The sequence below is a fragment of the Pricia antarctica genome (assembly GCF_900101815.1).
In the GTDB taxonomy this organism is placed as follows: domain Bacteria; phylum Bacteroidota; class Bacteroidia; order Flavobacteriales; family Flavobacteriaceae; genus Pricia; species Pricia antarctica.
The window spans coordinates 576,715-634,385 of the sequence record NZ_FNAO01000001.1; the positions used below are offsets into that span (position 1 = coordinate 576,715).

The window sequence follows — 57,671 nt, forward strand, 5'->3', positions numbered from 1 at the left end:
TCGTTACCACCTATATTCGAAGCAAAGGTTATATTTTCTATTATCACGACCCTACCGAAATACTCGACTTGCAGCTAAACTATTTGGCTATCTTCGTCTGTTTTGCCCTAGCTATAGTCTATTACGAATTGCTAACGGCAAATGTAACCAAATTGCAACACTATTTTTTTATCCCCTTTCTCTTTTTCAGCCTTGCGATTTTCTACAACCGCACGAGTATTATTGTGGCTTTTATACTGACCGTTTTTTTTATGATTGCCTATTTAAAAAAGAAAAGCAATCTAAAATTTTTAATAGGATTTATCGCTTTCTTCATCCTCTCGGCGTTTTGGATGGCGAACCGGCCTATTGTTCAAAGCAAGTTCAAGGAATTAGCCCATATCGATTTCCATGCCCCAAATGATTACAATAACGGTGTATATAGCCGGATACTGTCTTGGGAGTGTAGTTGGCAACAAATAAAAAACGCAGGTTTTTTTGGCGGTGGAACCAATAACACATCGCATATTTTGACAGAGTGCTACAAGAAAAGAATAGGTGAAGAAGCTATTCAGGTCGTCGAAGGTTACAATGCCCACAACCAGTTTTTACAGACCACACTAGATTTAGGGTATTCGGGATTGGTCGTCCTTTTGTTAATATATGGCCTTTTGCTTTATATTGGTATTAAGAAAAAAGATACGTTACTTTTGTTCTTTTTTATCATAATGTTCCTTTTTGGAATCACGGAATCTTTTATGATACGGCAATGGGGCGTTGTTTTTTTTGTGTTCTTTGCCCCTTACCTATTGGGCAGATGGGATAATCGAAAAAACCGAATTGAATTATAATGAATTGAAATCAAGGGTTCAAAAAAATAAAGTGCCTTATGTTATTGTTACCGTGTCATTCGGTTATTTGAAATACAAGCCGGTTTTAGATAACCGGCAACTTGACCACCTTTAAATCGTATATGGTATTTAGTTCGACCGTTTTTATCTTCTTGTTTCTTCCCCTTGTCCTTGGTATCTATTTTTTGCTTCAGAACAAGCTTAGAAACCTCTTTCTGCTGATTGCAAGTCTCTTTTTTTATGCTTGGGGCGAAGGTCTGCTGGTGTTGCTAATGATGGGCTCTATTGGGATGAACTATATTATGGGCATTGCCATTTCCGAAAGTTTGGACAAAAACCGGCCTTTGACTTCCAAAATGTTTTTAGCATTGGGCGTAGGTCTTAACCTTTTGGTATTAACCTACTACAAGTACATCCATTTTCTAGTCGAAAACTTGGCAATGGTCGGAATACATATCGATATCGACATCTCTAACGTGACCTTGCCTATCGGTATCTCGTTCTTCACTTTTCAAAGTATTTCTTATTTGGTTGATGTTTATCGGAGTACAGTAAAAGGCCAAAGGAGTATTGTTAACTTGGGTATGTACATTGCACTTTTTCCACAACTTATTGCGGGCCCGATTGTGAGGTATGTCGACATCTCGAAAGAAATCCAACGGAGAACCGTAACTCCTGCACTCTTCAAGACAGGTATTACACGTTTCTTGACCGGCTTCGCAAAAAAGATAATTATCGCTAACAATGTTGGCTTGGTCGCCGATAAGGTTTTCGGTGCACCGGTTGGTGATCTATCTACGTCTTTAACCTGGATTGGGGTGCTTTGCTATACCTTACAGATTTATTATGATTTCTCAGGGTATTCGGATATGGCAATCGGTCTTGGAAAAATGTTCGGGTTTAACTTTAAGGAGAATTTTGACCATCCATACATTTCTAAATCTGTACAGGAATTTTGGCGAAGGTGGCATATTTCCCTTTCCACTTGGTTTAGGGATTATCTCTATATTCCTTTGGGCGGCAATCGAAAAGGCAAATATAGGACCTATGTCAACTTATTGATTGTGTTCTTTTTGACCGGTCTTTGGCACGGAGCGAGCTGGAATTTTATTGTTTGGGGTATGTTCCATGGATTTTTTCTCATTGTTGAACGGATGGATTTTTTCAAGTTACCCTCGAAATTCACTTTTTTAAAAAGATTTTATCTACTGCTCGTTGTAATGGTCGGTTGGGTAATCTTTCGTGCCGAAAATTTAGGCTATGCATTGGAATATATTGGAACCATGTTCGCTTTCACGGGAGGCACCTATGCATATCCGTATTTGTTCCTCAATACCTACACTTTAACGGTCATTGCATTGGGAATACTCTTCTCGGCCCCACTGAGGGCACTGATTGTAAAACGTGCTGCCATGATAATCCCCAATCCAAATTCTGCCATTGCCTTAGAGCACATTTTGTATGTGTCCCTTTTTATACTGTCTCTGTTAGAACTGGCTCAGACCACCTACAATCCGTTTATCTATTTTAGATTCTGATATGGTAAAAAAATATGCAACCGCGCTATTAATCGCATTTCTGGTGTTCGTTACGACATGCCTTTTAATGGGTATTACCGGAGCGAAACCTACTGAAATAACAGTCTCTTTAAGCGCAACGGTTTTGAAGGACGATGTTTTTCAAGTTTTCTATTCGAACCAAGGAGAGGGTGCCTTTACGGAGAAGCAAAGCGCAATTACTGAGATAAAAGGAGGCGGCGAACCGCAGACAATCGAATTTGTTATTCCGTTGGATACTTCCCTAACCCAATTGCGTATCGATATTGGCAACAACAGAAATCAAATGCCCATAAATTTTTCGACCGTCCGGTTAAGAACCCATGAAAGTTCCTATGCCTTCGATATTTCGAAATCGTTCTTAAAAAATGTATGCATCACCGAAAAGGATGGGAAATTCATTACTCGAACGGTCTTGAATAGTTACGACCCCTTTTTTATCTCGAATTTTGATCTATCTCCAATATTGGAGAAATTGGCCAAAAAGCAACCATTAGTGGCTAATAAAGTGGCTTATTTCTTGGCATTGATTTTTGCAGTAGCTGCCTTTATTTCATTTTCCTTAAAAAAAATAAGATTAGCAAACCTCAGGCCCAATGGCTATATTTTTGCCTTCGTATTAATCATTGCGGCACCGCCCATAGTGAAGCTGTTCGGTTTAGAACAGAAAACTGAAAGCATGGAGAAAAGGGAATTGGCAAAGCAACCCGAATGGGCATTCAAGGAAAGTTTTCCCAGGGAGTATGAGGCCTATTACAACGACAACTTCGGCCTGCGTCCCACTATCATCAATTGGGCGAGCGACCTGAAAATAGGGCTCTTCAGGGATTCGCCACAACCCGAATTGGTACAGTTCGGCAAGAATGGATTTTTGTTTTTTAACGAGCATAACGAATTGGATGGGGGCATCTACTCAAGCTATTCCCATACGAATTTGGCTTCGAGGAAACAGCTTGAGAATGCCTTTCGAAAACAGTTCGATCTAAAACAAGACCTAACTAAGCTTGGTATTCGCTATGCCGTAGGTTTTTGGCCGAACAAACACAGTATTTACAACAGTTCGCTCCCTTTTACGATGAAAATACAAGTTCAAGGTGAAACTTCCTTGGCAGACCAGGCCGTACGGTTTTTCGAAGAAAAAGGCATGCCTCTTTTTGATGTTCGCCACAATCTGTTGAAAAACAAAAACGAAAAACAGTTGTATTTCAAGTTCGATTCCCATTGGAATGCAAACGGGGCCTACCTAGCTTATCGCAATTTCTGCGAGCAGACTTTTAATGAGTTGGGCCTAACTCCGTTTCCGGTGGAAGATTTTGACATATCATATTCCAAAATAAGAAATGGTGATCTTACCAATCTCTTGGGAATTGACAGTATTTCGGGTTATTACGACAAAAAGCCGAATTATAAATTCAAAAATAGTAATAGTACCTATCACTTCGTCAATCCCGGGGGCATCTATCAAAACACATTTGTTACCGAAAACAACAATTGCGGTAACGACAAAGTGGCGTTGGTCTTTAGGGACTCGTACGGGGCCGCTCTTGTCCAATTTTTATCGTTGCACTATTCAAGGGTAGTTTACGTTGCTAAAAGTCCTGTTGATATGTATTGGGTAAATCAAGTTAATCCCGATGTGGTAATCTTAGGGGTGGTCGAAAGACGTTTGCCTTATATTTTGGACACCGTGGGCAAATCTGTGGATTCTCTCCCATAACATACCTTAAAGATTCGCAAACTTTATAAAAATTAGGTTTTAAATCATTTTATAGCCCTCTAATGTTTTTTTTGCCGTCTCTTCCCAAACATATTCGGTCTGAATCTTTTCTTTCAGCCTGAAATTAAAAGGCGCATCGAAAGCTTTGTCGATAGCACTTCGGATTGAAGCCACATCATCTGGTTCGCAATAAAACGCATAATCCTCAAAATAATCACGGGTATCGCCTTTTTCGGTAATAACGATGTTTGTTTCCATAACACCAGCTTCCAGTGAAGAAAGGCCTGGGGTTTCCATCCAACTTATCAGCGCATGTACTTTAGCCAATTTATAAAAAATCGGTAATTTTTCGTGGGGTATCGCACCCATGAAGAACACGTTTTCTCCTGCGATAGCATGACAGGCATCTGTGAAGGTCTTGTCATTTTTCGTTTCGTTCCCTATAAGCACAAGCGGATATTGGTTACCTACGGCCTTAATCAGGTTCAAGGTTGATTTTCTTCCCTCTATTCGAGCAACGGAAAGAATACAATCTTTAAATTTTGAAATCTCTGTGTCTATGTTTTCTAGGTCGACCTTTTCAGGATTGAAGACATGGGTATCGACAGCATTCGGCACGACGACAAATTTGTAATTTTTCAATTGATATTCACGGGCTACTCTTTTCATCTCGGATAACGAATTGGGCAGAAAGACATCCACTTGCTCCGTCACTTTTTTAGCAAGCCGATAATATCCTCGAAAAAGCATATAATACACGCCTTTATTCATTCTTCCGTCTTTCAAGTGCCTCAAAAAGGTCTTGATGTAATTGATAGTGTAAGGTGAAAGTACATTGGCTACCTTTTGTGCAAATCCACCCCTTGCTTTCCGTTCGAACTCAGTATAAAGACCATAAATAGTCGAAAGCGCCACTTTTTTATCATGTTTTTTTGCGTGTTTGATTTGCATGTAAAGCTCTTGGGGATCCATTAGATTGAAGAGGTGAACTAGATCGTAGCCCGCCAGGTCAGGTTCCAGCTCGATACTAATATCGACCTCGACTCCTAATTTTTCCAAATACTGCTTGGTTTTTTCGATTTGGGTAGTATCTCCGCCCGGGGCAGAGTAAAGATTACTTCTGGATTGAAATAGGACTTTCATAATCAGATTTTCAATTTTGCTATAAAAATAAAAGCGGCACAAAGTATCAATTGCGGAACAAGAAAGAAGAGACCAGGTGCCACGATCCCTCCAACCGCCAAACGTGAGAAATTCAAACTAAATAAAACCAAAATGACAAACCAGCTCAATTTACCACTTCGAATAATGATTTCATAAAACAATCCCGCCAATGTACCCAAAAATAGGGCGTGCAGCACTATACCGAACCAGCCGAAATTCATGTAGGCCTCACCTGGCGAAGTGATGGTCATGCCTTCCCCTTCAAATTCCAATTGGTATTTGTCTTTAAGAATGACCCCGGTAAACCCTTTCTCGTGCAGACCGGCGGCCATTCCCAAATCGCTTAGCACGGTCTGCCCATAATAAAAATCGTCGGTCTTATCGGTGTTGTAAACAATATCCTCTAGATTACTTACATTGACCGCAGTAGTCCATGCCGTAGAGCCGATCGCACGATACGAAAGTTCTCCGGTGTGACGATAATAGCCTAACAGAGATAGGAAAACAATAAAGAAAATCCCCGTCAAAATATAGCGAAAGGAAATACCTTGTTCCTCCAAATATTTCTGGGTAAAAATAAGATAGGCCAAAAAGCAGCTTACTACCAAGTATGCTGCAGGGCCTCGAAAACCAATACCCATCACGAAAAACACCCCCACCAAAAGATAGAGAATCGAAATTAACTTGATTTTGTTAAGAACAAATTTTTCAATCGCAAACCGATAGACCAAGCTTACGCTAATTAAGGCATTACCGATGAGAATATATTTTCCCAGACCTGCTTTGGCACCCACCCGTGCACTTTCGAGGTCATCTAAAAAAATGGGGATTGTTCCCATTTTGAAAAAATATATAAAGAGGTATAAGGCGACCCCCGATAGAAAAAACAAATAAAACGCCCTTTTCCAATATTTAATATCCATACGAACATGGGTAACCATATCCTTCAAATTGGGAAACGTTTTAACCAACAGATAAATAGGGGCCAAATGTGCTGCCAAAATGAAAACGATAAGATAGGTCGCAAGTAAGCCCCGAGTTTTGAGAGTGGTATCGAAAAAAGGGAAATAACGCTCAAGCGCAAAAGGATAGAACATCAGAAAAAAAACAAAGGCGACCAAAAAGAAAATGGCCGGGTGGAGCACGTTAAAAAGTCTGATTTTTCTCAAAGAATCGGTCTCTTGTTTTCTTTGCCCAGATTTTGGTTTCCACCAGTTTTGGCCTCTTTCAGACCTTTAATCAAGGTAGAACTCATTATATTATGCGCTATTCGACAATGGTTGACTATCGTCGCCTTTTCAATTTCGGGATTCATCGCTTCCGAAGGTGCTATAAAGGCAAGGTCATTGACGATGTAGGGCCAGGGTAGACCCTTTACCTTGTTGTACCTAACCTCTATATAAAGAGACCTTATACCAAAATCACTCCATAAGATTTCATTGTTCAAATAAAATCCGGCAAAATATAAGTTGTTTACTCCTAGATCTTGCAGCAGTTTGAGATAATCGGGTTGGGACAGCTCAGTGCCACGATAGTAGAATTTATTTTCGACAACTGTGCCGTAGTTCGCGTTTAACCCAATCAATTCCTTTTCGAACTGCTTAATCATTTGATTTTCTGAACCGCTCATAAAGAGCGTTACGAAGTTATTGCCCTCATGTATGTTGTCTTTGGTGTTGGCGAATAAATCACGAATGGTATTCAACGGGGCCATGGCATAAAATGGCGACTCGTCAAATTTCACAATACCAACATTGTTCTTTTTAAGCAGTTCGATAGCCACATCTTTCATCTCCTTTGTATAAGATAGAACTCCTTCGTCAATCAAAAATAAATCGAGATCTTTGTTTCGTGAACGTACCGAATATATGCCGTTTTCTTTATCCAAAACACAATAAAAAGTATCAAAGCCTACATAAAATAAGTTTTTAATATTATTTTCCAAAAGGTAGACATCCATCCGGTCATCATTTAGTAAATGGATGCTACTGTCCAATTGTAATAAATTCTCATTGGGTGCTTCTAGGGACGGAGCATAAATAATTTTAGCACCCATTGCGTCAAACTTCTTAATTAAGGGATTTAAATTCTTAATCACTAGGGAGTCCAAAAACTCATTTTGCCAAACGTCGATAAGTACTAAGGCGCTTTTTTCGGCATCTACAACTGTCGAGTGGCTTTTGTCCAAATAAATGTTGTGATTGCCATCGTATTGTGATAGTGTATATTCAAAAGGCAAGGGGTGAGCGATTATCTCTCCGGCCTTATTATAAAAGCTGTCATCCAAATCATCGGCACATCCCGCAGTCAATGACATCACGGCCATTGTCAAAAGAAGGGATGGAGTTCCAAAGAATTTCAGGGTCATGATTTAGACGTTCGTTCGAAACGGCAAAGTTCAATTACTAATGGCCGCAAAATATTGTAGTAATTAGCAATGGCAAAGATACTATTTTTATGACGGTCAAGAATCAATAGGGTTGCAAGAAACTATTTTGCGTAATAATTACCAAGTTTTAGGTTTTCAATTGCCTAATGAAACTTTCTATTCTTATGGAACTGTCCGAAGAATTAAACTTTTCGGAATCATAATCATTCTTCAAGTCCTCGGATGCCAATACCAAATTAATCAGCTCTGTTGAATTATGCGCTACGTTGGCGCCCAAATCCTCAAACGAAAAATAGAGTCCCCCGTTCTCCGAAATATAGGATTCTTTATCGAATATAAAGGCAATTATAGGTTTTCCGGTAATCATGTAATCAAAAAGTATCGAAGAATAATCGGTTATGAGCACATCGGCAACAGCCAACAGTTCTTGGGTGTCTTCAGCCGAAACGTTCCAAACGTTTGATAAAGATTCGAAGAACACGTCATCAAATACACCTTTGTCCAAAGGATGGGGTTTGAAAAGAATTAACTTCTTTCCGAATTGGTTTATCATTTTATCTAGATTTACCAAGGCGCGTTTTATCTTTGAAGTCGCCGACTCGTTGTTTCGAAATGTCGGGGTATATAAAAAGGTGATACATTGTTCCAATGGGTCGGGAATTGTTAATCGCGCGCCTAAGTTTCTTTTGAGTTCCACGCTGCTTTCTATTTCCCTTATGAATTCAGTTCTGGGCTGCCCAAGTGGCAAAATTTTGGAACGTGACAAATGCATTGCCCCTTCGAAAATAAAAATGGTTTGGGGAGATGCCGAAACGAAATAGTCCCAACGCTCGTAGGGAAGTTTTCTTCCCGAGGCAATCAAATGCTCTATCCATATCCTTTCTTTCCGTGAATCGAATCCTATTTGCTTTATTGGGGTGCCGTGCCATAGGTTAATAACAATTCCCCTGATAGGAATGACCGGAAAGATATCCTTTACGTTATGCGATATAATGAAAAACGGGGCGCGAACGATTGCCCAAAATGCACTTAGACTCCATCGATAGAGACATCTATATCCCTTCTTCCTCAATTGTTTTACCTCTTTGCCGTTGGAGGAAATCCAAATAGGCTCAAAAGCGGGATTCTTTTGAAAATGAATAAATAAAAATTTTGGATTATCGGAAAAACGTCCGAATCCTGACCCAAAAAGCATCAAGCCATTTTTTGGCGGTACAATGGCACAGAGAAAGCCAAAAACTACTTTCTCTATAAACAGAGATGCAATACGCTTCATTGGGTGAATTGTTGGGTTATATTATGGCTTTTTATCCATCTACTTCATATGTCATGAGCCCTCATTTTCTCCATTTAGCTCAAGAATTAATTTTTTAGCCCCGAACAAACGGATAACAAGGACTATGGTCTGTGTAAACAACAACAAGTATACTATCCGGTTTACTGTAAGATATTTGTATAAGACTCCCAATAAAACTACATGTAATACAGATGCAAAAACTACGCTATAATTTGCATATTTTTCCTTGCCCAAAGCACCTAAAAAAGGATATCCTATCATTACCGCAGGCACGAAAAGAAGTGCAAGAACGCAAAAAATACGCAAGAGATTGGCGCTATCGGAAAAGTCTGGACCGAAAATCAGCAGAACTATCCAATTGCTTAAAAAAAAGACCCCTATGGCAACTATAGTGTTCAATGAAATAACTGTGACCAATATTTTTTTAAAGAGCTTCAAATTCCTTTTTTTTGCCATATACGGGTAAAGAGCGTCTCCCAAGGGTGCATAAACTACCGTCATTGCCATGAATATTTTTTCAGCTGCGCCAAAAATACCGGCAAAGTAATTGCCGAGGGCAAGGCCTGCAATAAACGTATTACTTGATGTGTAGAGCGCAGCTGCAGATCGTGATAGAAAGTATTGCGTACTATTGCCCAAAAGCCGTTTGATTTCCTGGACATCGGGCCTGGTAAATTTCACTTCAAAATATCTAAAAGCATAATACATCGAAAACAGCCCGCCTACAATAAAGCCGATAGAGTATAGCAATGGGACTTTGAAATAATCGCTTTCAGACTTGATAACGATAAAAATAAGAGCGGTAAAAAGGCCTTTTGCAATGACATTAACCCTTGTCATATACTTCATATTCTCCATCCCCTGAAAAAACCAGACCGGATTCAACACTTGTCCTATAACAATACCGAAACCTAAAAAATAAGCAACTTTATGCGTTTTTAAGTCTTCTATAGAGTACACCGATATCGCCAAAACAGCTACGGCCAAGAGTACTAAGACCAATTTAATATAATAGATATTACTGAAAATACGATCGATTTTTTCTTTGTCTTCTCGAAAAATGGAAACGTCCTTTGTTGCGGAAAGGTTAAAACCGTAATCACAAAGCACGAACAGATATTGCATTACGGCATAGACCATGAGTACGACCCCGTATTTTTCGGCGCCCAATACCCTGCCAAGATAGGGAAGGGTCAAAAACGGAAGCACCAAATTGACACCTTGCAATGAAAATAACGATACGAAATTCTTAAACAGTTGGTTCTTTCGAAACCTGCGATATGTATGCCTTATGTGAAACAAATGTGATATTCAAGATTCATAGTCGGCTTTTCATAAATGCAACTATCCGACTACAGGCCTTGCCATCACCATAGGGGTTATGGCGCTGGCTCATATCTTCGTAAGCTTTTTTATCGTTTAATAGGCGACTTGTTTCGCCGATAATTTTATCCGGATCGGTTCCGGTCAGGATAACCGTGCCGGCCTTAATGGCTTCGGTGCGCTCCGTCATATCTCGCATTACCAATACGGGCTTGCCCAGACTAGGGGCTTCTTCCTGCACCCCGCCACTATCGGTAATAATAATATAGCATCTATGCATCAACCATACAAAACTTGGATAGGACAAGGGTGCGATAAGTTTGATGTTATCGATTCTGTCTAACAATTCATATACCGGCTTTTGTACGTGGGGGTTCAGGTGTACCGGATAAATAATCTGAACCTCATCATGCCGCTTTGCAACTTCCGCCAAGGCCTTACAAATATTTACAAAGCCCTGTCCATGATTTTCACGACGGTGTCCGGTGACCAGAATCAATTTTTTGTTCGGGTTCCAGACCTGTTTTACTGCTTCTATTTCGGCATGTAAATAATCCGACTTGGTCACTTTATCGACACTGAGCTGCAGGGCATCGATAACCGTATTTCCTGTAATCTCTATGCTTTCATCAGCAACGTTTTCATTTAAAAGGTTCTGCCGTGCGGTAGCGGTAGGTGCAAAATGATAATCAGCGACTCTACCGGTAATCGATCGGTTCATTTCTTCTGGGAATGGAGATTTTTTATCAAAGGTTCGTAAACCTGCCTCCACATGACAAACCTGGGCCCCGGAATAAAAAGCGGCAATCGAAGTGGCCATGGTAGTTGTAGTATCACCATGTACGTAAACAAAATCAGGCTTAAAATCCTCAAGAATAGGTTTTAAACCTGTAATTATGTCGGCTGTCAATGAGAATAAATTTTGGTCGGGCTTCATAAGGTCCAAATCGTAGTCGGGCACGATATCGAAAAAATCAACTACTTGATCTAACATCTCCCTATGTTGGGCAGTAAGACAAACCTTGGTCTCAAATACATTTTCATTTTTTTGAAACTCCTTGACCAATGGAGCCATTTTTATGGCCTCGGGCCTTGTACCGAAAACTATTAGGTTTTTTGTTTTTTTCCTCATCCTAAAGAATACATATTAAAATTGGGGAGTCGACTTGAATACAGATTTTTAACTTCTAAGGTTTTTCAGGGTTTCGTTAATCATAGTTGAGGAAGTGCCTTTTGTATAGGGAAAATATATAATTTTGACGCCCACTTCCTCAAATTGCTCGTCTAATGCTTGCCATTTTTCCGATTCGAACCAGTCGTCTCCTACAAACATTACGTCAAACTTGATCCGCTGCCACATTTTAAATTTGTCCATGTCATTTTGTGGCACTACGGAATCTACATGCTTAATGTTTCTTACGATTTCCATTCTTTCTTGATGCGGAATGACTGCCTTTTTATTCTTGTATGCCACCAATTCATCACTAGTTACCCCTACGATAAGCTTATCGCACAGTCCCTTGGCATTCTTCAGAAGATTCAAATGACCAATATGGAAAAGATCATAGACCCCGGAAGTATAACCTACAACTATTTTTTCATCACCTCTTTTGTACATATCCTATCCTTATCTTTTGAATTAGTATTGGCTCCCTATTCAACTTATATCGTTTTTACCATCGCCACTCGGTAGTAAAATACTGCTTTTTAAAAAGTTCGATGTTTACGAACATCCATAATATTTGGCCTGCCCTTGATTCGGTTTTGCTTTTCGATATCAATTCGGGGAGGACTCCATCTTTAAGCCATGAGCAATTTACCAATAATTTGTTCGCCAACTCCTCTAAATTTTCGAACCATTCAGTAAGTGGTACGGGAAAGCCAACTTTCTTGCGGGTTATAATCTCTTCCGGAAGATACTTATAAGAAACCTCTCGCAACAAATATTTGGGAACATCTAACACCTCGCTATAGACTTCCGCCGTTTGATTTTTCGCCATTTGTTTCGATTTATCATCCAGCCATTTGAGTTTTAGACCATATGGAATTTTTTTATAGGCAAACTCAATCAAATTATGGTCTAAAAAAGGTACTCTCGCCTCCACCGAAGTTTGCATCGTAGTCATATCAACCCTTTGTAATAGCCCTTTTACATGGTATTGATGGAAAAAACGAAAAATATTTTCTTCATTATCGTGTTCCACAAACTGTTGTTGAATCATAGTGTCGAACTCTTTTCTATAATCTGTAGGAGTGTTGATCAATTCATCGCGCATGGCACGTGGGACATATTCGTAGTTCGCGATAAAATGGTCGTAAAAACTTTCGCCCGTTGGATGATTGACAAAATCGAAAGGCAATCTGAATATTCTCCCATAGCCCCCCATTAGCTCATCGGCACCTTCTCCGGAAAGCACAACGGTAATTTTTTCCTTTAACTTTGAGGACATGATGGCCAAAGGTATTTCGTTGGGCACTCCTAACGGCGAATCTTTCGCGGCAATAAGTCGTTCCCAGTTTGCGAGATAATCCTCTTTTTTCATTAAAATCTCATGGTGGGCCGTATCGTATTTTTCTGCTACTGTTCTGGCATATTTGAATTCGTTCATTTCTTCAAAGCCAATGGTATACGTGTTAACCTCACCTTTCTTTTTTAACGCGGTTATTGCCGTAATCAAACTAGAATCAACCCCTCCACTCAAATAAGTGCCCAGAGGTACGTCAGCAATCAATCGATATTCGATGGCCTTTTTAAGCTCAGCCTCAAATTCGATTTTGATTTGCTGCTCGTCGAATTCGGTCGAAACATTGAAGGCATTTGGCAATTCCCAATAGCTTTTTTCGGTAAAAGTCAAATCATTGGTATATCTATGAAAAGTACCTGGTTGAAGTTGCCAAATACCCTCAAAAAAAGTGTAGGGCGCTCGAATATAGCGATTCGCTAAATATTCGTCGACTGCCAAGGTATTGAATTTTGCCTCGACCAGACCGCTGTTCAGTATCGCCTTGATTTCAGAGGCAAATACTAAATTCACCCCGTCATTGTAATAGTAAAGAGGCTTTATTCCCAGTCGGTCGCGGATCAAAAAAAGTACTTCGGTTTCTACATTATAAAGCGCCATTGAAAACATACCGTTAGCGCGTTCTAAAAACCAGTCCACCCCATAATTCTGAACGGCTGCAAGAATTACCTCGGTATCGGAATCTGTTATAAAATCGTAGGTTATTTCTTTTTTAATCTCGTTAAAATTGTAAATCTCTCCATTGAAGACAACTTGCCAATGCCCGTCGGAGGAAGTCATGGGTTGATTTGCCACGTTCCGTAAATCGATTATACTTAGCCTTCGATGCCCTAAAGCCACTTTGTTTTGAGAAATATAAAACGCTCCCGAATCAGGCCCTCGATGAACTATTGATTCGGTCATTTTCACGATCCGTGCCTGTAAATCGTCGATTGTCTTTTTTGAGTATATTCCAGCTATTCCACACATATATACGTTAGCTATTATTTTGCAAACACGTTTTAAGGCTATCCCTCCAATAAGGAATTTCGATGCCCAAATTGGTTTTTATTTTTGTTTTGTCGAATACGCTAAAGAAAGGTCTCTTAGCTGGTGTCGGATAGTCATAGCTCATTATTGGCAACACCTTACATTCCAAACCAGATAGTTCAACTATGGCCTTGGTAAAATCGTACCAACTTGCTACACCTTCGTTACTATAGTGATAGCAGCCATATTTGTCGGTGTTGTTTCTAATAATTCCCAAAATAACATTTGCCAAATCGATGCCATAGGTTGGTGTTCCAATTTGGTCGCAAACCACACTCAAGCTTTCCCTTTCCCCTGCCAGGTTAAGCATTGTTTTCAAAAAATTATGTCCATATCCCGAATACAACCAAGAAGTCCTTAGAATGAAATATTCTTCCAAAAGATCCGTGATAGCCTTCTCTCCGCACAATTTTGTCTTCCCATAGACCCCAAGTGGATTCGTCGTTATATTTTCATCATAAGGTATCGATTGAAAGCCATCAAAAACGAAATCCGTAGAAATCTGAATCAATTTTATTTGATGGCTTTTACAAGCTTTTGCCAGATTAAGAACACCATCAACATTAATTTTTTTTGCCATTTCCGGTTCGGATTCAGCTTTATCCACGGCCGTATAGGCTGCGCAGTTAACACAAAATTGGAAAAATCCCGTTGCCAAAAAACGCTCGACTTCGATTTCTTTCGTTATGTCCAACTCGTCATAATCGACATAAACGAATTGGTAGGCTTCCGTATCGGCAGCAACTTCCCGAATACACGATGCCAGCTGCCCGTGGCCTCCTGTTACCAGTATTTTAGTCATAATCGAGCGTTTTCCAATGTAGGCAACAGCTTATCTTTTTTAGAGAGAAAAAGGTCTTTCCCAGGTAATTTCCAATCAATACCCAAGGTATTGTCGTTGTAGATTATTCCACCTTCCGAAGAAGCATTATAATTGTTGTCACATTTGTAAAAAAAATGTGCCGTATCCGACAGCACTACAAAACCATGTGCAAAACCTCTCGGGACAAAAAGTTGCTTTTTGTTTTCGTAGCTAAGTTCCAAGGCGATGTGTTCCCCGAAAGTGGATGAATCTTTCCGAAGATCTACAACAACATCAAGTACTACACCTTGAAGAACCATGACCAATTTAGCCTGCGCGTGTTCACCGATTTGATAATGCAAGGCTCTTACCACTCCCTTTTTGGAAAACGATTGATTATCTTGTACGAATGTAACCGGTCTACTTAAGATCGAGTCGAACTTTTTTTGGTTGAAGGACTCCATAAAGTAACCACGATCGTCTTCGAAAAGGGCCGGTTCGATTACGAAACAACCCTTAAGTCTAGTTTCGGTTACCTTCATGCATGTTTTTTTAAGATTCCCAATAAATTTTTACTGTAACCACTTTTCTTCAAGGGTTCGGCCAAATTCTTAAATTGTATTTCGTCGATGTATCCCATTTCATAAGCCGTGGCCTCTATCGCACCTATTTTTAGCCCTTGCCGTTCTTCAATAACCTCGACAAACTGCGAGGCTTGCATAAGGGACTGAAAAGTGCCAGTATCCAGCCAAGCGGTTCCTCTGTCCAAGATACTTACGTTCAATTTATCTCGCTGCAAATAGACTTTGTTTACATCTGTTATTTCAAGTTCCCCCCGATGGCTAGGCTTGATGCTTTTGGCGATTTCTATAACTTCGTTGTCGTAAAAATAGATTCCCGGTACGGCATAATTGGACTTTGGAACTGACGGTTTTTCTTCGATGCTAATCGCTTTTCCCTGATTGTCAAACTCAACTACCCCGTAACGTTCAGGATCGTGCACCCGATAGGCATAGATGATGCCCCCGTCGGGGTTGTTGTTCGACTGCAGCAGCTTAGCAAGGCCTGATCCATAAAAAATATTATCTCCTAGAATTAAAGCCACCTTATCATTACCGATAAAATCGGCTCCAATAATGAATGCTTCAGCAAGTCCATTAGGGGCGTTTTGAACCGCATAGGAAAATTGGCATCCATACTTCTCTCCGTCGCCCAGCAATTCTTTGAACAAAGATTGATCTTTTGGAGTAGAAATTATTAAAATTTCGCGGATACCTGAATTCATTAGCGTCGATAGTGGATAATAAATCATCGGTTTGTCGTAGATCGGCATCAATTGCTTGCTCACCGATAAAGTCAATGGGTGTAAACGCGTCCCAGAGCCGCCCGCTAGTATTATTCCTTTCATCTCTTAGTGGTTTGTGCTTTACAATTCCGCTTACACTCAGTAGCCATCAGTTTTTGATTTGGAACCGGTTAACCGTACATCTTCTCATAATATGCCTGATACTCTCCCGAAGTCACATTTTTCAACCAATTTTCATTATTCAAATACCAGTCTATGGTAAGCTCCAATCCTTGTTCAAAAGTAACCGATGGCTTCCATCCCAATTCTTTGTTGATTTTATGGGCATCAATCGCATATCGCAAATCATGGCCTGGACGATCTTTCACATAAGTGATTAATTTTTCGGAACTACCTTCAGACCTATTCAACTTTTGATCCATCAATCGACATAGCAGTATGACTAAATCGATGTTCTGCCATTCATTAAAACCGCCGATATTATAGGTCTCATGATTTTCGCCCTGATGGAAGACCAAATCTATTGCAGTAGCGTGATCTTTAACAAACAACCAATCGCGAGTGTATTTTCCATCACCATAAACCGGTAAGGCTTTCTGTTTAATAATATTATGAATAAAAAGGGGAATCAATTTTTCGGGAAACTGATTGGGACCATAATTGTTGGAACAATTCGTAATCACATACGGGAGCCCATAGGTTTCGCCATAAGCCCTAACAAAGTGGTCGGAACCAGCCTTGGAAGCAGAATATGGGGAGTTGGGGTCGTAAGCTGTGGTCTCTAAAAACAAACCTTTCGTCCCTAGAGAACCATAGACCTCGTCGGTGCTTACATGATAGAAACGTTTCTTATGGCTATCATCTTTCCAAACATCCCTTGCAGCGTTCAGCAAATTTACGGTTCCAATAATATTGGTATGTACAAAAGCCAACGGATCGGTGATGGAACGATCCACATGCGATTCTGCAGCAAGATGTATTATCCCATCAAAACAGTACCGTTCGAAAATAGTCCGTATAAATTTGGCATCTACTATATTCCCCTTAATAAAGGAATAGTTGGAGGCGGCTTCGACATCCTTCAGGTTTTCGAGATTACCCGCATAGGTTAGCTCATCCAAATTGAAAATATGGTGCTCGGGATATTTATTTACAAATTCACGTACAACGTGTGATCCTATAAACCCTGCCCCGCCTGTGATTAAAATTTTCATTTGATAGAATCTGTTTAAACCTAAGGTTTTTAGGTAATAGTAACCTATAAAATTCTAAATACCCGGTACGATAATGTCAGAGACTCAAAGCCTTTTTATTCAAATACTTTAATAGCGTCCAGAGGAAAAATAACCCTAAAAAAACCATTGGTAAAAGAATCAGGCTTTTGTTCAAAAATTGGTTTTTGACTTCTTGGGTCTTTCCGAAGCTAACAATTTTAACGGCTTCTTTTTGCTGAACGAGTTCAATCTGCTTGTCACCTATCTGCTTGATCAAGCCATTTTTCAATGCAAATAGACTGGGGATGTCCAGCGGCTCTTCTGCGTTCAACAAAAGCGTGCCTTCTTGACTTCCCATACCGGAATATGAATTTCCCAATTTTTGGGTATAGTTATTTATGAGCCCGTCAATCTGGGCTATGAGTTCTTTGTTTCGATCAATTCTATCCTCGGCATTCTTTTCATGTATGGTACGCATCTCAACAAAATAGGGATTGGCATTGATATAATCCAAAATCTTACCAACCACTTGTTGTCCATTAAACGGATTTTTATGTAAAAACTTTATTCTATGGGTCAGAACCGTTATGTCTAAAATTTCAGACTTGATAACCTCTGAAACAAATTCTTGGTCCTTGAAATTCTGAAGGATTTCAAGATAGTCGTTATCGTCTTTTATATTGTCTTTATCCTCCTTTTTTTTCTCAATGGGTTCGATACTAATGTCAAATCCTCTTAAATCGGAAATATCAACCCCTATATTATTCAAAAACTGAGTGTCTTTGGCAACAATATTGGCTTGTATCTCGTCAACGACATCGTAGAGATAATCCTTACTTTCAAAATTGGGTTTTACGATTACTTCCGTTTTCAATTGTTTGTCGACGGTACTGTTCAGTAAAAATCCAATGGCCAAACCCAACAAAATCAATCCTAATAACCAGAATATTTGTTTTTTGAGGTACAAAAATAGAAGAAGAAAACCTTCAAATAGACTCTCAAAACCTCTTCCGACCATATTTAGTAGCCTTCCCAAATCTATCTCATCAGACTCTGGTTGGGTATTCACAGGTTTATTATCTGCCATTTTTGGTTGCTATGAGTTAAAAATCTGCGTTAATATCTTGTCGGTAATTAAATAGGTCGGCTTAACACCAGTCGTCCCCAGACCACCTGAAGCCAGGGTGCTTCCAGTGACCAAAGGGTTATCCGAAGCATAATAGGCATACCTCACTTTGACGTCCTCCCGTATGCTCTTACGTATCCTTGAGGCCGATTGTACGGCCTTTTGGTAATGTACACCTTCCATTTCAAGGCCGATGACATTCCAGGTGCTCTGCTGGAAAAACTTCAATATATCCTTATTCTGCAAAGAGGTGCCCAAGACGGTGACCATGGTGCCCTCGAAAACTTTCAATCCGTGTCCCTTAAAATCTTCGGCGCAAAGTTCATTTTTAAAGGGATAATTATCTGCCGTTCCTTCGAAAATATGGGCCGATGGTATCATTAGATCACCTTTGCCGCCATCGAGAATGCCTGCTTTTCCCATGATGGATATGGAGGCCACATTTAATAGCACCTCCTTTTTCTTTCCTTCCTTATACGGTTTCAAAAGCTCGTCGATAGTCTCATACGCCTGCTCGCCAAAAGCGTAATCCATTACAAATATAACAGGTTTTTCGGCATCGGTGATTTCTTTTGACAGTTCGTAGCAACAAACCTCTTTCTCCATCTTGGCCGTATCGAACAACTGCACGTCGATATTGGTGCCCGAAAAGTCGTTGATGGCCACCATTCCGTTCTTTTTGGCCACCTTGATTACCTTCTCGCGTAGTTCCAGATTCAAAGAAGAGCTCAGGGATTCGTAGATTTTCAGGGATTCGTTATCGGGAAACTCCTTTTTTAGGGCATTTTTGGCGAACAATGAATTCATGACACTGTGCATATTGGCACTGATGATATGTATCGGGCGTTTTAGGAGTCCGTTTTTGCGTAAGGTTTCTTTGATGGTATCTGCCCAGCGTTCGCCGTGTATGTGGTGACCAAGACGTTCGCGCAGCAGTGCACTGAACGTTATAGTCCTTTTTTCGCCGGTGACCTCTTCTTCTACGGCCAGCTTGCCGAGCCAGTAAATGATTTCCAGAAAGCGTTCGGGGCGTTCTTTGGTCGAGAATCGTTCATGCACCGCCATAATTTCCACGAACGGTCGGCCCAGGATGTTGGCGGTATGGATTACGGCGACCTCCCTATCTGCTTGGGAAAGCTCCTCCTTTTTTACGAAAGCCTCCAGTTTCTTCCAATCGCGGATAGTCTTATCGGTATCTCCAATCAATACCTTTTTGCTAATTTTTTCGGATTCTATAAATAGGAAGGTCAGGTGGGTGAGAATATCATAAATATCCGAACGGCCTCGGGTTATCTCGACATTCATCTGCTCTTCGTCGATACGGTAGCAGTTACGGCGACGTTTTGGTGGAATAATGGGCTTAAAATGGGACCGCCCATAGCCTTCATCGGAGGTCAGGTTGATAAACCGGCACTGTTCTATGCCTTCGGGCAGACGTTCGAGCACGTAGATCAAACCATTAAGCTCGGCCTTATCCTCCCCGAGGGAGCCATAGATTTCGGGGCGCAGCTGCAGCAATGCATCCTTCAACGATTCGCCGGATACCCCGGTCGGCTTGTAAAATCCACGGTTGAACAGGTGCCGCATGGTGATATAGAGCCGCTCGATGGCGTTGGTCGATTCTTGAGCGCGGGTGGTTGTGATGGTCTTGCCCATAAATGGATTTAAGAGACTGTATTGAAATCTGTCGATTGCTTTTTTATGCTCTTTTTTGCATCCTTCATCGTTAAAATTTTATACCGTAGCTACGGCTATGCAAGAAAATTTTGCCTAAAAGGCTACAAAAATGACCTATAAAAATTCCAATCACAGACATCAAAACAGTCTCAGGCAAAATTACGGTTTTTTTGCAACCTTGTGCCTTGAATACCTACGAAGTAGCCATGAAACCTTGAATAGGGACATGCACCCTGCGATTTTATTGAGGTCTCGACGGCGCTTGATCTGACATGGCTGCTCGACCTGAATCATTGCACTTTCGAACCTTAAACCTTTCCCCTGAGTGCGGTTGAATGGTCAATCTTTGAACTTTGACAGGCCGTCAGCAACAGAACGATCATTCGCTAACCGCTGCACCTTGTTCTGCCCGCCCAATTTTCCTTTGGATTTCATGTAGGCATTGAAGCCGCCCGGCTTTATGGAGGTCACTTTTAACCTCTGTAAAATCTTGCCATCAATGAGGTCAAAATAATAGCTGTTCTGTTTTTGAAGGACGGTATCAAGAATTTCGATAAATTTTTCCCGGTCGGAGGGTTCTTTTTCGAATTCTACGAACCATTCGTGATAGGGGAGCTCGTCGGCATCGGTATTTATTTTCGGGGCGACCGTAAATTCGTTGATACGGGCATCGGTACCGGCGAGGGCTTGCTGCATGGCTTCTTCGACTTCCTTGGCAATAACATGTTCCCCAAAGCCGGAGATAAAATGTTTGATACGACCCGAAACAATTATTTTATAGGGTTTTATAGAAATAAACTGAACGGTATCCCCGAGATTGTACGCCCAGAGTCCGGCATCCGTAGAAATAATCATTACATAGTTGATGTCGAGCTGCACGTCTTTGATGGTTACTCGTGAGGGATTGCCATCGAAGAAGTCTTCGGCTTTGACAAACTCGTAGAAAATTCCTGCATCCAAAAGCAGTAGCATCCCTTTTTCGGTTTGGGAATCTTGATAGGCGAAAAAGCCCTCGCTGGCCGGAAAGAGTTCGATACTATCCACCTTTCGTCCGATCAGATTTTCGAATTTGGCGCGGTAGGGCTCATAGTTGACGCCTCCGTAGATAAACAGCTTAAAATTTTTGAACAACTCACCGATTTTTTTATCGGTCTTCGCCTGCAGGCGCTCAAAATACATCTGTACCCATGAGGGAATCCCTGCAATAATAGCCATGTCTTCGTTAACTGTTTCTTCGACAATGGCGTTTACCTTGGTTTCCCAATCTTCAATGCAATTCGTTTTCCAGCTCGGCAAGCGGTTTTTTTGCAGATAATTGGGCACATAATGGGCGGATATTCCTGAAAGGCGCCCTAATTTAATTCCATTTTTCTCCTGTAAAATCGGACTCCCCTGTAAAAAGATCATTTTTCCGTCTACAAAGTCCGCATTTCCCGTTTCGTGGATGTAATTGAGAATGGCATTTCGGGATGCGTTCACCTGGTGCTTGATAGATGTATCGGTAATGGGGATATATTTGGCTCCCGATGTAGTGCCCGATGTTTTGGCGAAATAGACAGGCTTGCCCGGCCAAAGAATATCCGGCTGCCCGGCCACGACCTGCTCCACGTAAGGTTTGAGTTCCTCGTAATCCCGTATCGGAACGCTCGCCATAAACCCCTCGTGCGATTTGATTTCGCTGAACCCATGGTCTTTTCCGAATCTTGTGTTCGCGGCCTTCTGTAGTAATTCCTTAAAAACCCGTTCTTGTGTTTCGATGGGGGTATCGACCCACTTTGCCGTTTTGCGGGCCATATAGCTGGCAAATATTTTGGCGGCGAAGGATTTTAGAGACATGGAAAAAATGTATTTAAAAATCAATATAGTCCAACGGGTTCACGGTATTACCTTCGCTCCAAAGTTCGAAATGTAGATGAGGGCCGGTGGTAAGTTCTCCCGTATTACCTACGGATGCGATCACTTCGCCAGATCTTACGATATCGCCCTGTTCCTTGCTCAGGGAACCGTTGTGCTTGTAAACGCTTAATAGGCCCTCTTTATGTTCGATAATGATGACGTAACCTGTCGCTGCGGTCCATTCCGAAAAAATGACGGTGCCGTTGGCTACGGCCTTGATCGGCGTATTGAGCGGGGCGGTAATATCAACGGCAAAATGCTTTTTTCCGGCATCATAGGTGTTGGAAACCACTCCGCTTATGGGCGGAAAAAGTACCAGGTCGGAACTTGTGGATTTTCTTTCGAAAAGGTTGTATTTATCTTCCAATGCCACTTCGGCCCTCAACATAGAATCTTCTTTGATCGGGGTGAGGTCGATACTTGAAGGATCTAACTCGAACTGCTCACGAATGGAGTCAAGGTTGGTTTCATTATTTTCGATATCGCCGCTCAATACCATGCGAATATTTTCTAAATACCGATTGGTATTACCCAGTGAGACCACTAAAGAGTCCGTTTTGTAAGTAAGATCGGTCGCTTGCTTTTTAAGCTTTGTCGACGAATATCCGGGGATGTATTCGCGCAGCGGAGTAAAGGCAATCAATAGAGTAGTAAGTCCAATCAAGCCGATGATACAGAGCGTGCCTGTCACAAATACATTGAGACGACTTAGTTTAAAGGATATCTTTTCTTCAAAAGTACTTTCGTTGAGTATGACCAACCGGTACTTATGCAAAAGCTTCCTTTTGATTTCCTTTCTTTTCTTGACTTCTTTGGCCATTGAACTCGTTTAGACTATTTCTTTTACCTGCGAATTTCACATTTTGCACTCTAATTTTGTCTTTTTCTCCCACCGTAGCTACAGCTATGCTGCTCAAAAAAGTCTTCATTAGAGCACAAAAGCCGAAATTCTCGGTTCCAAACAAAAAGTCTAAACGAGTTCATAGACAAATATACTCATGCCGCGTACAAATTGGAGGGTTTTTGTAAAAATTTGATGGTCTTGCCTTATTGCGGAAACATTGAACTGGCAAGATTGCTAGATCATAATGAACCCATGCGCTTTTTCTTCGTAAGTACTTGAACACGGATTGAAGGTATTAAACCACTTTAATAATTAACTTCCGTAGTATTATAACCAAGTAAATTACTTTTTTACTACATTTGTTATCCATAAAATTTAAAATTATGACAGCATTACATATTTTTCTTGCAATAGGGCCTTGGCAAATAGCCGTTGTCGTCGTGATAATCCTTTTATTGTTCGGCGGAAAAAAGATTCCAGAATTGATGCGCGGCCTGGGAAGTGGCATCAAAGAGTTTAAGGATGCCTCGAAGGAAGATGAACCTGTAAACGACAAACTGGAAGACAAAAAAGACTAAATAGTCTACATATCATATCAAAAAAGCCCTTGGTGTTACGCACCCAGGGCTTTTTTAATCGCCAATAATTTATGCTACGGAAATCAGTACATGTGTTCATAGTTTAATTCACCTTCTTGATTTAGCTTGACTATCCCTATACGTTCCAAGCCCTAACCTTCCGATTAAGGTAATCTCCCTGTTCGATTCACCACAGTTTATCCTCCTTTCACAACAATTGTTATTCCAAAAGCAGTGATTAGCCGATTTTTACGTTATCCTATTTGATAAGTAGGATGCCCAATCCGATTGATTGAACCTAATTCAATCTTGGGTACTGATTATCCGTAACGCTAAAAATTTTCTGCTTTTCCGACATCCCAAATCATGAAAAAACTACTGCCGCTTCTAATTTTACTGTTGGGTTCCAGCCTCTTTGCCCAAGACCTTAACGACCTCGGAATCGATGAATCACGGACCACGGCGAGCAATGACACCAACAATCCCACTTTATATGCCGACCCGGTGGTTTCCATCAACAAGACCTTCGAAGAAGCCGCCGATAGCCAGAATATACCCTATAGAACCTTTAGCGGATTAGAAAGCGTAGAGAACGGATACTATATCATATCGGGAGTTTTCGGCAAAAGAAAAAACCTAAATAAGATGGTGAAAAGATTAAAGCGAAAAGGTTTTGCGGAGTCCGGCTACATCACCAATCCCGAAAACGGACTCAACTATGTATATTTGACCTACTATCCGTTCGGTCTTGAGGCCGTCGATGCCTGTGTTTCAAAATTGGAAGACACCTACACCGACACCATTTGGATTCTTGAAATTGAGAACAGTATGACCATCGGCGGATCATCGTTGGCTATGTTGGAGGTGAGCGAAACCGGATCGATTACCACGGCTGAAATTGACGAAGAGGAGGCCGAAACCAGCAACAGTGCCGAACAATTGATTTCCTTAGACAGCCATGCGCCAAGTATTAGCATCGCTGCCAACAAAAGCAAAACTATCCAAAAGGCCGATGCCTATTTCAACAAGATGTGGTACGCCGAAGCGGCCGAACTTTACGAGCAAGCCCTGTCGAAAGGCGAAAAATACTATACCCGCGATAACATACAGAAAGCCGCTGACGCCCACTATTATAATACCGATATGGAAAAGGCCTATCAGTGGTACAACATTCTTTATGAAAACTACGGGAAGGAAATGGCGGAGGAGAATATGTTCAGATACGCCCACTCCTTAAAGGGTGCCGGAAAATACGGTCGCGCCAAACGCCTGATGCGGCTGTATAACCGGAAAACGGAAAACGGAAAAGACGAAGGCCTGAATAACGCTAAAATCGCGGCCAACGAGATTGTATTGGACGAAATTTTAGACTCGGAAGATGATTACGAACTTAAAAACATGGCCATCAACACCCAATATTCCGATTTCTCGCCCATGTTCTTCGATTCGAGCCAGATTGTCTTTTCCTCCGCTAGAGATTCATCCCTTTTTAAGACCCGAAAGTACAAATGGAACGATCAGCCTTATTTGGATCTTTATGTGGCCGAAATCAACAAAGCATCGCAAGACCTCCAAAATGCAATCAAATTTTCCAAAAAAATAAACACTAAATATCACGAGGCATCCGTGGCTTTTTCACCCGATAATCGGACAATGTATTTTACCCGCAACAATTACGGTAAAAGGCTGAAACGCGATAAAGAGGGGGTGAACCACCTAAAAATATACAAATCGAACAAAATCGGCTCGGAGTGGGCGGAAGCCGTAGAGGTTTCGTTCAATAGCAACGACTATTCCACAGGCCACCCTGCCCTGAGCCCCGATGGCAAACAGCTCTATTTTGTATCCGATATGCCGGGCAGTATCGGCAAGACCGATATTTTCGTTGTCGATGTCTTTGATGACGGCAGCTTTTCTACGCCTCGTAACCTAGGGCCTGGTATTAATACCGAGAAAAGGGAGATGTTTCCCTTCTTTAACGGTACCAAGCTCTATTTTTCTTCGGATGGTCATACGGGCCTCGGAGGCCTTGATGTTTTCGAAACGCCATACGATGCGGAGGAGGGCTTTGGCGCCGTCGCCAACCTGGGCAAACCTATCAATAGCAATAAAGATGATTTTTCATATATCGTAGACGAGGAAAACTACAAAGGGTTTTTTGCTTCCAACCGCGCCGGTGGTAAAGGGGATGATGATATCTATTCGTTTAAAAGACCGGCCATCGAAGAAATCCCGGCTAACCACAACGCCATCACAGGCGTAATCACCGAGCTGGTTGCCGGAGACCTAATGCCCAAGGTACTAGTACAACTTCTGGACGAGAACGGCATCAAACTTAAGGAGATGATGACCGAAGATGACGGCAGCTTTGTATTCGAGGATCTTGAAGGTAACACCAAATACACCTTAAAAAGCGTAAAGGGCCAGTTCTTCGACGATGAACGTCCCGTAGCTACGGTAGACAACCAACGTGTCAACGTAGACATTTCCATGAAACACCTTAAAGATATGATCGCCGTAGAGGAAGGTGTCAAAAAGCTGAAGACCGAAATGATCTATTTCGAGTTCGACAAATCAAATGTTAGATCGGATGCAGCCAAAGAATTGGACAAACTGGTCAGTGTGATGAAAGAATACCCCGGTATGGCGATAAAAATCGAATCACATACCGATTCACGTGGCAGCAGGGCGTACAACGAATACCTATCGGACATGCGCGCCAAATCGACCCGTGACTATATCCTATCCCAAGGTATTGACGCGAGCCGTATCGAAAGCGCCATTGGCTATGGCGAGAGCCGATTGCTCAATGAGTGTGACGGTACAGTACGCTGTTCAGAAGCGACCCACCTGCTCAACAGACGTTCAGAGTTTATTATTGTAAGAGAGTAAGAATTTCAAGGTTCCACGACCTATTTACACCTTAACCTAGCCGCTGCCTTATCTAAGGTGGCGGTTTTTTTATGTTTCCACTTAAGACGTGTTCCAGTGCCCCGTGCTATAAAAATGCCCTACACCGTCAATTTAAGGACTTTATCGAGACCTAAAAATTAGTGATGCAGATGACCGATAATGGGTAGGTTTCATCTAATTTATTCTTCAAAACATAGAAAATGGCGTCACCTTTGTCCCAGATAAAAAATCCCAAATATGAAGAAATTATTACTCGTTAAGGAAATTTATGTAGAAGCATTCAGAGACTGGACCTATAGGGTGCTGAAAAAGTATTTTAAGATGTTCTCATGGCTTTGGCTCGCCCTCTTCGTGATAACGCTTTACGCTTTCGCCTATAGGCTCTCTACAGGATTCGCCTTCTGACACAATATATAGAACTCGTTAAAACGAGTTCATCTTTATGAAAAACAAAAGCCCATCGTAGCAATGGGCTTTTTTATTGCACTTATTTCTCGAAGCCTATTTACTTTGTGGGGGTGTCAATTTCAAGGTTTTTAATATGGCCTCCAATTCAAAGATATCGTTCCTTTTTTCGGTGGCGGGTGCGAAGACGAAACCTTCCAAAACCAACTTTCGGTTGTGCGCCTTATCGTTGAGAATATAGGTCAGAAAAGGCCCTGCCATGGGGTAGTTCTTAATATCCCAAATGCCCCGAACCTCCACGCCTTTGATTCCAGCGATTTCTACGGGGAAAACTGCTGGAGCGTACGCAGGCTCCGTTCTCATATAGGTTATTTTACCGGTGATATCGGGCCCGGGAATATATTTTTCGCCGATGGAATCGCGCATGGCAATGATATCCTGAACCAAGGTTGAATCGTTATTAAAACTGTTTGCCGGCATTTCGTAAACAATGATATTTGCCGTTCCTTTTTGTATTTCGCGGTCGATCCAGACGAAGTTATCTTCCTGTTTTCCAACTTTATAGATAGAGGGGACTTTCAACGTAATACCGAACTTCTCTTGCAGTACCCCTTCTTTGTTCAAGGACCGGTTAAACCGTTTTTGCTGTTCCTCTATTTCCATATCTTTAAAGGCCGCAATAATCTCGTCTGATTCCTTCGTTATATTGTCAATGATTTCATCTTTGTCGGATCCTTTGATTACACCCACCTTTTGAGGTGTTGCGTACATATCACTTTTGACGTGGCCCACATTTACCGTATCTTCCATAACATACAGTATCGAACGAGTACTGCGAATAGATCCCGTGAAGAATTTAGGGGCGATTTGGTCGATACTGAACAGGGGTTCATCCATAGGCATTCCCAAAACGGGAGCCGCAAAATGCTTTCGGATTGAATCGCCGACCTTGCCTTTCCAAAGTTCGTTGTCGATGACTACGACCATTGAATTAATGGCCCCGATCGAAGTGGGCAGATACTTTTGGTTTTTGCCTTCGTTGCAGGAGGTTAGGCTCAAGGCGAGAAGTAAAGCTAGTATTCCAAATTGTTTCATGGTCTAAGGTATTGCGTTAACCAGCTATTGGTTAACTAGTGGTAGGGCAACCGCAATTTTGGGAATACCCAAAATACGATAATCCGACAAACTTGTAACGAAATAGCCTTAATTTAGGATGGACAGGCGCACAATTTCAATTTTGTGCCCGGTTTTAGGTTACTACCGCTAATACCGTTCCATTGTCGTAAATTCTCGACGGAAATTCCCGGATATTTTTTTGATATGGTCCATAGTGAATCACCGCTCTTGACCGTATGTACTTTCGCCCCTGCTGGAATCGAAGTGTTTGCAGCGGCTGTTGCCCCGTTCGTTACCGCCGTTTCCCCGGGTATCCGCCTTGGATAAATGGTAAGCCGTTGTCCTATTCTGAGATTGTTGCCACGAAGATCGTTCCACTGTTTGAGTTGGCTCACACCGACTCCGTAGCGTTCCGCAATTCGACCGAGATAGTCGCCACTGCGCACCTTGTAGCGTATTCTGTTCTGCTCCGCTTCTTTAACAAGTTGAGGCAGCGGACTCTCATTGCTCTCCAGTTCCTTTTTTACATGCGCATAAATCGCTTCTTCGTTGGTAACGAAAATACCCATGGCATATTTCGGCAATCGAAGTGTATGCATTTTGCCATCGACGAACGGGATCACATCCAGTTTGTAGGATGGGTTGAGCACCCTCAATTCTTCCTTGCCCACCCCTAAAAGTTCGGAGACCTGATCGAAGGTAATCAGGCTTTTTACATGTACGGTGTCGGTCTCGAAATAGGCGCGTTCTACTTTATCCCCTTTCAGACCGTGTTCGTCGGCGTACTCAAAAAGGTACATCGTCGCCAAAAATGCAGGCACGTAACCGGCCGTTTCACGGGGAAGGTAACGGCGAATGTTCCAATAATTTTTATAGCCCCCCGACCTTCGTATGGCCTTGTTGACATTACCTGGGCCGGAATTATACGCGGCCAAGACCAAATCCCAATCCTCATAAATATCGTAGAGTTGGGATAGAAACTTACAGGCGGCTTCCGTAGACCTAATCGGATCGCTACGATTATCAACGTAACTCGATACGTCGAGATCGAACTGTTTTCCCGTACCGTACATAAACTGCCATAAACCAGTCGCACCGACCCGCGAACGTGCCCTTGGATTCAAGGCGGACTCTACAATGGCCAAGTATTTCATTTCCAAAGGAATGTCGTAATTGTCAAGTTGCTGTTCAAAAAGCGGAAAGTAGAATTGGCTGACCGTCAACATTTTTTCCATCAGTTCCCTCTTTCTAAAGAGGAAGGATTTGATTACGTTTTCCAAGGATGGATTATAGGAAATGTTGAAAGGCGTCTTTTGGTTCAAGCGTTCCAATCGGGCTTTTAAAGTATCGGTAGGCAATGACGTTGGATAGGTCTTATCATAATCAAGATGGGAAATCTCACTAAACATTTCATCGGAAAGGGATGCGCTTTCGTAAAGCACCTCCATCCAAAGACTGTCGTACTTTGCTGCTTCCGGAAGATCATACAAGGCATATTTACGACCGGCCCCGTCCTGAATCAATTTCAGAACATTGTCGTTAAGCGTCGTATCCGATGCCATTTGTTCCATCTGCTCGACGCCGTTCATATCCATGGACAACGTATCGACCGGAGACTCCTTATCCTCCGACAAGGTTGTATCCTTATGGGATATTATCAGGGAATCTTTTTCAAATACGCCTTGGGCGTCTTTTTGTTGCGCCATCAAGGGGACGGCAAAAACCAAACACCAAACCAACGAAAAATACCTACTGCTATTTAGTATCATATCTATTTGCGAATTGAGGGAACTTAAGGCTAAACCACACCATGACAATCTAGTGTTAGGTTAAGGGTCTGCCTAGAACTACGGGCTTGAATCCTAAAGTCCGTTTACCGATAACGCACTTATTCGCCGATTATTGCAGCGATTCCCGGCAGCGTTTTTCCCTCTAGGCTTTCTAGCATGGCGCCGCCTCCCGTAGAAACGTAACTTACCTTATTCTCGAATCCGAATTGCTTGACCGCTGCAACAGAATCTCCGCCGCCGACCAAGGAAAACGCACCATTTTGAGTAGCTTCGTCGATAGCTTTTCCGACCGCAATGGTGCCTTTGGCAAAGCTTTCCATTTCGAAGACTCCAACAGGACCATTCCACAAAATGGTCTTGGCTTTTAGGATAACCTCCTTGAAATTATCCAAAGTTTTGGGACCGGCATCTAGGCCTTGCCATCCGTCCGGAATTTTATCTACATCGACCACCTTGGTGTTTGCGTCATTGGCAAAGTCATCGGCGGCCAACACATCTACCGGAAGATGTACTTCCACTCCCTTTTCCTTGGCCTGCTTTAAAATATCCATGGCCAGATCCATCTTGTCGTCTTCACAGATAGAGTCACCTATCTGACCGCCTTTCGCCTTGACAAAAGTATAGGTCATTCCTCCACCAATAATAAGATGGTCGACCTTGTCCAATATATTCTCGATGATGGTAATCTTCGAGGAAACCTTAGCTCCGCCTAAAATTGCCAAAATAGGTTTCTCTCCCGTTTCCATCACTTTGTCGATGGCCTCGATTTCCTTGGCCATTAAATAGCCGAAACATTTATTATCCGGAAAAAACTGGGCCACGGCCGTCGTGGAGGCATGTGCACGATGGGCAGTTCCAAAGGCGTCGTTTACGTAGATATCGCCCAATTTTGAAAGCTGCTCGGCAAAAGTTGCATCGCCCGCTTCCTCCTCGGCGTGAAAACGAAGGTTCTCTAACAATAGCACCTCTCCCGGCTGCAAAGCGGCGACCGCATTTTCGACACTTTTACCAACACAGTCATCGACGAATTTAATTTTTACACCGATGATCTGGGAAACCGTATCTACAATATGTTCTAACGAGAGGTCAGGATTCGATTGGCCTTTAGGTCTGCCCAAATGACTCATTAAAACGGCACTGCCACCGTCTTCCAGAATTTTGATTAGGGTAGGTTTAGCGGCCTCGATACGGTTGGTATCCGTAACTGTAAAACTGCCGTTTAAGGGCACATTGAAATCTACTCGGACCAGTGCTTTTTTATCCTTAAAATTAAAATCGTCTATCGTTTTCATGCTTTTCTTGGTTTTATGGGATTAGCAAATGTAAGGAAAAATCGCCTTTCGTCTTACGCGATACGCCAATCGCAAAAAAAAGAAGCGTATAGCGTATAGCGATAGGCGAACCGCGCAAAAACCTTATCTTTACGGTATGTTGTTCAAAGACATTCTAGGCTTATCCCATATCAAGAAACATTTGGCCACCAGCGCCGATGCTGGGCGTATTCCGCATGCGCAATTGTTCGTCGGGCCAGAAGGTTCGGGCACCTTACCGATGGCCCTGGCCTACGCGCAATATATTATCTGTGCCAATTTGGATGAAGAAAATACGGGCAAAAATCAGGCGTGCAACCTCAAATTCAATACCCTCTCCCACCCTGATATGCATTTTGCCTATCCGGTGTCGAATTCCGATAAAATAAAAAGTCATGCGGTAAGCGACCACTATATCGCACAATGGCGCGCTTTTGTGAAAGAACAGCCTTACGGAAACCTGTTCGATTGGTACCGCCTTATTGGTATCGAAAAAAAACAGGGTCAAATTGGTGTGGACGAAGCCCAGGAAGTGGTCAAAAAACTGGCACTCAAATCCTACGAAGGCGGTTATAAGGTGATGCTGATCTGGATGGCCGAAAAAATGAACCTGTCTGCTTCGAACAAGCTTCTGAAACTTATCGAAGAGCCCCCTAACAATACCGTTTTTATCTTGATTGTGGAAGACGAGGAACAGGTAATCCAGACCATCCGCTCTCGCTGCCAGGTCTTACATTTTCCCCCTTTGGCGGAAGCGGCCATGGCGAACGCCCTTGTTGAAAAAGGATTGGTACGGGAAGAAGCCCTCCGAATCGCCCATGAGGCCGATGGCAACTTCAATAAGGCCTTGGACCTCATGAACAAAGATTCCGAAGACCTCGTTTTCGAAAAGTGGTTCGTGCAATGGGTGCGCAGCGCTTTTAAGGCCAAGGGAAACAAAGCGGCTATTCATGAACTCATACTTTGGGGCGAAGAGGTCGCCAAGACCGGTAGGGAGACCCAAAAGAATTTTTTACAGTATTGCCTTACGGTGATGCGTCAAGCCCTACTAATAAACTTCAACACCAACGAACTGGCCTTTATGCGTATTCACGTAGACGGCTTTCAACTGGATAAATTCGCGCCCTTCGTTCACGAGAACAACATTACGGAAATCGTCGATGAGCTAGAAAAAGCCATCTATCACATCGAGCGAAACGGCAATTCTAAAATCATCTTGACGGATCTGTCAATCAAACTTACCCGGCTTTTACACCGGCCCGCACAACCCATACTAGCTTAGCTATTAAAAATCAGCAAGAAATCTGTCTTACTCAAACCCAATTTATGGAAAACCTAGCAAGCCACGCCACCGAAAACTTAATCCTGATTTTTTTGATTATCGTCTTTCTCCAAAGCAGTATAGATAAGGTCTTCGATTGGAAAGGCAACCTATCGTTTCTGAAAGATCATTTTGCCGACACCCCATTGGTTGATTTAACACCATTTTTATTGGGCACGGTACTGTTGTCGGAAATGGTGGCCGGTCTATTATGTTCTGCCGGATTGTTTCAGCTCGCAGTATTCAATGAAACCGATATCGCATTTTATGGGGCAATTATGGCCTGTATATCCCTTTTGATGTTGCTTTTCGGGCAACGTCTGGCCAAGGACTATGAAGGGGCCAAGACCATTGCGGTGTACTTTATACCGGCCGTCTTTCTTGTCTTTTTGTTGCAGTAACGAATAGGCCCCAAAGGTTTTAGAAATCTTTGGGGCCTATTCGAATCATGCTTGCTGCGCTTGGCGCAAAGCCTGCGACTTTTACTTTTTATACTTGTCGTTCAAAAGCTTCACCACCTCATCGGTAAGATCGTTGGTTTCCTCACCGTAGAGCACGCTGCCACCATCTCCCCCGCCAAGAATATAGGTATACCCGTTCGCCTTGCCGTAAGCTTGGACCTCTTTTTTCACCTTGCCCACAATACTGTCCATTTCGGTCTGGCCAGCGGCCTGCAGCTGCTGGTCCTCTTGTTGCAACTGTTGACCGATCATTTGGCCCCGCTGTTGCATTTGGCCATATTGCTCCTGGGCTTTTTTCTGCGACATCTTTTCCGCCTCTGCTTGAAAGGCCTGTGCTTCTACTTGAAAGGCCTGTGAGATACTATCCCTCTTTTTGTTCAGGGCATCCGCTTTAACTTTGAAGTCCGCCTCAACATCGATTTTCTCCTGATATTCATTCATCAGTTTTACGTTATCGACATATCCGATCTTCGCTTGCTGGCAAGAAGCCAATCCGAAGACCGCAAAAACCAAAAATATTTTACCTATACTACTTCCTTTTGTTTCCATTTTGATTTCTTCTATTTAAAATAATACTCTTTTATGCCAATTTTGGCTGCGCAAAAATAGAAAAGCTTTTTGAAAGGATATAGGGGAATGTCAAGAGAAATCCCTTTACTCCATATTTAGCTTTTTTCTGCAGTTAAGATCCATTTAAGGCCGATAAGTTCATTCTATCGTAAATTCTTTAGTAATCAATGAAAGCTATTGGAACCGGCCTATTAAAAAGCCCTGATTTGAAGTTTCGGCAAATAAATGACCCCACGGTTTGCCGGCGCAAAAGGCTTTCTTAAAAGTCCTAATTTTAGGTTTTGATGGCCGAACATGGTTTTTGGATACCTTAAGGGTTATCAAACACCATCTTCGGCCAGGAAAATCAAGAATAAGTACTGAACCCGAATTAAACATCTTCTACTAGGTTACCCTTTTGAAGAATATAAATAATTGAAGAATGCTCTTTGGTCCACCAGCCGTTAATGTTGGAAAGCAACCCCAAGAAAAAAGCTTTTATAAAATTTTGTTTGCCTGTTTTATATTTTTCGGAAAGCAATGAAACATAGAAGGCATCAAAAATCATAGGTTTGGTTTGTACAACTTTCATTCCGTGTTTGGCGAATACCTTTTCAATGGAAGTTCTTGAAAAATGCCACAGGTGACGAGGTACGTCATAAGCGGCCCAAAACTCCTGATAATGTCTTGCATCATACGATTTAAAGTTCGGGACGGCGATAAGCATCGTGCCATCATCCTTCAATCGCCTCACGAGTTGTAAAATCTGATTCTCTAAATCCGGTAAATGTTCAAGTACATGCCACAACGTAATAATTTGGAACTGCTTTTTGGGCAGTGCGTCCATATCGCGAAGCAGCTCCATTCGCTTTTCCCGTGACCGCATTCGGGCATCACGATTGGGCTCCACCCCTGCTACGGACCAACCCTTTTTTTTGGCAGCCAACAGAAATTCACCAGTACCGGCACCAAAATCCAAAAGTGATTTATTATGGTTCGCATAGCTGCTGATGAGTCGTGTTTTCATCCAAAGACTAAAAGTTTTAACCCCTTGATAGATTTTATCCGAAAATGTAGTATGGGCATCGGTGTGTGAGATGTAAGCTTCGCTCTGGTAATACGCTTCCAGATTTTCCGGTTGAGGCCGGGTTACCAGCATTTGTAAATCTTCGTCGAGCAGCAATTCAAAGGCTTCACCGGTAACCGAGAAATCCTTAGTTCTTAAAAACAGTTTCATTATAGTTATGGGTAATCAGGTATTCTTGCTTCAAAGTTCGAAGATACTTTAAAACCGCTTCCCTTGAAAGCGCATTGAATTGTAAACAGTCTTTTTCCAAATCGCTGTATACCTCTATGGCAATATACCAATGTCCCTTTCTATTGCCGTACGAATCTTCGAATAGCGGACCTATGCCGGCATCATCAAGCATGGCGTCGGCAAACATAACTCCTAGATTGACTACTTTGGTTGGAATCTCAACCTCATAAAAAGAGAAAAAGTATTGAGTGTTGTTAAGTATAAACGGAACATCATCATAGACATTTTCATCATTCAACTGAAACTTGGTGTCGACATAGTTATAAAAATGGTCGCTCTCTTTAGGGTCTTCAAAAACGAACATTTCTCTCTTGGGAAGGCTTTTTTTAAACTTCTTTCCACGGGTTACTTTATAATCGTCGATGTTAGGAGCGATGCGGATGGGAATGCAAGATTGCGCAGTAATAAGGATGATAAATAGGATGAGGGTTTTTTTCATTTTTGCCCAAAATATAGTACTTGAAAATACAATATGAAAAATTGCACCAAAGGCAAGGCAGCCCTTCTGCCCTTCGCGGGGTCCGAACTGTATAATCTCAAAATCACCAGTAAACGGGATGGTTAACAAATTGCTAATTGGGGGCTAAATTCGAAAAAGAAAATTGAACTCTAAATAGGATTCCCCCCTAGGATTCCTTGTCTACATTCCCAAAAAATTCAGGTTCCACGTGGAACATGAATGTATTATCGCCCTAAATACACTAACAAAACACTAATGTCCGAAGGGTTAACGCCGCTTACCCTTGCCGCTTGTGCAATAGTAACGGGTTGAATTGCCGAGAGCTTTTCCCGAGCTTCAAATGAGAGGGACTTCAGTTTGAAGTAATCAAAATTTTCTGGAATCTTTACATTTTCTAGCCGCTGCAATTTATCGGCATTGTTCTTTTCTTTTTGGATGTATCCCGAATACTTCACTTGAATTTCCGTTTGCTCCAAAACCTCCCTATTGAGGTCGTTATCTTCTACAAACCCGGAAACCGGTTCTAGTTCGAGCATGTGTTCCATCTTCACCTTCGGACGGGAAAAGACCTTGAACATCTTGTCGGATTGTTTTACCAAGGCAGAATCCAAGCGTTCTAAAATTGGATTAATGGCTTCTGGAAGAACACTGGTATCTTTAAAAAAGTTCACGAACGCGTCGGATTTTCGCTCCTTTTCTTCCATTCGCTTTAAACGTTCTTTGCTGGCCAACCCGATATCAAAACTTTTGGGAGTCAACCTTAAATCCGCATTATCCTGTCGCAAAAGCGTGCGATATTCGGCCCTGGAAGTAAACATCCGATACGGTTCTTCTGTACCCTTGGTAATCAGGTCGTCGATTAAAACGCCGATGTAGGCCTCATCCCTTTGCAAGATAAAAGCGTCTTTTTCGTTCAACCTAAGGTGGGCATTGATACCGGCCATCAGTCCTTGCGAAGCAGCCTCCTCGTAACCTGTTGTGCCATTGATCTGTCCCGCGAAGTAAAGGTTTTCGACTAGTTTGGTCTCAAGGGTGTGCTTGAGCTGTGTAGGTGGAAAATAGTCATATTCGATAGCATACCCCGGTCTAAAAAACTTAACGCTCTCAAAACCCTTTACGGATTTCAGGGCCTTGAATTGAACATCTTCCGGCAAGGATGTGGAAAAGCCATTGACATAAACCTCAACGGTATTCCAGCCCTCCGGCTCTACAAAAAGCTGGTGGCTATCTTTATCCGCAAAACGGTCGATCTTGTCTTCGATAGATGGACAATAGCGCGGACCAATACTTTTAATCCGTCCGTTGAACATAGGCGAGCGGTCAAAGCCCTCACGAAGCAAATCGTGCACTTTAGCGCTGGTGTGACTCATGTGACAATCTCGTTGCCGTTGCAGAACAGGCGTGTCCAAATAAGAAAATTTCTCCGGTCGCTCATCGCCGGGTTGTGGAATCATTGCGGAATAATCAAGTGAGCGGCCATCAACCCGCGGTGGAGTCCCGGTTTTCATTCGGCCACTTTCGAATCCGAAATCCCGGAGCTGTTCGGTAATTCCCGTGGCTGCTCTTTCCCCTGCCCTTCCGCCGCCGAATTGCTTTTCGCCGATATGGATCAGGCCGTTTAGGAAGGTGCCGTTTGTTAGCACAACCGCTTTGCCTCTTATTTCAAGCCCTAAAGAAGTCCGAACGCCGATTACTCGATTATTCTCGACCAAAAGTCCGCTGACCATTTCTTGATAGAAATCGCAGTTCGGAGTATTCTCCAAAGCAAGCCGCCATTCTTCGGCAAACCGCATTCGATCGCTCTGCGCACGTGGACTCCACATTGCCGGCCCTTTCGATTTGTTCAACATCTTGAATTGGATGGCGGACTTATCGGTAACGATTCCGCTATAGCCGCCGAGGGCATCAATCTCTCGAACAATCTGCCCCTTGGCGATACCGCCCATAGCCGGATTGCAAGACATTTGACCGATGGTTTGCAAATTCATGGTAACCAACAAGGTTTTGGAACCCATGTTAGCGGCAGCGGCGGCAGCTTCGGCTCCCGCATGACCCCCTCCTACTACTATAACATCGTATTGTTCTGGGAACATTGAAATTAAATTTAATGTTGTTTGAAAGCTATTTTAAGTAACCTTGAAATACAAATTCCGCTGGTCGGCTGGCCACCAATGTGAACTCGTAGGCTAATAATTCGGTAATCGCATCTTCAGCCGATTTCATTTATAATCGTTCGGCAACCTAATTTTGAAACGACGGCTTGGCTATTACTCGGAATTCCACGCAACACATCGAATGCTTCGAGGAACGAGAAACGTGTCGAGATGCCTTGCAACGAATTGCCACACTCCTTATTGTTCCACGTGGAACAATTTTATTTTCTCATCTTCTTTGCCCCGCATTTCAGCTTTTCCAGTTTCCGTTTTATCCGTGTACCCGAACAAATGAAGCAGACCATGCGCCATGACTCGAAGCAGCTCTTCTTCAAAGTGGATTTCAAATTGTATGGCGTTCTCCTTTACCCTGTCCACAGAAATAAAAATGTCGCCGCCGATTTGCTTTCCTACCGAATAATCAAACGTGATGATATCCGTAAACGTATCATGGAACAGGTATTTTTTATTCATGTCTAAAAGGTAGTTGTCCGAACAAAAAATATAATCGAGCTGTTTAATGGTTCCGCCTTCCGAACCCACTACCCTACTTATCCAATCGGCAAACTTGGTTTCGTCATCCAATAAAAAATCCGATTCGTAATGGAACTCAATCATCGCTCTTAAAATAGTCTTTCACCCTGTTCTGAAAATTGGGACGTAAAGGTAAGGCCTGCCGATTTAAAATTTCGATTTCGTTGCGATAATTCTCTAGGACCTGCGGTTTGGTGATTATGGGATTTTTAAAATCCTTGGTATTCGTGTTGCTTTCACGCTCGGACTTCTGGCCTTGTTTCAAAGCGGCATTTTCAAGTTTCAATAGTTCGTATTGGATGGTATTTATTTTGGAAATGCTCCGTTGGGTAACCCCATTCTCGAGCAGATCATTCTCAAAATCTTCCATTTGTTTGAGAAGCTTTTGCCCCAGCTTTTGATCGCCGGCGTTGATCATATCCTGCAACTGCTGTTCCAGTTGTTGACGGATAATTTGTTGTTCCTTGTAGATTTCATAAATTTCTTGTAGTTCAGCTTCACTGGGTTGCCCTTGGCCTTGTCCGCCATGTCCGCCGTTTTCACCTTTGGAACGCTTACCCTCTTTTCCTTCGCCCTTCTCGCCTCCTTGGCCTTTTTGACCTTCACCCGCTTTGTTGCCTTGACCCGATTGGGACTTCCCCTCGCCTTCACCCTGCTTCTGGCCATCTCCTTTCTGGCCTTCACCTTGCTGACCCTCACCCTGGCCTTTTTGCGGCTTGCCCTGCCCTTGTTGGCCCATGCCTTCCATCTTCTCTTTGAGCTCCCCCTGGCCTTTGATGATATCCGGCAATTGAAAATCTTGGCCTTGTCCCTGCCCTTTGCCGGCCTGCATACTTTGCTGCATGTTATCCAACATATTGGCCAAGAAATCGGCCAAGCTGTTAGAAGCGTTCATGACATACTTTTGATACGATATACCTTGATAAATTTGGCTCTCGGCCAAGCTCTCGAGGGACTTATCCATATTGTAATAGACTTCGGTAATCTGCTCGTTGACAAATTCGGAGAGTTCCGCTCGGCGAAGGGACAATGCAAAGAGACTATCGTCAACGTGCCCGAACAGGTCACGTAACTCCTGTTGCTCGCGAACAGAACCTGAAAATTGGGCGTTATCGACATCCACCTCCTCAAGGCTATCGTATAGCTTTTCTTGCTTGAAAGAAAACGTTACTAAATTATCGAGAATCTGCCTTAGCATTTCGGCATCTTCGGTAATACTCGACCCGCCCCCATCGCCGGAAGCCGATTCCCCGAGATCCTCGCTCATCTCTTTCATCTTCTGCGCAGCGGATTTTTGTTTTTTGCTTGCCCCTTCCGCCGCCTTTTCCTTTTGTTCCGATTGTGAAGATTGCTCTGCGCCTTGATACTTATTGATCTGCTCCAACGCATCTTGCTGGTCTTGCTTCACAGCTTCTTTTTTGTTATCATCGATTATCAATGCGACAGGTTTTTTAAGCTTGTCGTTGTCCTTTTTTAGCTCCTCAAGTTCCTTGGCGAGTTGGTCGAAGCTTTCGTTCAGTTTCTGCTGCTCGGTCTCGGAAAAATCCTGCCCGACTTTCATTTTGGAGAGCAACTCTTGGCGCTTCGCCTCCTCAGCCAAATCTTTAGCCAATTGTGATGCTTTTTCGGTCACATAATATCGTTTGGTCAATTCCAATAATTGTTCTAGGTTCCGTTCGCTGTTCTGTTGTTTTTTGCCGAGCTCCTCCAAACGCTTGGTCAATTCTTCTTTGTCGATTTTGTCGGCTATCTTATTGAGTTCTTCCAGTAGCTTTTCGTTCTTTTTGGCTTCCAGTTCCTGACGCTCCAAACGCTCTTTCAACAACTGGTTCATTTGATCGTCTTTCTTCCCCTTTTCTAAATTTTCTTTGAGCTGTTTGCTAAACTTCTGCATCAGATTTTCTTGCTGGAGCTGCTTCTGTAAAAAATCCTTAACCTGTGTCTGCTCGTTGAAATTTAATTGCTTTTTTTCTTTTTGTTCGCGACTGATATCCTTTAACGTTTCCTTTTGCTCCTTGTACCTGTCCAAAGATTTATCCATGTTATTTATGAGGGATTGCTGGGACTCGAGTTCTTGGTTGCGCAACTGATTATCATCGAGCAATGCCATTGAGAACACTTGGCTCTTGGCTGTTTTTCCCTTATGGATGGCATCATTATCAGTGGCCGTAAAGTAGAAGCTGTAGTTTTTTCCGGATACCAATTCTAATCCCGAAGGAAAGGTATAATAGAACTGATCCAAATTGGCATTGGGCGCATTTAAGGGTATTACCTGAGGGCTTTCAGGAGTATCATCGGGATAGCAAACCAATTGTATACTCTTCAGTTTATAATCATCGGAGGCCTCCCCTGCGTAGTAGGATACGTTCGGGTTCAGGGAGTCCAATACTTGTTTCACCTTTATAATCGGATAGGCATCCTTAATGACCGTAAAGCGATATCCCAGTTTTTCGTAATCCTGAACATTTTTGTTAGATGTGGATAATTCATACGGATAATCAGCATAGATGTTTTTAGAGAGTTCGAACAGGTTCCCCTTCCTGGCAAAAGATAAAGCCGTGTCTTTTTCGATGAGTCGGATATTTTCTGCATTGTGTCCCTCGATTTCCCAGGATATTCTGGTGCCTTCTGGAAATATAGCATTACCGGTACTACGCAGCACTTCGGAAGAACGATTGGTATAGTTCGGATAATCCAAAATGATCCGGAAGTCTTGAATGGAGGGCGTGGTGAGTGCATTCAAGGTGTAGGATCTAGAAAAAACCCCATTGGCCTTAAAAGAGAAGGCCGTGCGCTTCAATGGAGGGGTGAAGGTATACTGATACCGTCCGTTTTGCTTTTGCAACAAGGAATTGGCGCCTTCAATATCGATATAGACTTCTTCAGGCTGTACCGCTCCCACAGTCACGACTTCTATCGTATATGGCTTGGTATCCAAAACATTCAGATTCTCCGACAACAAACGGAATTGAAATGGAGCGGGCGGCTCATAGGCCAGATCATAGTTGACCACACGGTCAGCGGAACCGAAAAAAGAAGCCCAATTTCCGGAAAGCCAAATCAGACCAAAAAGTAGGACAGGTAAAATAAGGTATTTGGTATATTTTACATTGTCACGGAAATCTACCGCTTTGGCAAAAGGGATGGGGTCCATGTTTTCGCTGCGCTGTTCCATACTGGCCAATAGCAATTCCGACTGCTCTTTATCCTCCGCAAGATCTAACAAGTTATAGAGCTTGTCCCCCACATCCGAAAAATGGGTGCCAATCAATAGCGATGCTTGCTTGTTACTGATACCCTGTTTGAGCTTGAACAGATAGAAAAGTGGCGTCAGAATATATCGGAACAGCAGAAAACACTCCACCCCAATAAAAAGCATCAAAAGCAACAAACGCCCCGTGGAATTGAGCCATAAGAAGTATTCGACCCCCAGAACGGCGAAGAAAAAAATCACCCCGAGCACCACAAAAAGCAGCGCGCCCTTAATAAGCATTTTCGTATAATACTTTCGGGTAAACCGGTTGAGCTTTTCCAAGATGTCGTTGTAACTGGCCATAGGCCCCAAAGATACGTAAAATTGCCCCTCAGCACCACAAGGGCAACTATCATAGGATTTGGCACAAGAAATTCACGCTTTGTGGTCTAAGGGGTTACCTGCATTTGTTATCTTTGAACTATGAATGAAAAAATTAGAGTCCGTTTTGCCCCCAGCCCAACCGGGCCGTTACATATCGGCGGTGTTCGCACTGCGTTGTTCAATTATCTATTCGCCAAAAAACATGGGGGCGTGTTCATTCTACGTATCGAGGATACCGACCGAAACCGATATGTCGAAGGTGCCGAACAATACATTATCGATGCATTGAATTGGTGTGGTATTCCTTATGACGAAGGTCCGGGAAACGATGGCGACTACGGCCCCTATCGCCAGAGCGAGCGGAAACACCTTTACAAAAAATACGCGCAAGAACTTATCGACAAGGGCAAGGCCTATTACGCTTTCGATACCGCCGAAAAGCTTGATCAGCACCGTAAGAACCATGAAGCCAAGGGAAAGACTTTTATATACAACTGGCACAATCGATTAAAGTTGGATAATTCCCTGTCGTTATTACCCGAGGAAGTCCAAAAGCGCTTGGATGCGGGAGAAGATTATGTCATTCGTTTTTTAACGCCCCCTGACGAAACCCTGTACCTAAAGGATACTATCCGCGGCGCTATCGAAATCGACACCAATACCTTAGACGATAAGGTGCTCTTCAAAAGCGACGGAATGCCCACGTATCATTTGGCCAATATCGTGGACGACCATTTGATGGAAATTAGCCATGTCATCCGTGGTGAGGAATGGCTGCCCTCTTTGGCCCTACACCAGCAGTTGTACCATGCTTTTGGATGGGATGCACCCGAATTTGCCCACTTGCCCTTAATTCTAAAACCCACCGGCAACGGAAAATTGAGCAAAAGGGATGGGGAAAAAGGCGGGTTTCCTATATTTCCATTGCAGTGGAATGCATCCGTTGGCTATCGTGAAGCAGGATATTTTTCGGAGGCCGTCATGAACTTCTTGGCGCTTTTAGGCTGGAACCCCGGTACGGAGCAGGAAATCTTCAGTCTGAACGAACTCGTTAAAGCTTTTAGCTTAGACCGCGTCAATAAGTCCGGGGCACGTTTCGATCCGGACAAGACCGTTTGGTACAATCATCAGTATTTACAGCGCAAGACCAATAAAGAGTTAACATTTTTATTTATGCCCTTCCTAAAGGAGCATATTAATTTGGGGCTTGACTGCGCTCGACCTGACCATGTTCAACGGGTAGTCACCCTAATTAAAGAGCGTGCCAGCTTCGTTTCCGATTTTTGGGAACTTTCCGAATACTTTTTTGTCGCTCCAGCTTCTTACAACGAAAAAGCGGTCAAAAAACAATGGAAAGTAGGTACTCCCGATGTACTTGACCGATTGGCATTGTTCTTGAAAACGCTGGATGATTTTTCATCCGAAAATTTGGAAAACCTAACCAAACAATGGATTACGGAACAGGAACTTTCCTTCGGAAAAGTGATGCCGCCGTTGCGCCTAGTGATTGTAGGTGATATGAAAGGTCCGCATTTGTTCGATATAATGGGACTGATTGGGAAAGAGGAAAGTATTGGGCGGATTCAAAGTGCCATTGCATCGATTGAGTAGGTTTTTGGAATTTGGTGTTTGGGATTTGGAATTTGCACACCCCAAGGCGTGCCCCTGTAACAAACTTCCCAAAAACCATACAAATATGCTAAACTCTCACTATCTTCATTAAATCAACTAAAAACTAAACATAATGGGCAATTTTCTTCTTATCCCCGTAATCTTCATTGCGGTAGTTATCCTTTTTTCATCCTTCTTTATTGTCAAGCAACAGACAGCGGTGACCGTTGAGCGGTTTGGTAAATTCCACAGTATACGCGGCTCTGGTTTACACATGAAAATTCCCATCGTAGACCGTATAGCGGGGCGTTTGAGCCTTAAGATACAACAACTTGATGTTATCGTTGAGACCAAGACCTTGGATGATGTATTTGTCAAGCTCAAAATCTCCGTTCAGTACGTCGTACTTAAAGATAAGGCGTATGAGGCGTTCTACAAGCTGGAATATCCGCATGAACAAATAACCTCATATGTATTCGACGTCGTGCGCGCAGAAGTCCCTAAAATGAAGCTTGATGATGTGTTCGTAAAGAAAGACGATATCGCTATAGCCGTTAAGACCGAATTACAGGAGGCTATGTTCGACTATGGTTTTGATATTATAAAGACTTTGGTAACTGATATTGATCCCGATCAACAGGTCAAGAATGCCATGAACCGTATCAATGCTTCGGAGCGCGAAAAGATCGCCGCTCAGTTCGAAGGGGATGCCGCACGTATTCTTATCGTAGAAAAGGCAAAGGCCGAGGCGGAAAGCAAGCGTCTTCAAGGGCAAGGTATCGCCGATCAGCGTCGAGAAATAGCACGTGGTCTTGAGGAATCCGTAGAAGTTTTGAATAAAGTCGGTATCAATTCCCAGGAAGCTTCGGCGCTAATTGTGGTTACCCAACATTATGACACCTTGCAGTCTATCGGCGAGGCGACAAATACCAACCTCATTTTGTTGCCCAATTCCCCGCAGGCAGGCAGTGATATGCTCAACAATATGGTAGCTTCCTTTACGGCCAGTAATATGATTGGGGAAGAGATGAAAAAGAATAATCCCCCGAATATAGGAAGTAAGAAAAAGTAAGGAAAGTAGTGTATTTAGGAAGATACCCCTAACCTGAAGATAACGCCCCTAAGTCCTAGGTTCAAATTTGGTGGTCCATGGTCCGTGAAAATGCAATAATCCCGATAAACTCACGTTTATCGGGATTATTACTATTCGGCAATTTTATTTGCTGAATTTATTAAAAACTTTTTTGGCGAAAAGTGATATTAAAAAACTTTTGACCAATCCTCCAAAACCTCCGAGAAGATGGGCAGGTTGTAAGCTCTGCTTTGTGAGACTAAAATTCATCTTCAAATTCTCCATATCGATTTCTCGTTGAAGCTTTAGAATTTTAAGATCATTGTCAATTTCCTTGAATGATGTATATTTTTTAGGAATCATATCTCGTCAAAATAGAATTCTGAAAACTTTTTAAGTAGCGGTTTACGTAATGAGTGTCTGAAAATATATATGAGCAAACACACCACTAAATAGAACCCGCCAACTATCAAGAAACCATATGAGGTTTTTCCCAACTCGGTTCCTATATAAAAAGCGGCACTGATTGACAAGAACAATAATGCCATCATCAATGTTATGCCCACCGAGGCGATTTTTACAAAAACCATCAGCCCTTTCATAAGAACTTTAAAGCCCTTAAGCTTGTAAAATTCCCTGCTAGATTCTATATAAGAACGCGCTGTAGCTTCCGCCTCGGAAAGGTTTTCTTTTACTTCTTCAAATGCCATACATTATTTCTGGAGTTGGGCATTTTTCTTTCTCAAATCTTCCAATTTCTTTTCTAGACCCAGAATGATATCATCGGCCTTGTAGCTCATGTTCGAGACAGTCTTGTCCAATTTGGCTTCAAAATCCAGCTTTTTAGCTTCCGCCGTTTTGGTCAATTCTTCCGTGGCATGTGATATGCGGCTCACGATGTCATCACTGGTCTTTTTGGCCTGTTTGCTGATTTTCTTTCTGGTGTTATCTCCCTTATCTGGTGCATACAAAATTCCAACGCCAGCGCCAATTGCGGCTCCGGTCAATAAGGCTAACATTATACTTCCACTATCTTTTGACATATTTTTAAATTTTTAAATTAAAAGTTACTATTTGGTTCATTAAAGTTGCTAAAAGTTCTACCCTAATCACTAAGACGTAAGATAAAACATAAAGCGTTAGAAATGGCAATATACTTGAAATAATTAGGCCGGGTTGCCCCTATCACAGCAAAAATTGACACAACCAAAGATTTAGGGAGAAAAAGCCCTTAAGAGGCGCTTTTCTAATCAAAAAGGCCTAATGTCAAGGTGCACACTATGAGTTTTGCGATACCACGGCAAATCCTCTTAAATCGAACACTTTGGCATAGCTAAAATCTATCGGATTATATTTTTCGATATCTACTATTTATTTGTCCTGAATCTTTGCCCAAGTATCCCGTAAGCCCACCGTACGATTGAACACCAATTTTTCTTGGGAAGAATCGGGATCGACACAAAAATAACCCAGTCGCTGAAACTGGACGCGATCGCCAATTTTCGTTTTTCTAAGACTAGGCTCCAAATACGCGGTAATGACCTCCAACGCATCCGGATTGATGAAATCCATATAATCTTTATCTTTATGAGTATCCGGACTTTCATCCGAAAATAACCGGTCATATAATCTTACCTCCGCTTCTATCGCGTGCTTCACGGAAACCCAGTGCAGGGTCCCCTTTACCTTTCGCATGCTTTCTTCGGTGCCGCTGCCGCTTTTGCTTTTGGGATCATAAGAACACTGTATTTCAACAATATTGCCCTCGCTATCCTTAGAGCAGCTCTCAGCCTTAATGATGTAAGCGGATTTCAAACGGACTTCGCCACCTAGCTTAAGGCGGAAAAATTTGCGGTTGGCCTCCTCCTTAAAATCAGCTCTTTCGATATAGATTTCTTTGGAAAAAGGAATTTGCCGTGTGCCCGCTGATTCATCCTCGGGATTGTTCTCGGTTTCCAGCCATTCTTCTTCTCCCTCCGGATAATTGGTAATCACAACTTTGACAGGATCAAGAACCGCCATAACCCTAGGGGCTATTTTGTTCAAATGTTCCCGGGCGTGAAATTCCAAAAGGGATACATCGATAAGGTTTTCTCGTTTGGCGATTCCGATTGTATCCGCAAAATTACGGATGGCTTCCGGGGTATAGCCCCTACGCCGTAATCCGGATATCGTGGGCATTCTCGGATCGTCCCATCCGTATACCACTTTTTGTTCGACCAACTGTAATAATTTGCGTTTGCTGACCACGGTATGGCTCAGGTTTCTTCGGGCGAATTCACGTTGTTTGGGACGTATTTTTTCAGAATCTACCACTTGGTCTAAAAACCAATCATAAAGCTCCCTGTGCATCGCAAACTCTAAAGTACAAAGGGAGTGGGAGATTTGCTCGATGTAATCGCTCTCCCCATGTGTCCAGTCGTACATGGGATAAATACACCAATCGGTATTAGTGCGGTGATGGGGCTTATGTAACACTCGGTACATTATCGGGTCCCGCATCAACATATTCTGTGAGGCCATGTCGATTTTAGCTCGTAGCACATGGGCACCTTCCTCAAATTTTCCATCTTTCATTCCCTCGAACAATTCGAGATTTTTTTCAACGGAACGGTTTCTATGCGGACTATTACTTCCCGGCTCATAAGGAGTGCCCTTTTGAGCCGCCATCTCTTCGGAAGATTGACTATCCACATACGCTTTTCCCTCTTTTACCAACTTAATCGCCCACTCATAGAGCTGTTGGAAGTTATCCGAGGCATACCGTTCGGTATCCCAAGTATATCCGAGCCATTCAACATCCCTTTTTATAGCGTCTACATAGGCTTGCTCTTCTTTTATGGGATTGGTATCGTCAAATCGGAGGTTGACCGGCGCATTATATCGCAAACCCAATCCGAAATTGAGACAAATCGAACTGGCGTGGCCAATGTGTAGATAACCATTGGGCTCGGGCGGAAAACGAAAACGCAGATCGCTAACGGAATACCCGTTTTCTAGGTCTTCTTCAACGATATGTTCGATAAAATTCAATGATTCGCCCGTTTCACTCATAACCTAGTTTTTTAAAGCTCCAAAGGTACATAAAATGGGATAATCTCCCCTCTTTCCCTATCCCATTCATACAAATAATCCCGTTTCACAACAGTTTTATCCCATGCCACAACATTAAATTTTCCACGCGTACTATATAGCCCATATTTGTTGATGTATTGCAATATCTCTGGATCCCAAATCCAAAAAAAACAGTAGTAACCCAAAAACTACGCCTACTTATGAAAACAAAACTACTTAGTTCCGTACCTCAATTTTTCATGGCCTTTTTGCTGCTCGCAGCCGCCCAGGTTTCCGCGCAAAGTTTGACGATTCTAGCCCCTAAACCCGCCGATAATAACAACTTATGTTCAGAACCGCCGTGTAAAAACGCTTGGGATAAGGTTTGTGCCGGTGCCAATGGAAATTTTAATCAATATTTCGCCAACGTCGTCTATGCTGGCACCCCCAACAGCGACAACGAATGGATATTGGAACTCTCGGATGCTTCCGGAAGTTTTAGCAACCCCGTTGAATTGGCCCGGGAATCGGACAACACTACCGTAAAGACTAGGGGATTCGAATTTGCCATACCCACAAATACAAGGGGTGCGGCCTATGAACTTCGCGTAAGAAGTACTAGCCCTGCGTCTATTGGACAACCCACCTCCGCGTCCTATAGCTTCTATTATATGGATTTCACCTCTGCCCTTGCCATTAGTAAAGACGGTAATGGTGTCATCGGGGATGTTTGCAGTAGTACCAACAGCGTGCGTTTGGAAGTACACAACCTACCTTCTCCGGAAACCTATCAATATGAATGGTACCGTAGCGGTTCATTACTTCCCACCAAAACCCATTTTATTGAGGCGACCCAAGATGGATATTATACGGTACGCATTAATTATGGCCAATGTTCCGGTAGCGGAACCACCGACTCCAATGCGACCCAGGTTACCCTAAACGCATCCGGACAGGGCATCGCTATCAGCGCCCCTTCAAAAACAGGACTGTGTTCTGGCGAATCGGAAAGCCTTAGTATCGACACGACCGATTCTGCTTGGTCCTATCAATGGTATAAGAACGATACGGCCATACCAGGAGCTGTTGCTACTACATATACGGTTAACGGAGCAAACATGAATTTCGATGGGGACTATCAAATCGAAATCTCAGGTACGGGAATTTGTACCGAACGTACGCCTGCGGTTACCATAACCAATGCGGGCGTATTCAACGTAACAAGAAACAATTCGGCTAACCTAGTGGTTCTCCCGTCTGACAGCGAGACTTTATCTATTACAACAGACGCCAATTCACCGACGTATCAATGGTATAGAAATAGTACGGCCATCCCTTCTTCCAACAGCAACTCGCTAACGGTTTCCCAAGCGGGCACCTATTATGCCAAAGTTACCTCAAGCGGTTCCTGTAGTTCAACCATAACTTCGGAAACCACAGAGGTGGTAAGTCCAAGTGCTTTCCGATTTGAAATCGATTATGCGACCGCTTACGAATCCTGCAAAAGTTCTAGTATAGTGCTGGAAGTGGATAAAATTTATGCGGAACTATCCGACAGCAGTGAAATTGATGTAACCGCCGATGTGGCCACCAACTTTACCTATCAATGGAAAAAGGATGGCACCGATTTATCCGGAGAAAACGCACAAAGTATCAGTCTGACCTCGAACAACGAAAACGGAAACTATACGATAAAAGGCGTTTCAGGAAGCTTTAACGCTACCTCGAACGCACTTCCCGTGCAACTTGGTAGCAGTAAGTCAACTACGATTACAAGCACAAGTACTGTATATTGTAATGCTTCGGATACCATTACCTTAAATACGGATACCGATTTGGCAGGAGAAACCTACACCTGGGAAAGGGATGGGGTTTCCGTCAATTCTACGGACAGTGCTTTAACGGTAACAAAACCGGGCACCTATCGCTTGGTGATTCAGAAGGGGATTTGCCCGTTGACTTCCAATGAAATCACCATCACTCCGTTAGACCCAGACCTGATTACCCTGAATATCGAAGGCGATGTCGTCTTTCCGGAAGGAAGTTCAAAGACGATTACTGCCAGCGGCGGATCCGCCTACCGATGGTTCGATGCCGGCAATGCGGAAATCGCTACCGGTGCGTCCGTCACATTTACCGAGGAAGGAAGCTATCTGTTGATCGCCAATCTCGACAACTGTGAGGTCAGCAAACCAATCAAGGTCACGTATCTCGACCAGTTCAACATCCCGAACGTAATTACGCCTAACGGTGACGGATCGAACGATCAGTGGGTTGTTCCGAATTCCTATTCCGGTAAATCCGATGTCCGAATCATCATTTACAATGCCAAGGGTGCCGAGGTATTGAACACTGCCAACTATCAGAACAACTGGCCCGAGTCTTCAACGTCTTTCTCCAAACAAAACATGGTTTTCTATTATGTGATCAAGAATGCCACCACGACCTTGAAACAAGGTACCATAACCGTTATCAGATAACCGACCATGAAATTTGTAAAGCACATAGCATTGGCACTTTTCGCTGCCTTAGCCCTTACGAATGTTCAGGCGCAGGAAGACGACCCTATTTTACTGTACAGTCCCGCCTCACAAAACCTGCTGAAATTCAACAGGTTTTTGATCAACCCGACTTTTTCTACTGTCCAGGAAGATAAGTCGTATGTCAATCTATTACACAGAAACCAATCGGTACAATTTCAGGATAACGACCAGACCTATTTCTTAAGCTATAGCGGTAGAGTAGGGGATAGAAGCGGATTAGGTCTAAGTGCCTATACCCAGAAACTAGGCCCGATTTCCAACATTGGGGTTCTGGCCAATTATGCCTATGGAATCAAATTAAGCGACAAGAGCAATTTTACCTTTGGGGGGAACTTAGCGTATTACAGTACCGGATTAGATCGGAACAGTGTAGATGTTATCGATTCCAATGACTTTCGCTTGAACGGTACTGAAGACAGTAACGTCCTATCCTTTCAGCCTGGCTTCAACATTTCGTTCGGACAGTTCGATTTCGGCGTATTTGCCGAAAACCTGTTCGATTACAACTTAAAGACCAGTAAGTCTTTGACCGCATTTGGCGACAAGACCTATTCAACCCATCTACAGTATACGTATCCCTTTCAAAATGGGGACGGCATTATGGAAGGTAGCCGCCTAATGCCTATAGCGCGGGTACGTATGAATGGCCAGAACCGAAGCGTTTCAACCGATGAAGCGCCTCAAGACCTTTCTTATGGCGGCGGAATCATACTCGATTTACCCAAACTGGGCTGGTTGCAGGGCGGTTATGATAGTTTTTACGGGGCATCCGCAGGGGCAGGATTCAACATCAACAGAAGGCTTTCCCTCGGATATACCATGGAAAAGGATTTTTCTACCGATTTCAACAACCTGGGGATTACCCATGAAATATCGTTTGCTTACTCCTTTACTCCGAACCTTACCGAAGACCGGGTGATGTTGGAAGATGATTATGAGGATACGCTTGTAGAAAATGATGAAGGTGCCAAGAAAAACGATTTTGCCGCTAATGAGGAAATTGCCGAACTAAAAAGGAAACTTGCAGAGAACGATGCCATCATCCAAGAACTGATGTTCCGCCAGGATTCTTTAGAAAACGGTCGCCAGCAAGACTTGGAAAACCGCTTTAATAGAGTTATGAGCATGGTGCGCAACGAGACCAACGGTAAACGGCCGGACCTAGAAAAACAAGCAAAAAAACTTTTCTTGGGAAATGCAGAAACACCATCAATTACTGTAAGCAATTCAGGTAACGACGGAAATATAATGCCTGGTACGGTCTCTTCTACTAAGCCGAGCCCCCGTGATTTAAACACGGGTAGTAAAGATGCAGTAGCCCAAAATTCAGATAATCGAACACGGCCTACCGTTGTTCAAGACAAGACCCGTAACCCTGTGGAAGCGGATGAGTTTACCGAAACCGCCAAGCACAGCAACGTTAAACAAAGAAAATTTAGAAGTCTTGACGGTGTGCAAGATGGCTACTATGTTATAGCGAACGTCTACAAAGGCGGCAAATACATGGAAAAGTTCATCAACGATATGAACAACCAAGGCTTTACTCCCGATTATGTTGACAACCCCGAAAACGGACTTAAATACGTGTACCTAAAACGCTTCGATACTTGGCAAGAAGCCCTAGATGCCCATAAATCAGGCATGAACGGCAAATATACCGGTGAACTTTGGGTTATGAACGTCGACAATCGCTATTCTAACGAGGCTTACGCCAGTAATGTGGATAAGCTCAAGGAGAAATCCGCAAAATACGGTACCGATGTCCTACAGCAAAACGTGATCGTAAAAGATCAGGTCGCCAACAAGGAACTTTCCGCAAAGACCTACCAAATCGAAGGCATCGGTTCGGGGTATTACATTATTGCCAATGTGTTCGCCAACCCGAAAAACGCCAATCGTTTCGTCAAACTATTGAACTCCCACGGGCTTAGTGCCGGATACTTTATCAACCCCGAAAACAACTGGAGGTACGTATACCTGAAAAAACACGCCTCTTGGAACAGTGCCCTACTAGCATACTACACCAACCTAAACGACTCGTATACCGACAAAATGTGGATAATGCGAGTTAGACCAAACCTAGTGACCTAAAATGAGCCTGACTAGACCGACCAAAAAACAATGCCTTTTATTTTTTGCCCTTTTCATCGGTAGCCTTTACGCTTCCTATGCGCAAGAGGTCGCCCCTTTTGCGCCACGATTAGATGGCGGTAATATCGAAATACGGGGGGATATCATTTTTGTGGGGAACAATATTCTCAACCGGGCCACACAATCCGATCCGGGGCAGGCCAACACCCCTTACAACGGCAACAACAATAACAATTCGCTGTGGATGGAGTATATCGACATCGATGGAGATCCTTCAACCTTTAGCTCCAGTAGTGCCGAACTGAACATAGCAGACCCCGCCTGTTCGCAGGTGCGCTATGCCGGGCTATACTGGGCCGCCACTTACCCCAATGAGCGAAGTACGAATGGTGGTGCGTCGTTTAGCGGTACGCCCAGAATAGAGGACTGGTTCAACATCAAATTTCAGGTGCCAGGAGGTTCTTATGTAGATTTGACCGCCGACACGACGGCAGACCCTGCGGGTCAGGAAGACGACATTATCTATGATGGTTACAACTATTCCAACATCAATAATTCATTTAAAGACTCGCCCTATATATGCTATAAGAACGTAACCGATTTGGTTCGCGGCAATACCAACCCGAACGGCGAATATACCGTCGCCAACGTTCGTGCGACAAAAGGGAAAAGAAACGGATCGAGTTCGGCGGGTTGGGTAATGGTCATTATTTACGAGAACCCTAACGAATCGGGTAAGTTTATCTCGACTTTTGATGGATATGCGGGGATGTCCGGCGCCGTTGGAAACGTAGATGTTGCCGTCAACGGCTTTAGAACCCTTCCGACTCCATTTCCGGTACGCGCAAGAATCGGTGTAGGAGCATTAGAGGGTGACCGTGGCATTAAAAACGACCGATTTAGAATCAAGGCGAACTCCGCCAGTGGTGGGTTTACACAGTTATCAAATGGCCCGAACCCCGGAGACAACTTTTTTAATTCCACGATTACTACAAATGGTAATCAAGTTCCCACAAGAACCCCTTATGGAACTAATACACTAGGTACGGACCTAGACTTGTTCAACCTTAATAATCCGAGCAACTCCGTTTTGCCTAACGGGGAAAGTGGGGCAACAATCCGCTTTACTTCAAATGGCGACGGTTATGGTGCGTTTTTAACGACATTTGCCGTAGAGATTATCGAGCCCAACATTATTCTCGAAAAAAGGGTGGAGGATATAGCCGGAAACGACATCACCGATGGGGGTGTCAATCTCGGACAAACCCTTGATTATGTGCTCTCGTTCCGAAACCTCGGCAACGACGATGCGGAGAACTACAGCATTCGGGACGTATTGCCGACGAACACCACCTTTGTCAGCTTCGATGTCTCCGGGGCCCCGGGGGTAACCGCCAGTTACGATGTCTCTACCAATGAGATAGACTTTACTGTGCCAGACAATCGAGTGGAGATCGGCGATCCGGCTTATACCATTCGACTTCGGGTGAAGGTCGCCTCGAACTGTTTCGATTTTGTCGATGCCTGTTCTGACCAAATCCAGAATCTGGCCTATTCGACCTATAGGGGCGAAATCAATAGTGCCACTATTACCGACGATCCCAGTGTGTCGGATTTTGATAACTGCGGCTTTGTAACGCCTGGTGCCACCAACTTTTTGCTGGATGACCTTTCGGACTGTACTTTTACAAGAACCGTTGAACTATGCGGTGCCAATACCATTCTGTTCGCGGGTGAGGACTTTGACTCCTACGTTTGGGTCAGGGACGATAACAACAACGGCCAAATAGATGGTTCGGATACGATAATGAACGATGGCGACCCTGACAATGACCCAAGCACGCTATTGGTCGATGATATCGGCACCTATATTGTCGATAAAATAATTCCAGACCCCTGCAAAGGTTTTAAGGAAATTATTATCGTAGAACGTTTCGGCAACACCCAGACCAACCCGATTATCGACTATTTCAACAAATTAAACGGCGATACCGATTCGACCAATGATATTCAAGGCGAAATCGTAACCTGTAGTGTCGATGGCGACCTGATGCCAAAAATATTCCTCTGCGGCACCAATGATTCCCAACTTATGCAAGTCAACATTACCGATGCACAAAGTTTGGTTTGGGAACGGCTTGATGAAAGCTCTATTGGCGTAAATGGTTGTACCGCCTCAGCCAATGATTGTGCCAATAAAAACCTGAGTTGTGGTTGGAATCAAGTAGATACCGGAAACAATTATACGGCCGATACCGCCGGAAAATACCGATTGGTAATTAACTATACCGGCGGATGTTTTAGTCGGTTCTATTTCGATGTTTTCCAGAATAGTCTAGACATTCTATACAACAATAGGGATATTATCTGTGACCGCGACGGCCGCATTCAAATTACCAATTTAGGCAGCAATTACGGGTATCAACTCGTAGACCATGCCAATAACACTATTTTAGTTCCTTTTAGCGCAGGACATGGTCCTTCATTTGATTTCGGTACAGGCGAAAATGGATCGTATCGGGTGGAAGTTGTTCAATTAGATGATGCAGGAGCCCAGATTCCCGGCGCCTGTATTTTCAGTACAGAGCCCATTGGTGTACGCGATCGCGATTTTCAAGTCGACATTACCACCACGCCAGCAAACTGTAATGCTCAAGGTAGCATTAAAATCGATGTGCTGAACGTTAGGGCCGACTATACCTATCGGCTGTTACGTTCGGACGGGACTTTGATCGATGATGAAACGGCACAACCGAACAATACCTATACATTTACGGTAAATCCCGGCAACTACACTATTGAGACCAGCACCGCCGATGGTTGTACGGATTCGCAGAATATTACGGTCGACCGTATTCCTAATCCCACATTATCCGGGGTCACAATGGCAAATATTGCTTGTTCCGCCGGCACCATCGAATTGACTCGAACCGGTGGACAAGGAAACCCAGATTTTCTATATGCTATTTGGAGCATGGATGGAACAGATCTTTATCCGAATATTCCCTCCATACCGGCCGATGCTTATCAAGTAAGTTCGACATTCAACTTCGGATGGCGCGATGACAATGGTGATGGCGACGATGAATATATCTCTGGGGAGGACGGCACCTATGAATTTGTCATCATCGATGCCAACAACTGTTTTGCGTTTTCGAATCCGGTCACTATAAATGACAACGGTCCTACGATCATTGATACCATTACCGAAACCCAACCGTCATGTAGCGGAGATAATGACGGGGCGTTAACGATTAATGTATCTGGTGGTGTTGCTCCTTATGAATACAGTATCGACAATGGGGCAACCTATCAAACTACGCCAAATTTTGTCAATTTAAGAGCCGACACTTACGCTATTAGGGTTACGGATGCTTCCGGTTGTGATGTATCACAGACCTATAACCTGATAGAGCCTTTCCCTATGAGTGCATCCGCCGGGGTGTCGCGTGATGCTACCTGTGACCCAATGGGTGCCGAAGTACGGGTCACCAACGTGGTTGGCGGCAACGGTTCTTACCAATACAGTTTTGACGGTGGGGCAACTTACGGAGCATCTACGATTGCCGTGCTCCCTCCTGGGGATTATACGGTAATCGTAAGTGACGGTTCCTGTGAATTCCCGATGGCTGTTACCGTTGAAGATGTTCCTGACGAACCGACCGTTACCCTTACGCCCGAAGTAAGTTATCTTTGCAACGGTAGGGCCGTTGTTACGGCAACTCCGGACATAGCGACCTATAATTATACGTATTACTTGGATGGCGTTTTAAATTCACCCGATCCCACAAGCAATGTTTTTCCGAACGTCCCTCCAGGAACGTATATCGTAAGTACCAACTATAGCTCACAGACGCCCCCGACACCCAGTTTGTTGCTACAAGAAGATTTTGGGTATGGTACTACTATCCCGAATCCGAATACTTCTGGCTATTTTTATGAGAACCAACAGGATAATGTAACCCCAAGTGGTGCCCCAATAGACAACGGAGCTTTTATCAATGACTACGAATATGCCGTAACCAGTAACATTGAAAGACCTTTTGGTGCGTGGTGGAACCCTGAAGACCATACGTCGGGTGATAGATTGACCCAAGGGCGCTATCTCGTAATTAACATAGGTGCACCAACCCCTGGGCAGGTCATCTATCAAAAGCCTATCAACGATATTATTCATAATCAACCGATTAGTGTCTCGCTATGGTTGACCAATTTAATCCGTTCAGGAAACCGAGTAGCACCAGATTTGACTATCGAGTTACGACATCCTACTACAAATGCGTTAGTTACCTCATCAAACACGGGTGCCGTTCCTGAAAATGTTAATTGGAACGAATATGTGCTATCCCTAAATCCCGGTGCGAATTCGAGCTTAAATCTTGTAATTGTTACTAACGAAAGTGAAGTTAGCGGTAATGACGTAGCTATCGACGATATTACCGTTTACCAAACGCCCGAGGTCTGCGAACTATCGGTAGAAACCCCTGTAACCGTTGAAGCCGCAAAGGTCTTTACAGCCAATATCACAGCTTCTTCGAGTGTTAGCTGTAACGGCTTAAACGATGCCTCTATCACCTTCGAGGTCGAAAATTTTGAGGCCACGAGCGGTTTCGATTATTCCTTGGACGGAGGCACGACTTGGATCAACTCGATCAGCTCTCCCGTAACTACAACTGCCCCTTTAGGAGCCGGAACGCAACGCATCGACATCCGAAAGGCTAACGAAACTACCTGTACCACTTTTGTGGAACAGACAATTACACAGCCCAATGCTCTTATAGCAGGGGGAAGCGTTACCACACCCTATACCTGTGCCAATGGAGGCGCGACGATTACCGCCAGCGTGAGCGGCGGAACGCCAACCTATCAATATCAGTTGGAAGATACCGTTGGCACTCCGATCGGAAGCTTTGATTTCGCCACCAATGGTAATAATACTGTCTTTGCAGGATTAGCTCCCGGCGACTACTTCGTTCGGGTACGGGACAACAATACGTGTGAGAATGCCGCGGCCGTAACGGTCAACGATACGGCTCCGGTCGTCTTTGACGTAGATCCGACCTCTTGTTATACGGGGGGCAATTCCGCAAGCATACAAGTCAATGTTACCGACGGAAATGGCTGGTATCTGTTCAGGATCAATGGTGGACCATGGATCACCCCTTCGCCTGCCAACGCCACAACGCACACCTTTAACAATCTGGCCAACGGAAACTATGATATCGAGGTCAAGGACGCATTGGGATGTCCAAACCCCCTTCCGGCGCCAACATCGGTGAGCATCGATCCCCAATTAACGGTATCGGCTTCCGCACCGAATATAACTGCTTGTGCCACGGATACCGATATTTCGATTTCCACTGCCGGTGGCGATACGAACTATGCTTATGCGGTAATCCCTAACGGGAATACTGTCGCCGATAGCGATTTCAGCACCGCTAACCCGTTTACCGTATCGGCAGCAGGAGATTATGATGTGTATGTGCGAGATAATAACGGCAACCCCGGTTATTGTTCGGCGATGCATACAATTACGGTAGCAAAAGATGCGCCTATTGACATCACCGCAACTCCGACCGCAGTAACTTGCTTCGGCGCTTCGAACGGGGCGATTTCCATTGCGGTCAATTCCGGCGGAAACGGCCCGTTTATGTATAGTATCGACAACGGCGCTACCTATGTATCCGGAAATAGCTTCCAGAATTTAGCGGCAGGCACCTATCCTATCCGTGTGCGCGATGCAAATCTGTGCGAATCCGTGCCTGAGGATGCCATAGTTACGGAGCCCGCACAATTGGTGGCCGAGGCCGTTCTAACGCAAAATTACACCTGTCTTGTCGACGGGGAAATTACAGTAGGAAGCGTTACCTCGACATCGGGCGGTTCCGGCGATTATCAGTATAGCATCAACGGCAGTACATGGACGGCATCTACCACAGTCGGCCATACTTTTGCCAACTTGACCGATGGTACGTACAGCGTCCGCGTTCGCGATGCCAATGCGACCAATTGTGGCATGAATCTGCCCAATATCGTTATCGACCCCTTACCGACCGAACCTACATTGACCCGTGCAGTGAGTTACAATTGCGATGGCAGTGGAAATATCACCATAACACCTTT

The 57,671-nt window shown here is 43.4% G+C and carries 42 protein-coding genes (2 of these 42 only partly in view); 13 read left to right on the forward strand and 29 right to left on the reverse strand.

The genetic code is table 11. The features are described from left to right. From BLT07_RS02420 to BLT07_RS02430, 3 genes are all read left to right on the forward strand, one after another. Window positions 1-830: the 3' portion of an O-antigen ligase family protein gene (locus tag BLT07_RS02420; RefSeq protein WP_175455229.1), read on the forward strand. 352 nt of this gene lie to the left of the window's left edge; the window shows 830 of its 1,182 coding nt (coding positions 353-1,182); its start codon lies off the left edge, out of view; its stop codon occupies window positions 828-830. A gap of 122 nt (window positions 831-952) precedes the next feature. Continuing rightward, window positions 953-2,368 (forward strand): MBOAT family O-acyltransferase, encoded by a 1,416-nt coding sequence (locus BLT07_RS02425; protein ID WP_091865326.1) that lies wholly within the window; start codon window positions 953-955, stop codon window positions 2,366-2,368. Window position 2,369: 1 nt separating this feature from the next. Next, the gene (locus BLT07_RS02430; RefSeq protein WP_091865328.1) at window positions 2,370-4,103 is read left to right on the forward strand and encodes an alginate O-acetyltransferase AlgX-related protein; all 1,734 of its coding nucleotides are present in this window, start codon (window positions 2,370-2,372) and stop codon (window positions 4,101-4,103) included. 39 nt (window positions 4,104-4,142) lie between these two features. On the opposite strand, the gene BLT07_RS02435 is transcribed toward BLT07_RS02430, so the two are convergent. From BLT07_RS02435 to BLT07_RS02510, 16 genes are all read right to left on the reverse strand, one after another. Continuing rightward, window positions 4,143-5,246, reverse strand: coding sequence for a glycosyltransferase family 4 protein (locus tag BLT07_RS02435; protein WP_091865330.1), 1,104 nt, complete (start codon window positions 5,244-5,246; stop codon window positions 4,143-4,145). A gap of 2 nt (window positions 5,247-5,248) precedes the next feature. Further along, on the reverse strand, window positions 5,249-6,436 hold the full coding sequence (locus BLT07_RS02440; RefSeq protein WP_091865332.1) for an O-antigen polymerase: 1,188 nt from the start codon (window positions 6,434-6,436) through the stop codon (window positions 5,249-5,251). Continuing rightward, window positions 6,433-7,635 (reverse strand): cysteine hydrolase family protein, encoded by a 1,203-nt coding sequence (locus tag BLT07_RS02445; RefSeq protein WP_091865333.1) that lies wholly within the window; start codon window positions 7,633-7,635, stop codon window positions 6,433-6,435. The genes BLT07_RS02440 and BLT07_RS02445 overlap by 4 nt, the downstream gene beginning before the upstream one ends. A gap of 148 nt (window positions 7,636-7,783) precedes the next feature. Next, complete coding sequence (locus BLT07_RS02450; protein WP_091865335.1) at window positions 7,784-8,932, reverse strand: CDP-glycerol glycerophosphotransferase family protein; 1,149 nt, start codon at window positions 8,930-8,932, stop codon at window positions 7,784-7,786. A gap of 51 nt (window positions 8,933-8,983) precedes the next feature. Next, window positions 8,984-10,255, reverse strand: a complete 1,272-nt coding sequence (locus BLT07_RS02455; RefSeq protein ID WP_262503234.1) for a flippase — start codon at window positions 10,253-10,255, stop codon at window positions 8,984-8,986. Window positions 10,256-10,271: 16 nt separating this feature from the next. Continuing rightward, entirely contained in the window at window positions 10,272-11,408 is a 1,137-nt protein-coding gene (gene wecB / locus BLT07_RS02460) for a non-hydrolyzing UDP-N-acetylglucosamine 2-epimerase (RefSeq protein ID WP_091865339.1), read from the reverse strand. 48 nt (window positions 11,409-11,456) lie between these two features. Further along, complete coding sequence (locus BLT07_RS02465) at window positions 11,457-11,894, reverse strand: FAD synthase family protein (RefSeq protein WP_217633276.1); 438 nt, start codon at window positions 11,892-11,894, stop codon at window positions 11,457-11,459. 55 nt (window positions 11,895-11,949) lie between these two features. Continuing rightward, window positions 11,950-13,767 (reverse strand): asparagine synthase (glutamine-hydrolyzing), encoded by a 1,818-nt coding sequence (gene asnB, locus BLT07_RS02470; protein ID WP_091865342.1) that lies wholly within the window; start codon window positions 13,765-13,767, stop codon window positions 11,950-11,952. A 7-nt stretch (window positions 13,768-13,774) separates the two neighbouring features. Next, window positions 13,775-14,629, reverse strand: a complete 855-nt coding sequence (rfbD, locus tag BLT07_RS02475) for a dTDP-4-dehydrorhamnose reductase (RefSeq protein ID WP_091865344.1) — start codon at window positions 14,627-14,629, stop codon at window positions 13,775-13,777. Beyond that, entirely contained in the window at window positions 14,626-15,171 is a 546-nt protein-coding gene (rfbC, locus tag BLT07_RS02480; RefSeq protein ID WP_091865346.1) for a dTDP-4-dehydrorhamnose 3,5-epimerase, read from the reverse strand. The genes rfbD and rfbC overlap by 4 nt, the downstream gene beginning before the upstream one ends. Then, entirely contained in the window at window positions 15,168-16,037 is an 870-nt protein-coding gene (gene rfbA / locus BLT07_RS02485) for a glucose-1-phosphate thymidylyltransferase RfbA (protein WP_091865348.1), read from the reverse strand. The genes rfbC and rfbA overlap by 4 nt, the downstream gene beginning before the upstream one ends. A 68-nt stretch (window positions 16,038-16,105) precedes the next feature. After that, on the reverse strand, window positions 16,106-17,149 hold the full coding sequence (gene rfbB / locus BLT07_RS02490; RefSeq protein ID WP_091865350.1) for a dTDP-glucose 4,6-dehydratase: 1,044 nt from the start codon (window positions 17,147-17,149) through the stop codon (window positions 16,106-16,108). Window positions 17,150-17,225: 76 nt separating this feature from the next. After that, complete coding sequence (locus BLT07_RS02495; protein WP_091865352.1) at window positions 17,226-18,236, reverse strand: hypothetical protein; 1,011 nt, start codon at window positions 18,234-18,236, stop codon at window positions 17,226-17,228. A 9-nt stretch (window positions 18,237-18,245) separates the two neighbouring features. Next, window positions 18,246-19,931, reverse strand: a complete 1,686-nt coding sequence (locus tag BLT07_RS02500) for a DUF6909 family protein (protein ID WP_091865354.1) — start codon at window positions 19,929-19,931, stop codon at window positions 18,246-18,248. A 360-nt stretch (window positions 19,932-20,291) separates the two neighbouring features. Further along, window positions 20,292-21,788: a GH3 family acyl-acid amido synthetase gene (locus BLT07_RS02505; protein WP_091865356.1), complete on the reverse strand. Its 1,497-nt coding sequence runs from the start codon at window positions 21,786-21,788 to the stop codon at window positions 20,292-20,294. A 13-nt stretch (window positions 21,789-21,801) separates the two neighbouring features. Further along, window positions 21,802-22,668: a M23 family metallopeptidase gene (locus BLT07_RS02510; protein ID WP_091865358.1), complete on the reverse strand. Its 867-nt coding sequence runs from the start codon at window positions 22,666-22,668 to the stop codon at window positions 21,802-21,804. 407 nt (window positions 22,669-23,075) lie between these two features. On the opposite strand from BLT07_RS02510, the gene BLT07_RS02515 reads away from it, so the two are divergent. The 3 genes from BLT07_RS02515 to BLT07_RS20870 all read left to right on the forward strand — a co-directional run bounded on the left by BLT07_RS02515 (window position 23,076) and on the right by BLT07_RS20870 (window position 26,588). Continuing rightward, on the forward strand, window positions 23,076-23,270 hold the full coding sequence (locus BLT07_RS02515) for a twin-arginine translocase TatA/TatE family subunit (protein WP_091865360.1): 195 nt from the start codon (window positions 23,076-23,078) through the stop codon (window positions 23,268-23,270). Between the two features lie 366 nt (window positions 23,271-23,636). After that, complete coding sequence (locus BLT07_RS02520; RefSeq protein ID WP_091865362.1) at window positions 23,637-26,162, forward strand: OmpA family protein; 2,526 nt, start codon at window positions 23,637-23,639, stop codon at window positions 26,160-26,162. A 258-nt stretch (window positions 26,163-26,420) separates the two neighbouring features. After that, entirely contained in the window at window positions 26,421-26,588 is a 168-nt protein-coding gene (locus tag BLT07_RS20870; protein WP_175455231.1) for a DUF6747 family protein, read from the forward strand. Between the two features lie 96 nt (window positions 26,589-26,684). On the opposite strand, the gene BLT07_RS02525 is transcribed toward BLT07_RS20870, so the two are convergent. From BLT07_RS02525 to BLT07_RS02535, 3 genes are all read right to left on the reverse strand, one after another. Continuing rightward, the gene (locus tag BLT07_RS02525) at window positions 26,685-27,683 is read right to left on the reverse strand and encodes a DUF4837 family protein (protein WP_091865363.1); all 999 of its coding nucleotides are present in this window, start codon (window positions 27,681-27,683) and stop codon (window positions 26,685-26,687) included. A gap of 113 nt (window positions 27,684-27,796) precedes the next feature. After that, the gene (locus BLT07_RS02530) at window positions 27,797-29,473 is read right to left on the reverse strand and encodes a lytic transglycosylase domain-containing protein (protein ID WP_245726427.1); all 1,677 of its coding nucleotides are present in this window, start codon (window positions 29,471-29,473) and stop codon (window positions 27,797-27,799) included. 119 nt (window positions 29,474-29,592) lie between these two features. Beyond that, entirely contained in the window at window positions 29,593-30,786 is a 1,194-nt protein-coding gene (locus tag BLT07_RS02535; protein WP_091865365.1) for a phosphoglycerate kinase, read from the reverse strand. 136 nt (window positions 30,787-30,922) lie between these two features. Here BLT07_RS02535 and BLT07_RS02540 point away from each other — a divergent pair, with 136 nt between their 5' ends. Further along, on the forward strand, window positions 30,923-32,086 hold the full coding sequence (locus tag BLT07_RS02540) for a DNA polymerase III subunit (protein WP_091865367.1): 1,164 nt from the start codon (window positions 30,923-30,925) through the stop codon (window positions 32,084-32,086). A 44-nt stretch (window positions 32,087-32,130) separates the two neighbouring features. After that, window positions 32,131-32,526, forward strand: a complete 396-nt coding sequence (locus BLT07_RS02545) for a DoxX family protein (RefSeq protein WP_091865368.1) — start codon at window positions 32,131-32,133, stop codon at window positions 32,524-32,526. A gap of 81 nt (window positions 32,527-32,607) precedes the next feature. Here BLT07_RS02545 and BLT07_RS02550 read toward each other — a convergent pair whose 3' ends face one another. The 6 genes from BLT07_RS02550 to BLT07_RS02580 form a co-directional block, all read right to left on the reverse strand. Continuing rightward, window positions 32,608-33,135 (reverse strand): OmpH/Skp family outer membrane protein, encoded by a 528-nt coding sequence (locus tag BLT07_RS02550; protein ID WP_091865370.1) that lies wholly within the window; start codon window positions 33,133-33,135, stop codon window positions 32,608-32,610. 391 nt (window positions 33,136-33,526) lie between these two features. Then, window positions 33,527-34,372: a class I SAM-dependent methyltransferase gene (locus tag BLT07_RS02560; protein ID WP_091865374.1), complete on the reverse strand. Its 846-nt coding sequence runs from the start codon at window positions 34,370-34,372 to the stop codon at window positions 33,527-33,529. Further along, on the reverse strand, window positions 34,350-34,892 hold the full coding sequence (locus tag BLT07_RS02565) for a hypothetical protein (protein WP_139205091.1): 543 nt from the start codon (window positions 34,890-34,892) through the stop codon (window positions 34,350-34,352). The genes BLT07_RS02560 and BLT07_RS02565 overlap by 23 nt, the downstream gene beginning before the upstream one ends. 245 nt (window positions 34,893-35,137) lie before the next feature. Next, window positions 35,138-37,006 (reverse strand): tRNA uridine-5-carboxymethylaminomethyl(34) synthesis enzyme MnmG, encoded by a 1,869-nt coding sequence (mnmG, locus tag BLT07_RS02570; protein ID WP_091865378.1) that lies wholly within the window; start codon window positions 37,004-37,006, stop codon window positions 35,138-35,140. A 258-nt stretch (window positions 37,007-37,264) separates the two neighbouring features. Beyond that, entirely contained in the window at window positions 37,265-37,684 is a 420-nt protein-coding gene (gene ybeY / locus BLT07_RS02575) for an rRNA maturation RNase YbeY (protein ID WP_091865380.1), read from the reverse strand. Further along, window positions 37,677-41,156: a hypothetical protein gene (locus BLT07_RS02580; RefSeq protein ID WP_091865382.1), complete on the reverse strand. Its 3,480-nt coding sequence runs from the start codon at window positions 41,154-41,156 to the stop codon at window positions 37,677-37,679. The genes ybeY and BLT07_RS02580 overlap by 8 nt, the downstream gene beginning before the upstream one ends. 120 nt (window positions 41,157-41,276) lie before the next feature. Here BLT07_RS02580 and gltX point away from each other — a divergent pair, with 120 nt between their 5' ends. Next, entirely contained in the window at window positions 41,277-42,788 is a 1,512-nt protein-coding gene (gltX, locus tag BLT07_RS02585; RefSeq protein ID WP_091865384.1) for a glutamate--tRNA ligase, read from the forward strand. A gap of 133 nt (window positions 42,789-42,921) precedes the next feature. After that, window positions 42,922-43,860 (forward strand): SPFH domain-containing protein, encoded by a 939-nt coding sequence (locus BLT07_RS02590; RefSeq protein WP_091865386.1) that lies wholly within the window; start codon window positions 42,922-42,924, stop codon window positions 43,858-43,860. 144 nt (window positions 43,861-44,004) lie between these two features. Here the strand turns inward: BLT07_RS02590 and BLT07_RS21275 are convergent, their stop codons facing one another. The 4 genes from BLT07_RS21275 to BLT07_RS02610 all read right to left on the reverse strand — a co-directional run bounded on the left by BLT07_RS21275 (window position 44,005) and on the right by BLT07_RS02610 (window position 46,914). Then, window positions 44,005-44,223, reverse strand: coding sequence for a DUF6327 family protein (locus tag BLT07_RS21275; RefSeq protein ID WP_245726428.1), 219 nt, complete (start codon window positions 44,221-44,223; stop codon window positions 44,005-44,007). Further along, on the reverse strand, window positions 44,220-44,570 hold the full coding sequence (locus BLT07_RS02600; RefSeq protein WP_091865388.1) for a hypothetical protein: 351 nt from the start codon (window positions 44,568-44,570) through the stop codon (window positions 44,220-44,222). The genes BLT07_RS21275 and BLT07_RS02600 overlap by 4 nt, the downstream gene beginning before the upstream one ends. Window positions 44,571-44,573: 3 nt before the next feature. Beyond that, the gene (locus BLT07_RS02605; protein WP_091865390.1) at window positions 44,574-44,903 is read right to left on the reverse strand and encodes a YtxH domain-containing protein; all 330 of its coding nucleotides are present in this window, start codon (window positions 44,901-44,903) and stop codon (window positions 44,574-44,576) included. Between the two features lie 328 nt (window positions 44,904-45,231). Beyond that, window positions 45,232-46,914 (reverse strand): glutamine--tRNA ligase/YqeY domain fusion protein, encoded by a 1,683-nt coding sequence (locus BLT07_RS02610; protein ID WP_091865392.1) that lies wholly within the window; start codon window positions 46,912-46,914, stop codon window positions 45,232-45,234. Between the two features lie 221 nt (window positions 46,915-47,135). On the opposite strand from BLT07_RS02610, the gene BLT07_RS02615 reads away from it, so the two are divergent. The 3 genes in view from BLT07_RS02615 to BLT07_RS02625 are tightly spaced (at most 6 nt apart) and all read left to right on the forward strand, a layout consistent with a single transcriptional unit that may run on beyond the window. Beyond that, window positions 47,136-49,394 carry a T9SS type B sorting domain-containing protein gene (locus BLT07_RS02615; RefSeq protein ID WP_091865393.1) on the forward strand — a complete coding sequence of 753 codons (2,259 nt, stop codon included), beginning with the start codon at window positions 47,136-47,138 and terminating at the stop codon, window positions 49,392-49,394. Window positions 49,395-49,400: 6 nt separating this feature from the next. Continuing rightward, window positions 49,401-51,548, forward strand: a complete 2,148-nt coding sequence (locus BLT07_RS02620; protein WP_091865395.1) for a PorP/SprF family type IX secretion system membrane protein — start codon at window positions 49,401-49,403, stop codon at window positions 51,546-51,548. A 1-nt stretch (window position 51,549) separates the two neighbouring features. Next, a protein-coding gene (locus BLT07_RS02625) for a T9SS type B sorting domain-containing protein (RefSeq protein ID WP_091865397.1) crosses the window boundary here: on the forward strand, window positions 51,550-57,671 show its start. 8,530 nt of this gene lie beyond the right edge of the window; 6,122 of the gene's 14,652 nt are visible here — the first part of the coding sequence; the start codon lies at window positions 51,550-51,552; its stop codon lies off the right edge, out of view.

Coding starts and splice junctions, on each gene's coding strand:
- BLT07_RS02500 (WP_091865354.1), bottom strand. CDS start 19,931: ATGGGCAAGACCATCACAACCACCCGCGCTCAAGAATCGACCAACGCC.
- rfbB (WP_091865350.1), bottom strand. CDS start 17,149: ATGAAAATTTTAATCACAGGCGGGGCAGGGTTTATAGGATCACACGTT.
- BLT07_RS02505 (WP_091865356.1), bottom strand. CDS start 21,788: ATGTCTCTAAAATCCTTCGCCGCCAAAATATTTGCCAGCTATATGGCC.
- BLT07_RS02445 (WP_091865333.1), bottom strand. CDS start 7,635: ATGACCCTGAAATTCTTTGGAACTCCATCCCTTCTTTTGACAATGGCC.
- BLT07_RS02620 (WP_091865395.1), top strand. CDS start 49,401: ATGAAATTTGTAAAGCACATAGCATTGGCACTTTTCGCTGCCTTAGCC.
- rfbC (WP_091865346.1), bottom strand. CDS start 15,171: ATGAAGGTAACCGAAACTAGACTTAAGGGTTGTTTCGTAATCGAACCG.
- BLT07_RS02525 (WP_091865363.1), bottom strand. CDS start 27,683: ATGAAACAATTTGGAATACTAGCTTTACTTCTCGCCTTGAGCCTAACC.
- BLT07_RS02425 (WP_091865326.1), top strand. CDS start 953: ATGGTATTTAGTTCGACCGTTTTTATCTTCTTGTTTCTTCCCCTTGTC.
- BLT07_RS21275 (WP_245726428.1), bottom strand. CDS start 44,223: ATGATTCCTAAAAAATATACATCATTCAAGGAAATTGACAATGATCTT.
- BLT07_RS02610 (WP_091865392.1), bottom strand. CDS start 46,914: ATGAGTGAAACGGGCGAATCATTGAATTTTATCGAACATATCGTTGAA.
- BLT07_RS02530 (WP_245726427.1), bottom strand. CDS start 29,473: ATGATACTAAATAGCAGTAGGTATTTTTCGTTGGTTTGGTGTTTGGTT.
- gltX (WP_091865384.1), top strand. CDS start 41,277: ATGAATGAAAAAATTAGAGTCCGTTTTGCCCCCAGCCCAACCGGGCCG.
- BLT07_RS02515 (WP_091865360.1), top strand. CDS start 23,076: ATGACAGCATTACATATTTTTCTTGCAATAGGGCCTTGGCAAATAGCC.
- BLT07_RS02435 (WP_091865330.1), bottom strand. CDS start 5,246: ATGAAAGTCCTATTTCAATCCAGAAGTAATCTTTACTCTGCCCCGGGC.
- BLT07_RS02430 (WP_091865328.1), top strand. CDS start 2,370: ATGGTAAAAAAATATGCAACCGCGCTATTAATCGCATTTCTGGTGTTC.
- asnB (WP_091865342.1), bottom strand. CDS start 13,767: ATGTGTGGAATAGCTGGAATATACTCAAAAAAGACAATCGACGATTTA.
- BLT07_RS02545 (WP_091865368.1), top strand. CDS start 32,131: ATGGAAAACCTAGCAAGCCACGCCACCGAAAACTTAATCCTGATTTTT.
- wecB (WP_091865339.1), bottom strand. CDS start 11,408: ATGAGGAAAAAAACAAAAAACCTAATAGTTTTCGGTACAAGGCCCGAG.
- BLT07_RS02495 (WP_091865352.1), bottom strand. CDS start 18,236: ATGGCAGATAATAAACCTGTGAATACCCAACCAGAGTCTGATGAGATA.
- BLT07_RS02615 (WP_091865393.1), top strand. CDS start 47,136: ATGAAAACAAAACTACTTAGTTCCGTACCTCAATTTTTCATGGCCTTT.
- BLT07_RS02580 (WP_091865382.1), bottom strand. CDS start 41,156: ATGGCCAGTTACAACGACATCTTGGAAAAGCTCAACCGGTTTACCCGA.
- rfbA (WP_091865348.1), bottom strand. CDS start 16,037: ATGAAAGGAATAATACTAGCGGGCGGCTCTGGGACGCGTTTACACCCA.
- BLT07_RS02535 (WP_091865365.1), bottom strand. CDS start 30,786: ATGAAAACGATAGACGATTTTAATTTTAAGGATAAAAAAGCACTGGTC.
- BLT07_RS02565 (WP_139205091.1), bottom strand. CDS start 34,892: ATGAAAAAAACCCTCATCCTATTTATCATCCTTATTACTGCGCAATCT.
- BLT07_RS02550 (WP_091865370.1), bottom strand. CDS start 33,135: ATGGAAACAAAAGGAAGTAGTATAGGTAAAATATTTTTGGTTTTTGCG.
- BLT07_RS02605 (WP_091865390.1), bottom strand. CDS start 44,903: ATGTCAAAAGATAGTGGAAGTATAATGTTAGCCTTATTGACCGGAGCC.
- ybeY (WP_091865380.1), bottom strand. CDS start 37,684: ATGATTGAGTTCCATTACGAATCGGATTTTTTATTGGATGACGAAACC.
- BLT07_RS02600 (WP_091865388.1), bottom strand. CDS start 44,570: ATGGCATTTGAAGAAGTAAAAGAAAACCTTTCCGAGGCGGAAGCTACA.
- BLT07_RS02540 (WP_091865367.1), top strand. CDS start 30,923: ATGTTGTTCAAAGACATTCTAGGCTTATCCCATATCAAGAAACATTTG.
- mnmG (WP_091865378.1), bottom strand. CDS start 37,006: ATGTTCCCAGAACAATACGATGTTATAGTAGTAGGAGGGGGTCATGCG.
- BLT07_RS02450 (WP_091865335.1), bottom strand. CDS start 8,932: ATGAAGCGTATTGCATCTCTGTTTATAGAGAAAGTAGTTTTTGGCTTT.
- BLT07_RS02560 (WP_091865374.1), bottom strand. CDS start 34,372: ATGAAACTGTTTTTAAGAACTAAGGATTTCTCGGTTACCGGTGAAGCC.
- BLT07_RS20870 (WP_175455231.1), top strand. CDS start 26,421: ATGAAGAAATTATTACTCGTTAAGGAAATTTATGTAGAAGCATTCAGA.
- BLT07_RS02520 (WP_091865362.1), top strand. CDS start 23,637: ATGAAAAAACTACTGCCGCTTCTAATTTTACTGTTGGGTTCCAGCCTC.
- BLT07_RS02465 (WP_217633276.1), bottom strand. CDS start 11,894: ATGTACAAAAGAGGTGATGAAAAAATAGTTGTAGGTTATACTTCCGGG.
- rfbD (WP_091865344.1), bottom strand. CDS start 14,629: ATGACTAAAATACTGGTAACAGGAGGCCACGGGCAGCTGGCATCGTGT.
- BLT07_RS02510 (WP_091865358.1), bottom strand. CDS start 22,668: ATGGCCAAAGAAGTCAAGAAAAGAAAGGAAATCAAAAGGAAGCTTTTG.
- BLT07_RS02590 (WP_091865386.1), top strand. CDS start 42,922: ATGGGCAATTTTCTTCTTATCCCCGTAATCTTCATTGCGGTAGTTATC.